Source organism: Nonomuraea sp. NPDC049309 (assembly GCF_043196965.1).
Taxonomy (GTDB): Bacteria; Actinomycetota; Actinomycetes; order Streptosporangiales; family Streptosporangiaceae; genus Nonomuraea; species Nonomuraea fastidiosa.
In genome coordinates, this window is the sequence record NZ_JBICSH010000001.1 from 1,065,357 (window position 1) to 1,120,414 (window position 55,058).

The 55,058-nt window shown below is 73.7% G+C and carries 53 protein-coding genes (2 of these 53 cut by a window edge); 27 read left to right on the plus strand and 26 right to left on the minus strand.

The window, feature by feature from the left end:
- A protein-coding gene (locus tag ACGFIM_RS05025) for an FAD-dependent oxidoreductase (protein ID WP_393194783.1) crosses the window boundary here: on the minus strand, positions 1 to 289 show its beginning. It extends 1,316 nt beyond the left edge of the window; the window shows 289 of its 1,605 coding nt (coding positions 1-289); it begins with the start codon at positions 287 to 289; its stop codon lies off the left edge, out of view.
- Between the two features lie 94 nt (positions 290 to 383).
- Between ACGFIM_RS05025 and ACGFIM_RS05030 the strand changes: the two genes are divergently transcribed.
- Both ACGFIM_RS05030 and ACGFIM_RS05035 read left to right on the plus strand, forming a co-directional pair.
- Positions 384 to 968, plus strand: a complete 585-nt coding sequence (locus ACGFIM_RS05030) for a helix-turn-helix domain-containing protein (RefSeq protein WP_393194786.1) — start codon at positions 384 to 386, stop codon at positions 966 to 968.
- Between the two features lie 104 nt (positions 969 to 1,072).
- A complete protein-coding gene (locus tag ACGFIM_RS05035; RefSeq protein WP_393194789.1) occupies positions 1,073 to 1,660 on the plus strand; it encodes a hypothetical protein in 588 nt (195 codons plus the stop codon).
- Positions 1,661 to 1,755: 95 nt separating this feature from the next.
- Here the strand turns inward: ACGFIM_RS05035 and ACGFIM_RS05040 are convergent, their stop codons facing one another.
- Together ACGFIM_RS05040 and ACGFIM_RS05045 are read right to left on the minus strand one after the other, a co-directional pair.
- Positions 1,756 to 3,144, minus strand: a complete 1,389-nt coding sequence (locus ACGFIM_RS05040; RefSeq protein ID WP_393194792.1) for an amino acid permease — start codon at positions 3,142 to 3,144, stop codon at positions 1,756 to 1,758.
- 56 nt (positions 3,145 to 3,200) lie between these two features.
- Positions 3,201 to 4,757: an AMP-binding protein gene (locus tag ACGFIM_RS05045; protein WP_393194795.1), complete on the minus strand. Its 1,557-nt coding sequence runs from the start codon at positions 4,755 to 4,757 to the stop codon at positions 3,201 to 3,203.
- A gap of 140 nt (positions 4,758 to 4,897) precedes the next feature.
- Between ACGFIM_RS05045 and ACGFIM_RS05050 the strand changes: the two genes are divergently transcribed.
- The 4 genes from ACGFIM_RS05050 to ACGFIM_RS05065 all read left to right on the plus strand — a co-directional run bounded on the left by ACGFIM_RS05050 (position 4,898) and on the right by ACGFIM_RS05065 (position 9,200).
- Entirely contained in the window at positions 4,898 to 5,656 is a 759-nt protein-coding gene (locus ACGFIM_RS05050) for an alpha/beta hydrolase (protein ID WP_393194798.1), read from the plus strand.
- A gap of 164 nt (positions 5,657 to 5,820) precedes the next feature.
- The gene (locus ACGFIM_RS05055; protein WP_393194801.1) at positions 5,821 to 7,215 is read left to right on the plus strand and encodes a family 2B encapsulin nanocompartment shell protein; all 1,395 of its coding nucleotides are present in this window, start codon (positions 5,821 to 5,823) and stop codon (positions 7,213 to 7,215) included.
- A 127-nt stretch (positions 7,216 to 7,342) separates the two neighbouring features.
- The gene (locus ACGFIM_RS05060) at positions 7,343 to 8,515 is read left to right on the plus strand and encodes a family 2 encapsulin nanocompartment cargo protein terpene cyclase (RefSeq protein ID WP_393194804.1); all 1,173 of its coding nucleotides are present in this window, start codon (positions 7,343 to 7,345) and stop codon (positions 8,513 to 8,515) included.
- Positions 8,516 to 8,786: 271 nt separating this feature from the next.
- Entirely contained in the window at positions 8,787 to 9,200 is a 414-nt protein-coding gene (locus ACGFIM_RS05065; protein WP_393194807.1) for a hypothetical protein, read from the plus strand.
- Between the two features lie 333 nt (positions 9,201 to 9,533).
- Here ACGFIM_RS05065 and ACGFIM_RS05070 read toward each other — a convergent pair whose 3' ends face one another.
- On the minus strand, positions 9,534 to 10,370 hold the full coding sequence (locus ACGFIM_RS05070; RefSeq protein WP_393194810.1) for an alpha/beta fold hydrolase: 837 nt from the start codon (positions 10,368 to 10,370) through the stop codon (positions 9,534 to 9,536).
- A 250-nt stretch (positions 10,371 to 10,620) separates the two neighbouring features.
- On the opposite strand from ACGFIM_RS05070, the gene ACGFIM_RS05075 reads away from it, so the two are divergent.
- Entirely contained in the window at positions 10,621 to 11,262 is a 642-nt protein-coding gene (locus tag ACGFIM_RS05075; protein WP_393194813.1) for a Dps family protein, read from the plus strand.
- Between the two features lie 62 nt (positions 11,263 to 11,324).
- Here the strand turns inward: ACGFIM_RS05075 and ACGFIM_RS05080 are convergent, their stop codons facing one another.
- The 3 genes from ACGFIM_RS05080 to ACGFIM_RS05090 all read right to left on the minus strand — a co-directional run bounded on the left by ACGFIM_RS05080 (position 11,325) and on the right by ACGFIM_RS05090 (position 14,037).
- Positions 11,325 to 12,221, minus strand: a complete 897-nt coding sequence (locus tag ACGFIM_RS05080; protein WP_393194816.1) for an ABC transporter permease — start codon at positions 12,219 to 12,221, stop codon at positions 11,325 to 11,327.
- Between the two features lie 224 nt (positions 12,222 to 12,445).
- On the minus strand, positions 12,446 to 13,033 hold the full coding sequence (locus tag ACGFIM_RS05085) for a TetR family transcriptional regulator (RefSeq protein ID WP_393194819.1): 588 nt from the start codon (positions 13,031 to 13,033) through the stop codon (positions 12,446 to 12,448).
- Between the two features lie 182 nt (positions 13,034 to 13,215).
- A complete protein-coding gene (locus ACGFIM_RS05090; RefSeq protein ID WP_393194822.1) occupies positions 13,216 to 14,037 on the minus strand; it encodes a hypothetical protein in 822 nt (273 codons plus the stop codon).
- 143 nt (positions 14,038 to 14,180) lie between these two features.
- Here ACGFIM_RS05090 and ACGFIM_RS05095 point away from each other — a divergent pair, with 143 nt between their 5' ends.
- The gene (locus ACGFIM_RS05095; protein WP_393194825.1) at positions 14,181 to 14,930 is read left to right on the plus strand and encodes an HAD family hydrolase; all 750 of its coding nucleotides are present in this window, start codon (positions 14,181 to 14,183) and stop codon (positions 14,928 to 14,930) included.
- The gene (locus tag ACGFIM_RS05100; RefSeq protein WP_393194828.1) at positions 14,927 to 17,833 is read left to right on the plus strand and encodes a pyridoxamine 5'-phosphate oxidase family protein; all 2,907 of its coding nucleotides are present in this window, start codon (positions 14,927 to 14,929) and stop codon (positions 17,831 to 17,833) included. Before ACGFIM_RS05095 ends, ACGFIM_RS05100 begins: the two co-directional genes overlap by 4 nt.
- 23 nt (positions 17,834 to 17,856) lie before the next feature.
- Here the strand turns inward: ACGFIM_RS05100 and ACGFIM_RS05105 are convergent, their stop codons facing one another.
- A complete protein-coding gene (locus ACGFIM_RS05105; RefSeq protein WP_393194831.1) occupies positions 17,857 to 18,699 on the minus strand; it encodes a putative protein N(5)-glutamine methyltransferase in 843 nt (280 codons plus the stop codon).
- A gap of 60 nt (positions 18,700 to 18,759) precedes the next feature.
- Complete coding sequence (locus ACGFIM_RS05110; protein WP_393194834.1) at positions 18,760 to 19,509, minus strand: class I SAM-dependent methyltransferase; 750 nt, start codon at positions 19,507 to 19,509, stop codon at positions 18,760 to 18,762.
- A gap of 97 nt (positions 19,510 to 19,606) precedes the next feature.
- On the opposite strand from ACGFIM_RS05110, the gene ACGFIM_RS05115 reads away from it, so the two are divergent.
- Together ACGFIM_RS05115 and ACGFIM_RS05120 are read left to right on the plus strand one after the other, a co-directional pair.
- Positions 19,607 to 20,314, plus strand: a complete 708-nt coding sequence (locus ACGFIM_RS05115; protein WP_393194837.1) for a histidine phosphatase family protein — start codon at positions 19,607 to 19,609, stop codon at positions 20,312 to 20,314.
- 10 nt (positions 20,315 to 20,324) lie between these two features.
- Positions 20,325 to 20,777 carry an NUDIX domain-containing protein gene (locus tag ACGFIM_RS05120; RefSeq protein WP_393194840.1) on the plus strand — a complete coding sequence of 151 codons (453 nt, stop codon included), beginning with the start codon at positions 20,325 to 20,327 and terminating at the stop codon, positions 20,775 to 20,777.
- A gap of 2 nt (positions 20,778 to 20,779) precedes the next feature.
- On the opposite strand, the gene hutC is transcribed toward ACGFIM_RS05120, so the two are convergent.
- On the minus strand, positions 20,780 to 21,568 hold the full coding sequence (hutC, locus tag ACGFIM_RS05125) for a histidine utilization repressor (RefSeq protein ID WP_393194843.1): 789 nt from the start codon (positions 21,566 to 21,568) through the stop codon (positions 20,780 to 20,782).
- 167 nt (positions 21,569 to 21,735) lie between these two features.
- Here hutC and ACGFIM_RS05130 point away from each other — a divergent pair, with 167 nt between their 5' ends.
- Genes ACGFIM_RS05130 through hutI form a run of 5 tightly spaced genes read left to right on the plus strand, consistent with a single transcriptional unit; the run spans position 21,736 to position 28,569 of the window.
- Complete coding sequence (locus ACGFIM_RS05130) at positions 21,736 to 23,163, plus strand: purine-cytosine permease family protein (RefSeq protein WP_393194846.1); 1,428 nt, start codon at positions 21,736 to 21,738, stop codon at positions 23,161 to 23,163.
- 28 nt (positions 23,164 to 23,191) lie between these two features.
- Complete coding sequence (hutU, locus tag ACGFIM_RS05135; protein ID WP_393194849.1) at positions 23,192 to 24,847, plus strand: urocanate hydratase; 1,656 nt, start codon at positions 23,192 to 23,194, stop codon at positions 24,845 to 24,847.
- Positions 24,847 to 26,070: an allantoate amidohydrolase gene (locus ACGFIM_RS05140; protein ID WP_393194852.1), complete on the plus strand. Its 1,224-nt coding sequence runs from the start codon at positions 24,847 to 24,849 to the stop codon at positions 26,068 to 26,070. The genes hutU and ACGFIM_RS05140 overlap by 1 nt, the downstream gene beginning before the upstream one ends.
- On the plus strand, positions 26,061 to 27,398 hold the full coding sequence (locus ACGFIM_RS05145; protein WP_393194855.1) for a formimidoylglutamate deiminase: 1,338 nt from the start codon (positions 26,061 to 26,063) through the stop codon (positions 27,396 to 27,398). Before ACGFIM_RS05140 ends, ACGFIM_RS05145 begins: the two co-directional genes overlap by 10 nt.
- 19 nt (positions 27,399 to 27,417) lie before the next feature.
- A complete protein-coding gene (gene hutI, locus ACGFIM_RS05150; RefSeq protein WP_393194858.1) occupies positions 27,418 to 28,569 on the plus strand; it encodes an imidazolonepropionase in 1,152 nt (383 codons plus the stop codon).
- A gap of 98 nt (positions 28,570 to 28,667) precedes the next feature.
- Here hutI and ACGFIM_RS05155 read toward each other — a convergent pair whose 3' ends face one another.
- Positions 28,668 to 29,846: a cytochrome P450 gene (locus ACGFIM_RS05155; RefSeq protein ID WP_393194861.1), complete on the minus strand. Its 1,179-nt coding sequence runs from the start codon at positions 29,844 to 29,846 to the stop codon at positions 28,668 to 28,670.
- A gap of 140 nt (positions 29,847 to 29,986) precedes the next feature.
- Between ACGFIM_RS05155 and ACGFIM_RS05160 the strand changes: the two genes are divergently transcribed.
- Positions 29,987 to 31,063 carry a TetR/AcrR family transcriptional regulator gene (locus ACGFIM_RS05160; protein WP_393194864.1) on the plus strand — a complete coding sequence of 359 codons (1,077 nt, stop codon included), beginning with the start codon at positions 29,987 to 29,989 and terminating at the stop codon, positions 31,061 to 31,063.
- Positions 31,064 to 32,300: 1,237 nt separating this feature from the next.
- Here the strand turns inward: ACGFIM_RS05160 and ACGFIM_RS05165 are convergent.
- The 6 genes from ACGFIM_RS05165 to ACGFIM_RS05190 form a co-directional block, all read right to left on the minus strand.
- Entirely contained in the window at positions 32,301 to 33,179 is an 879-nt protein-coding gene (locus tag ACGFIM_RS05165) for an SMP-30/gluconolactonase/LRE family protein (protein ID WP_393194866.1), read from the minus strand.
- A 27-nt stretch (positions 33,180 to 33,206) separates the two neighbouring features.
- Positions 33,207 to 34,370: an MFS transporter gene (locus ACGFIM_RS05170; protein WP_393194869.1), complete on the minus strand. Its 1,164-nt coding sequence runs from the start codon at positions 34,368 to 34,370 to the stop codon at positions 33,207 to 33,209.
- A 60-nt stretch (positions 34,371 to 34,430) separates the two neighbouring features.
- The gene (locus tag ACGFIM_RS05175) at positions 34,431 to 34,910 is read right to left on the minus strand and encodes an RrF2 family transcriptional regulator (RefSeq protein ID WP_393194872.1); all 480 of its coding nucleotides are present in this window, start codon (positions 34,908 to 34,910) and stop codon (positions 34,431 to 34,433) included.
- A gap of 63 nt (positions 34,911 to 34,973) precedes the next feature.
- A complete protein-coding gene (locus tag ACGFIM_RS05180) occupies positions 34,974 to 35,900 on the minus strand; it encodes a pentapeptide repeat-containing protein (protein ID WP_393194875.1) in 927 nt (308 codons plus the stop codon).
- Between the two features lie 72 nt (positions 35,901 to 35,972).
- Complete coding sequence (gene uppS / locus ACGFIM_RS05185) at positions 35,973 to 36,692, minus strand: polyprenyl diphosphate synthase (protein ID WP_393199630.1); 720 nt, start codon at positions 36,690 to 36,692, stop codon at positions 35,973 to 35,975.
- Between the two features lie 147 nt (positions 36,693 to 36,839).
- Positions 36,840 to 37,415 carry a TetR/AcrR family transcriptional regulator gene (locus tag ACGFIM_RS05190; protein ID WP_393194878.1) on the minus strand — a complete coding sequence of 192 codons (576 nt, stop codon included), beginning with the start codon at positions 37,413 to 37,415 and terminating at the stop codon, positions 36,840 to 36,842.
- Positions 37,416 to 37,489: 74 nt separating this feature from the next.
- Here ACGFIM_RS05190 and ACGFIM_RS05195 point away from each other — a divergent pair, with 74 nt between their 5' ends.
- Positions 37,490 to 38,632 (plus strand): DsbA family protein, encoded by a 1,143-nt coding sequence (locus tag ACGFIM_RS05195; RefSeq protein ID WP_393194881.1) that lies wholly within the window; start codon positions 37,490 to 37,492, stop codon positions 38,630 to 38,632.
- A 790-nt stretch (positions 38,633 to 39,422) separates the two neighbouring features.
- Here ACGFIM_RS05195 and ACGFIM_RS05200 read toward each other — a convergent pair.
- On the minus strand, positions 39,423 to 40,472 hold the full coding sequence (locus ACGFIM_RS05200; RefSeq protein ID WP_393194884.1) for a GNAT family N-acetyltransferase: 1,050 nt from the start codon (positions 40,470 to 40,472) through the stop codon (positions 39,423 to 39,425).
- A gap of 164 nt (positions 40,473 to 40,636) precedes the next feature.
- Here ACGFIM_RS05200 and ACGFIM_RS05205 point away from each other — a divergent pair, with 164 nt between their 5' ends.
- Together ACGFIM_RS05205 and ACGFIM_RS05210 are read left to right on the plus strand one after the other, a co-directional pair.
- Entirely contained in the window at positions 40,637 to 40,885 is a 249-nt protein-coding gene (locus tag ACGFIM_RS05205) for a hypothetical protein (RefSeq protein WP_393194887.1), read from the plus strand.
- Between the two features lie 259 nt (positions 40,886 to 41,144).
- Positions 41,145 to 41,984: an LLM class flavin-dependent oxidoreductase gene (locus ACGFIM_RS05210; protein ID WP_393194890.1), complete on the plus strand. Its 840-nt coding sequence runs from the start codon at positions 41,145 to 41,147 to the stop codon at positions 41,982 to 41,984.
- Between the two features lie 194 nt (positions 41,985 to 42,178).
- Here the strand turns inward: ACGFIM_RS05210 and ACGFIM_RS05215 are convergent, their stop codons facing one another.
- Positions 42,179 to 42,760, minus strand: a complete 582-nt coding sequence (locus ACGFIM_RS05215) for a MarR family winged helix-turn-helix transcriptional regulator (protein WP_393194893.1) — start codon at positions 42,758 to 42,760, stop codon at positions 42,179 to 42,181.
- A gap of 103 nt (positions 42,761 to 42,863) precedes the next feature.
- Between ACGFIM_RS05215 and ACGFIM_RS05220 the strand changes: the two genes are divergently transcribed.
- The 3 genes from ACGFIM_RS05220 (at position 42,864) to ACGFIM_RS05230 (ending at position 44,516) form a co-directional block, all read left to right on the plus strand.
- A complete protein-coding gene (locus ACGFIM_RS05220; RefSeq protein ID WP_393194896.1) occupies positions 42,864 to 43,223 on the plus strand; it encodes a DMT family transporter in 360 nt (119 codons plus the stop codon).
- A gap of 29 nt (positions 43,224 to 43,252) precedes the next feature.
- A complete protein-coding gene (locus tag ACGFIM_RS05225) occupies positions 43,253 to 43,573 on the plus strand; it encodes a DMT family transporter (protein ID WP_393194899.1) in 321 nt (106 codons plus the stop codon).
- A gap of 70 nt (positions 43,574 to 43,643) precedes the next feature.
- Positions 43,644 to 44,516, plus strand: a complete 873-nt coding sequence (locus ACGFIM_RS05230; protein ID WP_393194902.1) for a TetR/AcrR family transcriptional regulator — start codon at positions 43,644 to 43,646, stop codon at positions 44,514 to 44,516.
- Positions 44,517 to 44,529: 13 nt separating this feature from the next.
- Here ACGFIM_RS05230 and ACGFIM_RS05235 read toward each other — a convergent pair whose 3' ends face one another.
- The 4 genes from ACGFIM_RS05235 to ACGFIM_RS05250 all read right to left on the minus strand — a co-directional run bounded on the left by ACGFIM_RS05235 (position 44,530) and on the right by ACGFIM_RS05250 (position 47,231).
- Complete coding sequence (locus tag ACGFIM_RS05235; RefSeq protein WP_393194905.1) at positions 44,530 to 44,901, minus strand: DUF4180 domain-containing protein; 372 nt, start codon at positions 44,899 to 44,901, stop codon at positions 44,530 to 44,532.
- Positions 44,898 to 45,299, minus strand: a complete 402-nt coding sequence (locus ACGFIM_RS05240) for a helix-turn-helix domain-containing protein (RefSeq protein ID WP_393194908.1) — start codon at positions 45,297 to 45,299, stop codon at positions 44,898 to 44,900. The genes ACGFIM_RS05235 and ACGFIM_RS05240 overlap by 4 nt, the downstream gene beginning before the upstream one ends.
- Positions 45,300 to 45,342: 43 nt before the next feature.
- On the minus strand, positions 45,343 to 46,194 hold the full coding sequence (locus tag ACGFIM_RS05245) for an ABC transporter ATP-binding protein (RefSeq protein ID WP_393194911.1): 852 nt from the start codon (positions 46,192 to 46,194) through the stop codon (positions 45,343 to 45,345).
- A 110-nt stretch (positions 46,195 to 46,304) separates the two neighbouring features.
- Entirely contained in the window at positions 46,305 to 47,231 is a 927-nt protein-coding gene (locus ACGFIM_RS05250; RefSeq protein ID WP_393194914.1) for a nucleotidyltransferase domain-containing protein, read from the minus strand.
- 89 nt (positions 47,232 to 47,320) lie between these two features.
- Here ACGFIM_RS05250 and ACGFIM_RS05255 point away from each other — a divergent pair, with 89 nt between their 5' ends.
- A complete protein-coding gene (locus ACGFIM_RS05255; protein ID WP_393194917.1) occupies positions 47,321 to 48,577 on the plus strand; it encodes an RNA polymerase sigma factor in 1,257 nt (418 codons plus the stop codon).
- Between the two features lie 31 nt (positions 48,578 to 48,608).
- Complete coding sequence (locus tag ACGFIM_RS05260; protein ID WP_393194919.1) at positions 48,609 to 49,091, plus strand: metallophosphoesterase family protein; 483 nt, start codon at positions 48,609 to 48,611, stop codon at positions 49,089 to 49,091.
- A gap of 44 nt (positions 49,092 to 49,135) precedes the next feature.
- On the opposite strand, the gene ACGFIM_RS05265 is transcribed toward ACGFIM_RS05260, so the two are convergent.
- A complete protein-coding gene (locus ACGFIM_RS05265; protein WP_393194922.1) occupies positions 49,136 to 50,212 on the minus strand; it encodes an ABC transporter substrate-binding protein in 1,077 nt (358 codons plus the stop codon).
- Positions 50,213 to 50,460: 248 nt separating this feature from the next.
- Between ACGFIM_RS05265 and ACGFIM_RS05270 the strand changes: the two genes are divergently transcribed.
- Positions 50,461 to 51,801, plus strand: coding sequence for an FAD-binding oxidoreductase (locus ACGFIM_RS05270; RefSeq protein WP_393194925.1), 1,341 nt, complete (start codon positions 50,461 to 50,463; stop codon positions 51,799 to 51,801).
- A gap of 87 nt (positions 51,802 to 51,888) precedes the next feature.
- Here ACGFIM_RS05270 and ACGFIM_RS05275 read toward each other — a convergent pair whose 3' ends face one another.
- The gene (locus tag ACGFIM_RS05275; protein WP_393194928.1) at positions 51,889 to 52,155 is read right to left on the minus strand and encodes a WGxxGxxG family protein; all 267 of its coding nucleotides are present in this window, start codon (positions 52,153 to 52,155) and stop codon (positions 51,889 to 51,891) included.
- Between the two features lie 518 nt (positions 52,156 to 52,673).
- Between ACGFIM_RS05275 and fusA the strand changes: the two genes are divergently transcribed.
- Entirely contained in the window at positions 52,674 to 54,686 is a 2,013-nt protein-coding gene (gene fusA / locus ACGFIM_RS05280) for an elongation factor G (protein WP_393194930.1), read from the plus strand.
- A gap of 40 nt (positions 54,687 to 54,726) precedes the next feature.
- On the opposite strand, the gene ACGFIM_RS05285 is transcribed toward fusA, so the two are convergent.
- Positions 54,727 to 55,058: the 3' portion of a GNAT family N-acetyltransferase gene (locus ACGFIM_RS05285; RefSeq protein WP_393194933.1), read on the minus strand. Its footprint extends 163 nt past the window's final position; 332 of the gene's 495 nt are visible here — the last part of the coding sequence; its start codon lies beyond the right edge, outside the window; it ends in the stop codon at positions 54,727 to 54,729.

Here is a 55,058-nt window from a genome sequence, read left to right on the forward strand (position 1 = left end):
CGAGCGCGAGGCGGAAACGGCCGTCCGCGAGCCGCTCGGCATCCGTCACGGTGCCGGTCGCGAACCGCCCGCCGTACCGGGCCACCTCCTCGCGGCCCGCCGCCAGCAGCTCGCGCGGCGGCGTGCCCTCGCGCCCGAGATAGACGTGCACGCCCTCGGCAGGGGCGTTGCGCGGCCGCCCCGAGTCGATCACCAGCACGGCGCGGCGGGCCCGGCTCAGCGCGAGCGCCCCGCCCAGCCCGGCGGCCCCGCCGCCGATCACCACCACGTCGTATGTCGTCGCGTTCATCGCGCGTCCTTTCCCTTCGGTCCGATGCCCGCAACTGTGCGGCCCCGGGCGGCGGGTTGGCAAAGTTCTTTGCCGAAATGGCAAGCTGGGGCGCATGGAACTCGACAAGGTGCTCCAGTCGGTGGGCCCCCGGCTGCGGGCGCTGCGCCAGGAGCGCGGCTTCACCCTGGCCCAGCTCTCCAAGAGCACCGGCATCTCGGTCAGCACGCTGTCGCGGCTGGAGTCCGGCGGCCGCAAACCCACGCTCGAGCTGCTGCTGCTCCTCGCCAGGGCCTACCAGGTGCAGCTCGACGAGCTCATCGACGCGCCGGTGACCGGCGATCCGCGCGTGCACCTGCGGCCGTTCACGCGCCACGGCCAGACCTACATCCCGCTCAGCCGCCGGGCGGGCGGGCTGCAGGCGTACAAGCAGATCATCCCGCCCCACTACCCGGGCTACGAGCCCGAGCAGCAGGTGCACGAGGGCTACGAGTGGCTGTACGTGCTGGCCGGGCGGCTGCGGCTGCTGCTCGGGCCGCACGACACGACGCTGCTGCCCGGGGAGGCGGCGGAGTTCGACACGCGGACGCCGCACGCGTTCACCAACCCCGGCGACGAGCCGTGCGAGATGCTCGCGCTGTTCGGGCCGCAGGGCGAGCGCATGCACGTACGCGCGCGTCCCGCCCGCCGCCAGGACTGATACCCCCTTTCCACCCCGTTCCGGGCGCATGCGAGGCGAGGCGGCGCGGAGTCCCGGCGCAGGGACGGGGGAAGGATCTAAAGTCCGTGCTTGGGGGGTGCTCGATGAAGCGGGTGATCGACGGGGTGACGCGGCTCGTACGGCGCTACCGGCTGGACGGCAACCCGCTGCGCCGGCGCACCGACCGGTGGGAGAGCGCGGGCCTGGCGGTGGCGGTGCTGCTGCTCCTGCTCGCCCTGTGGCCGGCGACGGCGGCGGCCCGCCAGGCGTACGCGGGCGCGCAGGCCGAGGGCGCCGACCGCCGGCAGGTGCGGGCGACGCTGCTGGCCGACGCTCCGGTGACCGCCCTGTCGTTCGGCGACGTGGGCGGCGGCGGGATGGTGGCCGCCGGCTGGACCGCGCCGTCCGGCCGCCGGCACACCGGCAAGGTGTCCGTGCTCTCCCCCGCCAAGGCCGGCGCGCAGCTCGTCATCTGGATCGACGGCTCCGGCCGGCCCGCACCGCCGCCGCCCAGCGAGGCCGAGCTGCGCATCACGGCGGCGGCGACCGCCGTGATGATCCTCGGCGTGGCCGCCTGCCTCGTGCTGTGCGCGTTCGCGGCCTTCCGCCACGCCCTCGACCGCGTCCGGCTGCGCGACTGGGCCGTCGCCTGGTCGCTCGCCGACGACCACTGGCGCCACCGGCCCTTCTGACCCGTGACGATGGCTGAAGCGGAGCCACGTGCTGCGACGTTCCGCCCGGGGCGCCGGGCCGGCTGCGACGGCGGCGCGGCGGTGGCCCCGAGCGGTCAGTTCAGCGCCGAGTGGCGGCGGCTGTAGGTGAAGTAGATGATCAGGCCGATGACGAACCAGACGGCGAAGCGGAGCCAGGTGAGCGGGTCCAGGAACGTGATCAGCCAGATCGAGAAGAGCACCCCGACGGCGGGCACGACGGGCATGCCGGGCGTGCGGAAGGTGCGCGGCAGATCGGGCTGCCGGTAGCGCAGCACGATCACCGCCGCGCACACCACCACGAACGCCAGCAGGATCCCGATGTTGGTCAGCTCGGCCGCCTCCCTGATGGGCAGGAACCCGGCGATCACCGCGGAGGCGGCGCCGACGATCCAGGTGACGCGGGTGGGCACCCGCCGCACCGGGTGCAGCTTGGCGAACCACGAGGGCAGCAGCCCGTCGCGGCTCATCGAGAACCAGACGCGGGTGACGCCGAGCATGAACGTGAACATGACGGTGAGGATGCCGACGATCGCGCCCACCGCGATGAGCGAGGCGAGCCCGGACAGCCCGACCGAGGCGAACGCCGAGGAGAAGCCGCTCTCGGGGTCGATCTCCCGGTAGTTCTGCATGCCGGTGAGCACCAGGGTGGCCAGCACGTACAGCACCATCGCGATGATCAGGGAGTAAATGATCGCCTTGGGCATGTGGCGCTGGGCGTCGCGCGACTCCTCGGCGGCGGTGCTCATGGCGTCGTAGCCGAAGACCGCGAAGAACACCGTGGCCGCACCGGTGATCGCGCCGCCGATGCCGAACGGGAAGAACGGCGTGTAGTTGGCGGTGTTGATGTGGAAGAACCCGACGACGATGACGAGCAGCACGACCGCGACCTTGATCCCCACCACGAACGTCTCGAACCTGGCGGCGGCGCGGATGCCGAGGTTCAGCAGGAACGCGATGAGCAGGCACAGCAGCGCCGCGAACAGGTCGACGACATGCCCCTCTCCGGTGCCGGGCGCGCCGAGCATCCAGGGCGGCAGCGAGATGCCGAGGTTCTGGACGAGGAAGCCGAAGTAGCCGGAGATGCCGATGCCGACGACCGCGACGATGGCGGTGTACTCCAGCAGCAGGTCCCACCCGATGAACCAGCCGACGATCTCGCCGAGCACCGCGTAGCCGTAGGTGTAGGCGGAGCCGGCCTTCGGGATGAGCCCGGCGAACTCGGCGTACGAGAGCGCGGCGGCGGCGCTGGCCACGCCCGCGATGAGGAACGAGACCAGCACGGCGGGCCCCGCCGTCTCGTGGGCGACGGCGCCGGCCAGGGCGAAGATGCCGGCCCCGATGATGCCGCCGACGCCGATGGCGGTGAGCTGCCACAGACCGAGCGTCCTGGCCAGCTCCCCCTCGTGCTCGTGGGCGATCTGCTCGACCGGCTTACGCCGGAACACGCTTTTGGAATCGACCATGACACCCCCAAGGCCGTGTCGGCTCCGTGCAGGCGACTTTCCCCTCTGGCGGCGGCCTAACCTGCGGCGCGCCGCCTGAGCACGTTCTTCTGGATCTTTCCTGTCGAGGTCTTGGGCAGATCGCCGAAGTGGACGGCCTTCGGCGCCTTGTAGTGGGCGAGGCGGGCGCGTACGTGCTCGATCAGCTCGGCCTCCAGCAGCGCGGCCGCGCCGGCGCTCGCACCTGGCGCGAGCGCGACGAAGGCGACGGGCACCTCGCCCCAGTGCTCGTCGGGGCGGCCGACGACGGCCGCCTCCTGCACGGCGGGGTGCGTGGTCAGGACGTTCTCCACCTCGACGGAGGCGATGTTCTCGCCGCCGGAGATGATGACGTCCTTGGCGCGGTCGACGAGCTGCACGTACCCGTCGGAGTGGACCACGCCCAGGTCGCCGGTGCGGAACCAGCCGTCCGGCGCGGCCTTCTCCGTGGCGGCCGGGTCGCGGTGGTAGCCGAGCATGACGTCGTTGCCGCGAATCGCGATCTCGCCCACGGTGACCCCGTCGGCGGGCACGTCCGTGCCGTCTGCCGCCACCACGCGCAGGGACTGGGCGATGACGTTGCCGACACCCTGGCGGGCGGCGAACGCGGCGTACTCGTCGGCGTCCAGCCCCTGCCACTCGGGCTGCGGCTGGCAGATCACGGCGGGCCCGTACGTCTCGGTGAGCCCGTACAGGTGGATGACGTCGATCCCGGCCTTGAGCGCGCGCCGCAGCAGGACGGGGCTGGGCGGCGCGCCGCCCACGCACGCCAGCGGGCGCGGGTCGAGCTCCTCGTCGGGGGCGTCGGGGTGGGCGAGCAGCGAGGTGAGCACGGTCGGCGCGCCGCACAGGTGGGTGATGCGGTGGGCGCGCACCAGCCGCCACGCCTCGCCCGGATGGACCTTGGGCAGGCACACGTGCCGCGCCCCGGCCAGCGTGACCGCCCAGGGGAAGCACCAGCCGTGGCAGTGGAACATCGGCAGCGTCCACAGGTAGGCGCTCGCCGCCTCCAGCCTGGTGTGCAGGGCCATGGCCAGGGCCTGGAGGTAGGCGCCGCGATGGTGGTAGACGACGCTTTTGGGGCGTCCCGTGGTGCCGCTGGTGTAGTTGATCGACAGCGGGGACCGCTCGTCGGTGACGGGCACGTAGAGCGGCGGTGAGTCCGCGACCAGGCTCTCGTACGCGGTGCCGGAGACCAGGCGGGGCGCCGCCGTGCTCTGCTCCGCCGCCGCCGCGGCGAGGCCGGCCAGCTCGTCGTCGTGCAGCACCAGCGACACCTCGGCGTGGTCGAGGATGTAGGCGAGCTCGCCGGCGGACAGGCGGATGTTCAGCGGCACCATGACGGCGCCCGCGGCGGGGACGCCGAACGTGGACTCCAGCAGCAGGTGGCCGTTGAGCGCCAGCACCGCCACCCGGTCGCCCGGACGGATGCCGGCCTCGGCCAGCCCGCCCGCCAGCCGCTGCACGCGCTGCCACATCTCGGTGTAGGTCAGCTCCAGCTCGCCGTCCACGACGGCCGGGCGGTGGCCGAAGACGGCGGCGGAGCGCTGCAGGAAGCTCGTGGGGGTCAGGGGCTCGTACGACAGAACGGACATCCGGCCCTCCTGCGCCGTGGTTCCGGGGACGCACGTTGATCGTCGCACGGCCGCCCGCGAAAGGAGTAGGCCGGAGCGGGCGCGTCCGCGCGCGGGTCGCTAACATCCGTGCCCGGACGACGACGAGGAAAGGCGCACCCGTGAGCGAGCACCCCCTGTGGCCGGCGGGCGGCGAGGCCGCCATCACCGCGTTCCCCGTACGCGCCGAGCGGCCGGCGCCGGCCGTCGTGGTCTTCCCCGGCGGCGGCTACCACCATCTGGCCGATCACGAGGGCGCGCCGGTGGCGCGGTGGCTGAACGGGCTCGGCGTGGCCGCGTACGTGCTGCGCTACCGCCTCGCCCCGCACCGCCACCCGCTGCCGTTGCTCGACGCCGCCCGGGCGGTGCGGTGGGTGCGCCACCACGCGGACGCGCACGGCGTGGACCCGGCGCGGGTGGGCGTGCTCGGCTTCTCGGCGGGCGGCCACCTGGCGGGGCTGCTGGCCACCGAGCCCGGCCCGGCGCTGCCCGAGGGCCCGCACGACGAGATCGACCGGGCCGACCCGCGGCCGGGCCTGGCCGTGCTCTGCTACCCGGTGGCGGAGCTCGACGGCCACCGCGGCTCCGCCGACAACCTGCTCGGCCCGGACGCGCCCGCGTCGCTGCGCACCGAACTGTCGCTGACCTCCCGGGTGTCGGCCGGTACGCCGCCCACGTTCCTGTGGCACACCGCCGACGACGCGTCGGTGCCGGTGTCCGGCACCTACGCCCTGGCCGCCGAGCTGGCCCGGCACGGCGTCACCCACGAGGTGCACGTCTATCCGGACGGCGAGCACGGCATCGGCCTGGCCGGCGAGCACCCGGTGGCGGCCGACTGGACCGTTCGCTGCGCCGCGTTCCTGCGCGGCCAGGGGTGGTAGAACCGTCATCGGGGTGCCCGTGAACGGGCTCCTCCAAAGGTGGCGGGCCCGTCACATCGATCTTTCCCGGTCGCCAGCATTCCTGTCCACGCGGAGACTCCTACGCTGCGTATCAACATCACTACTTTGGGTGGCGTCCGCCTGCCGACCAGCCCGGAGGAAAGATGCCATCGGAGCCGACGGAGACGCGGCTGAGCCTCGACACGAGGGCCGCCCGCACCCTGGCCACCGCCACCAAGACCGTCCCGCAGATGCAGGCCATCAGCTCGCGCTGGCTGCTGCGCATGCTGCCCTGGGTGGACGTGCGCGGCGGTACGTACCGGGTGAACCGCCGGCTGTCCCACCGCATCGGGCGCGGCCGGGTGGCGGTGACCCGCAACGGCGCCGACGACGTGCGGATCGTGCCGGAGACGCTGACGGAGATCCCGGCGCTGCGCGGGTTCGGCGACACGGGCGTGCTGGCGGAGATCGCCTCGGCGTTCACCGTCCGCGAGGTGCAGCCGGGTGAGATCGTCGCCGAGGCGGGCCGCCCGGTGACGCAGACGTGCGTGATCGCCCACGGCCGGCTGGAACGCCTGGGCACCGGTCCGTACGGCGCCCGGCAGTTCCTCGGCGTCATCGCCGGCGGCGACCAGTTCGGCGACGAGGCGCTGACCGAGGACGAGCCGCGCTGGCCGTGCACCTACCGCGCGGCGACGGCCTGCACGGTGCTGGTGGCCCCGCGCTGGGAGCTGCGGCGCATCGCCGACCGCTCCCCCGCGCTCCGCGACCACCTGGCCCGCTACCTGGAGACCGTGCGCAGGCCGGCCAACCGCAGGGGCGAGGCGGCGGTGGAGATCGCCGCGGGTCACAGCGGCGAGCCGGCCATCGCGGGCACGTTCGTCGACTACGACCTGCAGCCCCGCGAGTACGAACTGAGCGTCGCCCAGACCATCCTGCGTGTGCACACCCGGGTGGCCGACCTGTACAACCACCCGATGAGCCAGCTCGAGCAGCAGCTCCGCCTCACCATCCACGAGCTGCGCGAGCGCGAGGAGTGGGAGCTGCTCAACAACCGCGAGTTCGGGCTGCTCCACAACACCGACTACGACCAGCGCATCTACACCTGGTCGGGCCCGCCGACGCCGGACGACCTCGACGAGCTGATCAGCATGCGCCGCAAGACGCGGCTGCTGCTCGCCCACCCGAAGGCGATCGCGGCGTTCTTCCGCGAGTGCAACAAGCGGGGGCTGGTGGTGGGCAGCACCGACGTGAACGGCCACGAGGTGCCGGCCTGGCGGGGCATCCCCATCTTCCCCTGCGCCAAGATCCCCATCTCGGCGTCGCGTACCACGTCGATCCTGGCCCTGCGGACGGGCGAGGAGGACCAGGGTGTGGTGGGCCTCTACCAGACGGGCATCCCCGAGGAGTACGAGCCCGGGCTGAACGTGCGGTTCATGGGGATCGACGAGCGGGCCATCATCTCGTACCTGGTCAGCGCGTACTTCTCGGTGGCGATCCTGGTGCCGGACGCGGTGGGGATCCTGGAGGACGTCGACATCGCCGCGCCCCGCTCGTGACCGGCCGCGCTGCCCGGAGAGCCCGGTGACCGCGACCCGGTGACCGGCCTGGCCCCAGGAGATCTCGTGCCCGGCCGGCCCCCAGCCCCAGCTCCAGCTCGACCTCGACCCCCGGAAGAGGCGTGACATGCCGGAAACATCCCCCCATGACGCTGCGGTGGCGCGGCTGCTGGCCGGGCCCGCCGGGCTGGGCGCGTCCTCGTCGAGCCCCCGGGCCGCGCTGCCGCCGCACCGGCGCGCGTACGAGGAGGGCGACGGCCACGAGCCCGCCGGCCCGCCGCTCCCCGGCTCGCGCGGGTACGACCTGACGCCGCTGCCCTACCGGGAGCGCGACTGGGGCGACGGGACGCACCCGCCGCTGTACTGCCCCGAGACCGTGCGCGTGGACGACGCGCTCGGCGCGGAGGTGGACCGGCGGCTGGTGGCGTGGGCCGGGCGCATCGGCCTGCACGAGGGGCGGATGGAGGCGTTCGCCGCCACCGGGTTCGGCCGGCTGGCCATGCTCGCGCACCCCGACACCGACGACCCCGACCACCTGCTGGTGGCCGCCCAGATGAACGCCGCCTGGTGGGCCGCCGACGACTACTACGGCGACGAGACCGACCTCGGCGCCACCCCGACCGAGCTGCCGCCCCGTCTTGCGCTGGTGACGTCCGCGATGGACCCGCCGCCCGACGCGGGCCGCTACACCGAGCGGCTGGAGGCGGCGATCGCCGCCGACCCGGTGCTGGTGGCGCTGCGCTCGGCGCTCGGCCACGTCGCCCGCCACGCCACCGACGCCCAGATCATGCGGGTACGCAACATCACGAGCCAGATGTACGTCAGCTGGGCCGCCTACGCCGCCTGGCGCTACCTGGAGACCCCGCCGCCCGTCTGGCGCTACCTCGCCGCCCGCCAGCACGACAGCTTCTACACCTCGATGCCCCTCATCGACCTGGTCGGCGGCTACCGGCTGCCCGCCGAGCTGTTCGGCGAGCCGCGCTTCCACACCGCCCTCATGCAGGCGGGCACCGCGAGCGTGCTCGTCAACGACCTGCACTCGGCGGCCAAGGAGGCGGCCGACGAGCTGCCCGACTCCAACGTGATCCTGCTCATGGCCGCCGAGGACGGCTGCTCGGCCCGCGAGGCCACCGAGCGCACCGTTCACCTGCACAACCACTTCGTCCGCGGCTTCGAGCAGAGCCGGCAGGCGCTGTCGGCGATCCCCTCCCCCGAGCTCAAGCGGTTCCTGCGGGGCGCGCAGGCGTGGATGGCCGGATGCCTCGAATGGCACGGCGGTTCCAGCCGCTACCGGTCCTGACCGCACGTTCACGACCGGCTCGGAAGAGCCGCCGTCCCGATCCCATCGCTGACAAGGAGCCCGCCCATGACCCTGACGCCGCCCGCCGCCCCCGTGCTGACCAGCCGCTACCAGCAGTCGGTCGCCGACTACTGGAACGCCGAGGAGAACCCGGCCAACCTGCGCCTCGGCGAGGTGGACGGCCTCTACCACCACCACTACGGGATCGGCGAGGTGGACTGGTCGGTGCTGGAAGGCCCGGCCTCGACCAGGGAGAGCCGGGTGGTGCAACATGCTCGACACGGGCTTTCCCACCGGCGCCTTCCACGCCGCCTGGAACAACGAGAGCACCATGTACGTCGAACTGTCGCTGCTGTTCGCCGAGCACGCCAGGCTGCTGGCGCGCGGCGGCCGGTACGTCTGCATCACCGGCTGCTACAACGACGCCTACGGCCTGCCCTCGCGGGCCATCAGCCGGATCAACGCCCACTACATCTGCGATATCCATCCCCGCAGCACCTACTTCAAGGAGATGGCGGCCAACCGGCTCGTCCCGGTCAGCGTCATCGACCTCACCGCGGCCACCATCCCGTACTGGGAGCTGCGGGCCAGGACCCACCTGGCCACGGGGATCGAGGACGCGTTCCTGGAGGCGTACAAGAGCGGGAGCTTCCAGTACCTGCTGATCGCCGCGGACCGCGTGTGATCGCGGCGTCCGCTCACTTCGCCGATCACTGCGGGGGGTGATCACCGAGGCCGATCACGGCGCCTGATCACGGCGCCTCACCATCGGTGCTGATCACGGGGGCGTCGCACGTGCTGCGCGCCGCGCGCCACCGGCGCGCAGCACGTGCGACCAGCACGGCGACAGGGCCGCGAACGTGCGGGCGGCGGTGCTCCCCTGGCTCCGCTGAACGGCGGCGGGTCCAGGACGGACACGGCCACCGCGAAACCGGCCGCGCACGGGCGAGCCGGTCGCGCACGCCAGCGTGGCCCGGCCGCCTGGACGCGCTCCACCTCCACGCGCGGCCTCGCCGCCCTACAGCGCGGCCTTGAGGAACGTCTCGATCGTCTCGACGAAACGGGACGGGTCGTCGCGCCAGGGGAAGTGGCCGGCGGCGGGAAGGACGGCCTGCTCGGCGCCCGGCAGGAGCGCGGCGAGCCGGGCGGCGGCGACGGGCGGCGTGTTGATGTCGGCCTCGCCGGCCACGACGAGCGCGGGCGTGCCGAGCGCGGCCATCGCCTTCCTGATGGCGGGAGGGTCGTACGCGGAGCCGAAGACGGCGGCGGCCTCGTCGTTGCGTGCGGCGGCCTGGGATGCCTGGTAGCGCCGGGTCTCGTCGTCCCAGCGGCCGTGGAAGAAGGGGTCGATGGCGTCCCAGCCGGCGCCGGTGCCGGCGACGATGGCCTCGAACGCCGCGCACGCCTGCGGAAACCACGGCTCGGCGGCGCGCAGGCGGGCCACGTCGAGGCGTTCCTGGCCGGTCACCTCGATGCCGGCGGCCAGCGGGCTGGGGGTGACGAGGACGAGGGCGGAGACGCGGGTGGGGTGGCGGGTGGCGTACATGAGGGCGAGGTTGGCGCCCGCCGAGTGGCCGAGCAGGGTCAGGCGGTCGAGCCCGAGGTGGGCGCGCAGGGCTTCGACGTCGTCCACGAGCCGGTCGCACCGGTACGTCTCGGGGTCACCGGGCGCGGCCGAATCGCCCGTGCCGCGCGGGTCGAGCTTGACGAGCCGCCGGTGCGCGGTCAGGCCGCCGAGGTCTTCGAGGTAGCCGGAGTGCTGCATCGGCCCGCCCGGCAGGCAGATGAGCGGGCTGCCGGAGCCGGACTCGTGGCAGGCGAGGGTGGTGCCGTCGAAGGCGGAGAAAGCGGGCATGGCGGAGAGCCTGTCAGCGCCGCGCCGCCCAGGGCAATCCGTTATCGCCCCCGGGCGGTGGAAACCGGCACCGCGGCCGCGTCGCCGGGCGACCTGCCCGTACGGACGGCCGGCGCGCGGTCCGATCATGAGCTGATGCGGGCGTGAACAAGCTTTTACCGGGCGCTGGCACAGGCTGGGGCTCTATCGGCGGACATACGGGAAGGTTCGAGGTCGGACCGGCTCAAAACCACCGCACCGGGAGATGATCGTGCCACCCAAAGGCAGTAAAGCGTCCAAGAAAACGAGCAGCCAGCCGTGGCTGCACGTGGACGGCACCGAGATCCAGGAATTCGGCACAGTGCGGATGTGGCCGCTGGCCCTGTCCGAGGAGGCCCGCGCCTACTCCTGCGGGCGGCTGAACCAGATCCTGGCCGACACGCAGATCCTGTACGCCCTGTACAAGAAGCATCACTGGCTGATGCGCGGCCCCACCTTCTACCAGCTGCACCTGCTGCTCGACAAGCACGCCAAGGAGCAGCTGGAGCTGATCGACGAGATCGCGGAGCGGGTGCAGACGCTGGGCGGCATCGCGGTCGGCGACCCGCGGCACGTCGCCGAGATCACCGTGGTCCCGCGTCCGCCCAACGGCGCCGAGGAGGTGCCGGCGATGCTCTCGCGCCTGGTCGAGGCGCACGAGACGATCCTGCTGGCGGCGCGGGACGCGGCCGCGCGCGCCGCCGAGCTGGGTGACGACGGCACCAACGACCTGCTGGTCTCCGAGGTGATCAGGACCGGTGAGATGCAGGTGTGGTTCCTGGTCGAGCACCTGGTGGACACGCCGCTGGTCGAGACGCCGAGCGACGGGGAGACCCGGGTTCCGCGCAAGGCGACGAGCCGTTCGGGCAAGTAGGCGTGCGGACGAGTGAGGCCGGCCCGGCTCAGCGTGTGAGCCGGGCCGGCCTCGCTTCATGTTCAGCCGCGCCCGTAGCGGTCCTCGGCGCGCCAGAAGTACCAGGAGCCGATGACGAGCGCGAGGACCGCCCACGCGAGGCAGGCGGCCCACACCATCGGCGGCGGCGTGTGACCGGCGATGAGGATGTCGCGCATCCATTCGATGTACGAGGCCGCCGGGTTGAGGTACATCACGGTCGCCACCCATTCGGGCAGCCCGGCGCTGTTGACCACCTTGTCGTGGATGGCGAAGAACACGCCTGAGGCGTACAGCCAGGTGCGCATGATGAACGGCAGCAGCTGGTTGAGGTCGCGCACCTGGGAGCCGAGCCGGGCGAGGACGAGCCCGGCACCGATGTTGAACAGCGTCTGCAGCACCAGCACGACGGGGATCATCAGCCAGAACCAGGTGGGCGGCTCGCCGGTGATCACCACGATGACCAGCAGCACGGCCATGGAGACGACGAGCTGCTGCAGCTCCTGGATCGTGTACGCGAGCGGCAGCGAGGCGCGCGGGAAGTGCAGGGCGCGGATGAGCGACAGGTTCCCGGAGATCGACTTGGCGCCGGCGGTGGCCGTGCGCTGCGTGTAGGTGAAGACGAACATCCCGGTGAGCAGGAACGCCGGGTAGTTCTCGATCCCGGCCCTGCCGCCGAGGATGAGGCCGAACATCACGTAGTAGATGGCGGCGTTCAGCAGCGGGGTGATGACCTGCCAGAGCCGGCCGAGCGCCGAGCCCGAGTACTTCGAGACGTTGCGTGATATGGCGTAGGTGAGGATGAAGTGCCGCCGCTGCCAGAGCTGGCGCAGGTAGACGGGGAACGGCGGCCGCGCGATGGCGGGGCGCAGGCCGTAGCGGCGGGCCAGCTCGGCCAGCGAGCCCGGCGCGGGTTCTGCCGTCTCTTCCACGTGACTCATGAACACCTCGGAGCGTCGCGCTGGTCGTTCGCCTGTCGATCATCTCTCGGGCCGGGGCCGCCGGTCCCGTCCGGGTCCGGTGCGTCGCGGATTCGAGGGATATCGATCCGCCAGGGTAGACGTGATCGGCGGCCGTCCTTCTTCCCGGCTTCGGGCCGCCGGAGCTCCGGCGGCCAGGGCTCAGGGTGCCGGGCCCGGTCCGTCCAGGCCCCGCCGGCCTCGGCTCAGGCGGGCAGGTAGGGGCGGAGTGTCCGGTCGACGGCCTCGGACATCGCGGCGGGCAGCGGGCCGTCTCCGGTGAGCCCCCACAGGATGAGCGCGCCGTTGTAGGCCACCTGGACGGCCTCGGCGAGCGCGGCGACGTCGGTGCCCGAGGCGAGCTCGCCCCCGGTGACGGCGGCGCCGAGCAGGGCGGCGATCTCGTCGCGTACGCGGCGGGCGTGCTCGGCGGCGTGCGCGCGGAACTCGGGGTCGGTGAGGTCGAGCTGCAGGAAGCCGAGGCTGCCCGCGAGGTCCTCCGGCGTGGCCACGCCCTCCGACAGGTGGATCAGCGCGGCGCGGAGCGCCTCCAGCGGCGTGCCGTGCTCCTGCCGGGCCCGCTCGAACGGACGCCCGGCCGTCTCGGCGGCGTGCGCGGCGAGCGCCAGCAGCAGTCCCCGCTTGGAGCCGAACCGCTGGACGAGGGTCGCGGGCGCGAGCCCGGCCTCGCTCGCGGCGGCGGCGAGCGTGAGGCCCTGGGGGCCGTGCCGGCCGAGCGCGCGGGCGGTCGCCTGGAGGATCGCCTCGTCGCTGGTCGTGCGGGGCCTGCCCATGGTGGTGCCTCCGGGGAACGCGTTACCGAATGTGCGTTCACTTACTATGGCACGTCCGGCACGGCCGGGCGGCGGCCCATCGCGGCACGCTCACACCGGCCACCCCGGCGGGCTCGCCCGGCCTGCCGCGCCCGGCGCACCCGGCTCACCCGGCTCACCCGGCTCACCCGGCTCACTCCGGCTCACTCCGGCAGGGTCACCCCGGTCACCGCGAACCGTTCGACCTCGGCGATGTGACCGCCGGTCGAGGCGACCACGGTCAGCGTGCGCCCGGGGTCCGCCGTGAAGGACAGCCTGGCCGACCAGGGCGCCTTCTCGCCGCCCGCGGGCACGCAGCAGCGCTCGCCGAGCGGGGCGTCCGCGCCGGGGTGCAGCACGCGCAGCCGGATGCTCTCGTCGACGCCGGTGATGCGGCCGCCGACGGTCAGCGGCGAGGTGACGGAGGCCCCGTACGCGGGCGTGGTGAGCGAGAGCGTGGTGTCGTCGGTGCCGACGACCTCCCACGGGGCCTGGTCGCCGGAGCCGTACCGCATGAGGTGGACCACGGCCGCGACCATCGGCTCCGCCCCCTCTCCCGTCAGCCCGACGTGGACGCGGGCGTGCTCGCCGTCCACGACCGTCTTGACGGCCTGGTCGATCTCGGTGAAGCCGAGGAAGTCGCGGGAGAAGGCGACGGCGGTCTCGGCGGGGTCGAGATGCCACGGCTGGTGGCCGTCCGCCTGGTGGGCGCGCTGCCAGGCGGCCACCTCGCCGGGGCCGGAGAACGGCCAGAGCGGCTGGTAGCGGCCGGCGATGAGCAGGCGGGCGGAGGCCGAGGCGCCGGACTTCTCCGGGGCGGGCGAGGGCGTGCCCGAGGTGGGCACGAGAACGGTGCGGGCCGGTGCGGGCTCGCCGTCCTGGCCGATCCCGGCGGTGGCCTCACCGCCGGGGGAGCCCGCGCAGCCCGCCGCGGCGAGGGTGAGCGCGGCCAGCAGGGGCAGCACGCGTAGGGTGATCGCTTCCATGCGGTACCTCCTGCTCAGGGGCCGTCTGATGAGGTAGACGTACCCGGGGCCGAGGTGGTTCGCGTCCGCCGCCTGCGAAGGTCCCGGCCAGGTGAGGTCCAAGGTCCATGGCTGAGGCGGGCCTTCGCGGGTAGCGTCCCGGCATGACCACCTTCGACCTGACCGGCCTGCGGGCCGTCGTCTTCGACACCGACGGCGTGGTCACCGACACCGCCCGCGTGCACGCGGCGGCGTGGAAGCATGTGTTCGACGGCTTCCTGCGCGGCCGCTCCGCGCCGTTCGACGTGCCCGGCGACTACCTGGCGTACGTGGACGGGCGGCCGCGGCTGGACGGCGTGCGCACGTTCCTGGCCTCGCGCGGCATCTCGCTGCCCGAGGGCGGGCCGGACGACGAGCCGGGCGCGCCGACCGTGCACGGGCTCGGCAAGGCCAAGGACGAGCTGTTCGTCAGAGAGATCGAGGAGCACGGGGTGGCCGCGTTCCCCTCGACGGTCGAGCTGCTGCACGAGCTGCGGCGGCGCGGCTGCCGCACGGCGGTGGTGTCGGCGAGCAGGCACTGCCGTGCGATGGTGGCGTCGGCGGGCGTGCTGCATTTGTTCGACGTGCTGGTGGACGGCGCGGACGCGGCCCGGCTCGGCCGGCCGGGCAAGCCGGATCCGGCGCTGTTCCTGGAGGCCGCGCGCCGGCTCGGCCTGCCGCCCGGGTCGGTGGGCGTGGTCGAGGACGCGGTGCCCGGCGTCGAGGCGGCCCGCAGGGGCGGCTTCGGGCGGATCGTCGCGGTGGACAGGACGGGCACGCGGGCCGCCGCGCTGCTCGCCGCAGGAGCCCACGCGGTGGTGTCCGACCTGGCGGAGGCCGACGTCGCGGGGCGGGTGCCGGTGGGCCGGCGATGAGCGCCTGGACGCTGGCGTACGAGGGGTTCGACCCCGAGGGCGAGGGGCTGCGCGAGGCGCTGTGCACGCTGGGCAACGGCCGCTTCGCCACGCGGGGCGCGACGCCGGACGGCGAGCCGCGCACGCCCGGCACGTACCTGGCGGGGTGTTACGACAGGATCGACTCGCTCGTGGCCGGGCACAGCGTCACCAACGAGGACATGGTCAACCTGCCCGACTGGCTGCCGCTGTGGTTCGCCACTCCAGGGTGCGACTGGTTCCGGCCCCAGGCGGCCGACCTCCTGCTCTACCGGCACGAGCTGGACATGTGGCACGGCGTGCTGCTGCGGGAGGTGCGCTGGCGCGACGACGAGGGCCGCGTCACCCTGGTACGCCAGCGCCGCCTGGTGTCGATGGACGACCCGTACCTCGCGGCGCAGGAGAACACGTTCACCGCCGAGAACTGGTCGGGCCCGCTGCGGGTGCGGGCCGCCCTGGAGGGGAGGGTCGCCAACGAGGGCGTGGCCCGCTACCGCGACCTGCGCGGCGACCACCTGACCTGCCACGAGACCGGCTCCGAGGACTGTCTCGCCTGGCTGACGGCCGTCACCCGCTCGTCGCGGATCATCGTGGCGCTGGCCGCGCGGATCGACGCCGAGACGGCACCACCGGTGCGGCCGGTGCTCGCGCGCGACCACATCACCTCCGACCACGTGCTCGACCTGCCGGAGGGGGAGCCGGTCCGGCTGGTCAAGACCGTGGCGCTGACGTCGTCGCGCGACCACGCCTGCCACGACCCCCGCTCGTCGGCGCTGCGGCATGTGCGCAGGGCGCCGTTCTTCCCCGAGCTGCTGGCCCGCCACACGGCCGCGTGGCGGCGGCTGTGGAGCCGGGCCAAGGTGGACGTGGACGGCCCCGAGCTGTCGCGGCTCGTCCACGTCAACATCTTCCACCTGCTGCAGACGCTCTCCCCGCACACCGCCGACCTCGACGCCGGGGTGCCCGCGCGCGGGCTGCACGGCGAGGCGTACCGGGGGCACGTGTTCTGGGACGAGCTGTTCGTGCAGCCCTGGCTCGGCCTGCGCTTTCCCGAAGTGTCGGAAGGGCTGCTGCGCTACCGGTGGCGGCGGCTGCCCGAGGCCAGGGACGCCGCCCGGCAGGCCGGGCACGACGGCGCCATGTTCCCCTGGCAGAGCGGCAGCGACGGCCGCGAGGAGACCCAGACCCTGCACCTCAACCCCAACTCTGGCCGCTGGCTGCCCGACCACTCGCGGCTGCAGCGGCACGTCGGCCTGGCCGTCGCCTACAACGTCTGGCAGCACTACCTGAACACCGGCGCGATGCCGCCCTGGTGCGCCGAGATGCTGCTGGAGGTCACCAGGTTCTTCGCCTCGCTCGCCACCGAGGTGAACGGCCGCTACGAGATCCGCGGCGTCATGGGGCCCGACGAGTACCACGAGTTCTACCCGGGCGCGGAACGCCCCGGGCTGGACAACAACGCCTACACCAACGTGATGACCGCCTGGCTGATGCGCCGCGCCCAGGAGACCACCGTCATCTGCCCCGACATCGTGCTCCGCCCCGGCGAGCTCGCCCGCTGGGAGGACGTCGGCGGCCGGCTGCGGGTCGACTTCCACGACGGCGTCATCAGCCAGTTCACCGGCTACGCCGACCTCGAAGAGCTGGACTGGGAGCGCTACCGGGGCGTGCGCAGGCTGGACCGGGCGCTGGAGGCCGAGGGCGACGACGTCAACCGGTACAAGGCGTCCAAGCAGGCCGACACGCTGATGCTCTGCTACCTGCTGACCCCCGGCGAGCTGACCGGCCTGCTCCGGCACCTCGGCTACGAGGTGGACGACGGCCTCATCCCCCGCACGATCGCGTACTACCTGAAGCGCACCAGCCACGGCTCCACGCTCAGCGCCGTCGTGCACGCCTGGGCGCTGGCCAGGCTCGACAGGGAACGCTCGTGGGAGTTCTTCATCGAGGCGCTGCAGAGCGACCTCAAGGACGTCCAGGGCGGCACCACCGCGGAAGGCATCCACCTGGGCGCCATGGGCGGCACCCTCGACCTGCTGCAGCGCTGCTACCTCGGGCTGGAGCCGCGCCGCGACGGGCTGTACCTCGACCCGCTGCTGCCCGACCGGCTCGGCGAGGTGTCCATGCCCGTCTGCTACCGGGGGCGGCGGCTGTTCATCGACGCCGACCACCACGAGGCACGCGTGAACGGGACCGCGTGCCGCACCTTCAAGCTAGGAGACGCCATCATGTCCGGCACCGGCGACCTCGGACGACGCATCATCCACCACCGCGAACGCCTCGGGCTGACCCGCGAGCAGGTCGCCGAGCAGGCGGGCATGTCGCCCGGGTACCTCGAGTACCTCGAAGAGCACGCCGACACGCCCGACGGCGGCGTGCTCTACCGGCTCGCCGACGCGCTGAAGACCACCGTGGACGAGCTCCTCGGCGGCGGGCGGGACCGGCCGCCAGGACGCGGCCCCGCCACCGCGCACCCCACCCTGGAGACGCTGGACGAGGCCGAGTCGCTGCGGCTCATCGCGCCCGGCGGCATCGGGCGGGTCGCGTTCAACGGCTCCCATGGGCCGACCGTGCTGCCCGTCAACTACAAGCTGCACGACGGTGCCATCGTCTTCCGCACCGCCGCGGGCGGGCCCATGGACCAGGACCTGCGCACGGGGCTCGAGGGCGTGGACATCGTCATCGCGTTCCAGGTCGACCACATCGACGAGGCCGCCAGGGAGGGGTGGAGCGTGCTCGTCCAGGGGCCGGCGCACCACATGCCCCCTGAGGACACGCCCGAGCTGGCCCGTACGGGCGTCACGCCGTGGGCGGGCGGCGACCGGCCGCTCTACATCCGTATCACGCCCCAGCACATCACCGGCCGCCGCATCCACGCCTACTGACCCCCTGCGGGCCTGCGGCCGGGTCAGGGGGCGGGGCGGCGCAGGGTGCCGATGACGGCCGTCGCGTCGAGCTCTTCTGACGTGGCGACCCTGGCGAGCAGGCCCGCCGCCGACACCGCCGCGGCCGTGGCCGCCGCCTGGCCACGGCTCGTCTCCACCAGCAGCCGTCCGCCGGGGGCCAGCCAGTGGGCGGCGCCGCCGATCACCCGGCGCACGACGTCCAGCCCGTCCGCGCCGCCGTCCAGGGCGGAGCGGGGCTCGTGCAGCCGGGCCTCCGGGGGCAGCAGGGCGAGCGCGTCCGAGGGGACGTACGGCGGGCTCGCGATGAGGACGTCCACCCGGCCGCGCAGCGACGCGGGGAGGGCGTCGTAGAGGTCGCCCTGGTGGACGTGCGCGCCCGGCAGGTTGCGGCGGGCGCAGCGGACGGCGGCGGGGTCGAGGTCGGCCGCGTGCAGCTCTATCGCGTCCCCGACGGCGGCGGTGATGGCGGCGCCCATCGCGCCGGTGCCGCAGCACATGTCGAGGATCACCGGCCGGCCCGGCACCTCGCGGGCCAGGGCGACGGCGTGCTCGATGAGGAATGCGGTACGCGGGCGGGGCACGAACACGCCCGGCTCGACGTGGATCCGCAGCCCGCAGAACGACGCCCATCCGAGCACGTGCTCCAGGGGCTCGCCGGCGACCCGGCGTTCGAGCAGGGCGGCGAGCTCGGCTTCCGTGGTGGCGGTGGAGACGAGCAGCGCGGCTTCGTCCTCGGCGAAGACGCATCCCGCGGCGCGCAGGCGGGCGATGACGCGTTCGTCCGGCGACGGCGATGCGTGCGGCGCGTGCGCCGGGGACCCTGAAGTGGGCGAGGAGGCTGACATGGGAGCCTTTCGGAGATACCGCCGGGCGTTCCCGGCCGGGCGCGGGCCGGCGAACCCCGGTCAGATGCGGCGGGCGAGGACGAGGTCGGTGGTGAAGGTCATGCCGAGGCCGTCGCCCACCAGCTCGCCCATCTCCCGCAGCAGGCGTTCCCGCACGTCGGGCGGGAGGACGCGGTACGCGGACAGGGTGCCGGCGAGGGTGACGAAGCGGGCGGCGTCGTAGCGCTCGGTCCAGGTGTAGCGGCGCTGGGAGAGGCCGGTGAAGCGGGGGTCGGCCGACAGCAGCCGGTGGGCCTCGGCGGCGCGGTCGCCCTCGTCCTGGTGGAGGCTCTGGCTGGTGACGCCGTACCGGTGGGCGAGCCGGACGAGGGCGGCGTGCAGGCCGGGGTCGGCGGGCACGTAGTGGCTCCAGAACAGCGCGAGCGCCCCGGAGGGGGCGAGCGCGGCGCAGGCGAGGTCCCAGCGCCGGTCGTGGTCCACCCAGTGCCAGGCCTGCGCGGAGTAGAGCAGGGCGAAGGGCCGGTCGGGCACGTACTCCTCGAAGGTCCGGCCGGCCACCCGCACGCCGGGGCACGTGGCGGTGAGCGCCGCCGCCATCCTGGGGTCGGGTTCGACGCAGGTCAGGTCGCCGACGCGGGCGGCGAAGCCGGCGGTGGCCTTGCCCGTTCCCGCGCCGACCTCCAGCACGGGTCCCGCGGGCGCGTAGCCGAGGACGTCGGTGACGAGCCGCTCGGGGTAGCCGGGCCGTGCGGCCTCGTACTGCTCGACGGCCTCGCCGAAGATCACGCTCCGCTTCCTGTCCACCGCCATGCGCATCCCCCTCCGTGGCCGGGCGATTGCCGATTCAACCACGCACGTACGGGACGATCATGACGGGGGCGCCGGAAAGGGATAGGGTCCGGTGACTGTGAGGAGTGAGCCTGACGAGCCGGTCGAGTACCGGCAACACCGGTTCCGCACGCCGCCGGGCGCGACCGAGGTGCTGCTGGTGCGGCACGGCGAGTCGGAGCCGGCCCGCCCCGGCCGGCTGTTCCCCCTGGTGGACGGGCAGGGCGATCCCGCTCTGGCGCCGGAGGGCCGCGAGCAGGCCGAGCGGGTGGCGCTGCGGCTGGCCGCCGAGCCGATCGACGCGATCTACGTGAGCACGCTGCGCCGCACCTCCGAGACGGCCGCGCCGCTGGCCGCCCGGCTGGGCCTGACGCCGGTGGTGGAGCCGGAGCTGCGCGAGGTGCATCTGGGCGAGTGGGAGGGCGGGCTGCTGCGTCGCATGGTGGCCGAGGGCCATCCGCTGGCCCGCAGGATGAGGGCGGAGGAGCGCTGGGACGTGATCCCGGGCGCGGAGCCCGCGGCGGCCTTCTCGGCGCGGGTGCGCAGGGTGCTGGAGAAGCTGGCCGGTGCCCACCCCGACCAGCGCATCGTGGTGGTGACCCACGGCGGCGTGATCGCGGAGGCGCTGGCGGCGGCGAGCGGGTCGCGGCCGTTCGCGTTCCTGGGGGTGGACAACGCCTCGGTGTCGCACCTGGTGCTGACCGAGAAGCGGTGGATCCTGCGCAGGTTCAACGACACCGCGCACCTCGCCCCCACCTTCACCACCACCGCATCGCTGCCCACCTGAGAGGACCCGGGTGAAGAGACTGATCGCGCGGCTGTGGCGGAGCCTGCGCGGGTCGGTGCAGTGGCGGCTGCTCTACCTGACGCAGGACAAGTTCATGGTCGGGGTGACCGGGGTGGTGCGCGACCGCGAGGGCAGGGTGCTGCTGCTGCGGCACCGGTTCTGGGGGGAGAATCGCCCGTGGGGACTGCCCACGGGCGGCGCGAAGCGCGGGGAGACGTTCGAGGAGACGGTCGCGCGCGAGGTGCACGAGGAGACCGGGCTCGAGGTGCGGGTGGGCGAGCTGGTGCAGCTCAGGAGCGGGTTCCGGCTCAGGATGGAGGTCGCGTACGCGGCCGTGTACGAAGGCGGCGGCACCCTGCGGCTGAACTCGATGGAGATCCTCGAGGCCCGCTGGTGCGACCCCGGCGACCTGCCGGAGGGCCTGATCCCGTCGCACCGCGCCCTCATCGAGGCGGCCCGCTGAACTCAGCGCTCGACGGCGTGGCCGAGTGACCAGTCGGCGCCGAAGGAGCCCTCCAGGCGGTGCCGCGAGCCGGGGTGGAGCAGCCGGGCCACGCTCACCAGCACATCGCCTGACCAGGTGCGGCGGCGTACGAGCAGGCACGGCTCGTAGCGGCCGATGCGCAGCAGCCGGCGCTCGGCGGCGTCGGCGAGCACGGCCTCGACGATGTGCTCGCCCCTGGTGAGCGGGGCGGCCTCGTTGAGGTAGGCGTGCGGGGTCTGCCGGGTGAAGTCGCGCTCCAGGTAGCCGGGCACGGCGGCCGGGTTGACCAGGCGGTCTTCGAGCTGGATCGGGGTGTCCTCCTCGAAGTGCACGACGAGCGAGCGGTAGACGACCGGCCCCGCGGCCTCGCGCAGCTCGGGGTCGGCGCCCTCGGACGGCTCCTCGCGCACGAAGATCACCTCGGTGCGGTGGCGGTGGCCGTGCCGGCGGATGTCGTCGGCGATGTTCCTGACCTGGAGCAGGGCGGAGGCGGCCTTGGGCACGGCGACGAACGTGCCGACGCCCGCCCTGCGCTCGATGAGCCCTTCGTGCGTGAGCTCGCGCAGCGCGCGGTTGATGGTCATGCGGGACAGGCCGAGCGCGCTGACGAGCTGGTGCTCGGAGGGAAGCTGCTGGCCGTGGGCCCAGCGGCCGGAGCGCACGCCGGCGGCGATGACCTTCTTGACCCGCTCGTACGCGGGCCCCGATGCGGGCCCGAGCTGCTGGAACAGGGCGGCGAGCTCGGACTCGACCACCGAGATGGGCACCATGTCGCGGCGGATCCTCGGGTCGGGGGACGGCGGGCGGAGAGATCTCCGTGACCGATGACCGAAGTTTATCTTCCCTCCCAGGGTAGCGAGCTGTATATACAGGACTGTACATTTCCCCTCGAACCCCCATTCCCCCAGGGCGCGTGACGCGCGAGAGGCGGACCGCCATGACAGACCACCACACCCTGGGCGCGGCTCCAGCCGTGGAGCGCCGGACGATCGACGTGATCCCGGACGCCGAGCGGCACGGCACACCGCGCAGCCAATTCACTCTCTGGTTCGGCGCGAACATGCAGATCACCGCGATCGTGGACGGCGCGCTCGCCGTCGTGTTCGGCGCCGACGCCCTCTGGGCGATCATCGCCCTGCTGATCGGCAACGTGCTCGGCGGCGCGGTGATGGCGCTGCACTCCGCGCAGGGGCCGCGGCTCGGCCTGCCCCAGATGATCTCCAGCAGGGCGCAGTTCGGCGTGCTCGGCGCGGTCCTGCCGCTCGTCCTCGTCGTGCTGATGTACCTGGGCTTCGCCGCCACCGGCAGCGTGCTGGCCGGGCAGGCGCTCGCCAGGGTCCTGCACCTGCCGGCGACCGCGGGCATCCTGCTGTTCGGCGTGCTGACGGTGATCGTCGCGGTGACCGGCTACCGGCTCATCCACAGCGTCGGCAGGATCGCGACCGTGGTCGGCATCGTCGGCCTCGGCTACCTGCTGATCAGAGTGTTCACCACCTACGACGTGGGCGCCGTCATCGGCGCCAAGCCGTTCGAGGCACCCACGTTCCTGCTGGCCGTGGGGCTGGGCGCGGCCTGGCAGCTGACGTTCGGCCCGTACGTCGCCGACTACTCCCGCTACCTGCCGCGCGACACCAGCGAGCGGGCCACGTTCTGGGGCACGTTCCTGGGCAGCGTGATCGGCTCGCAGTGGGCGATGTCGCTGGGCGCGCTGATCGCCGCCGTCTCGGGCGCGGTGTTCGTCGGCGACCAGGTCGGGTTCGTCGGCGAGCTGGCCGGGCCCGCCGCCATCGCGCTGCTCATCTACCTCGTGATCGTGGTCGGCAAGCTGACCGTCAACACGCTGAACGCCTACGGCGGCTTCATGTGCCTGCTGACGACGGTGACCGCGTTCAACGGCCGCTCGCAGGTCTCCCCCGTGGTCCGCGCCCTGTACATCGTGGGCTTCACCGCGGTCTCGATCGCGGTGGCGCTGCTGGCCAGCGCGGACTTCCTGGACAACTTCAAGAACTTCGTGCTCGCGCTGCTCATGGTGTTCACGCCGTGGAGCGCGATCAACCTCACCGACTACTACCTGATCTCCAAGGAACGGGTGGACATCCCCGCCCTGTACGACCCGGCCGGACGCTACGGCCGCTGGAACGTGACCGCGCTGGTCAGCTACGCCTTCGGCGTGGTGATCCAGATCCCGTTCCTCGCGCAGAAGCTGTACACCGGCCCGATCACGGAGATGCTCGGCGGCGCCGACATCTCGTGGATCGTCGGCCTGGCGGCCACCGCCGCCCTGTACTACCCGTGGGCCAGGCGTACCTCGAAGCCGCCCGTGGAAATGATCTATCCGTCCTCCGAGCCCGTACAGGCTCGCTGACACAGCCGACAGACAGAGAGGAAGCATCATGGAAGGCGCACGCCCGGTCAGGGCCGCCCGCGGCACCGAGCTGACGGCCCTGGGCTGGCAGCAGGAGGCCGCGCTGCGGATGCTGCAGAACAACCTCGACCCCGAGGTGGCCGAGCACCCCGACGACCTGGTCGTGTACGGCGGGACCGGCCGCGCCGCCCGTGACTGGCGTTCCTTCGACGCGATCGTGCGGACGCTGCGCACGCTGAAGTCCGACGAGACGATGCTGGTGCAGTCGGGCCGCCCGGTCGGCGTGATGACGACGCACGAGTGGGCGCCGCGCGTGCTGATCGCGAACTCGAACCTGGTCGGCGACTGGGCGACGTGGGAGGAGTTCCGCCGTCTCGAGGCGGCGGGCCTGACCATGTACGGCCAGATGACCGCGGGTTCGTGGATCTACATCGGCACGCAGGGCATCCTGCAGGGCACGTACGAGACGTTCGCCGCGGTGGCGGCCAAGCGGTTCGGCGGCTCGCTGGCCGGCACGATCACGCTGACCGCCGGGCTCGGCGGCATGGGCGGCGCGCAGCCGCTGGCCGTCACCATGAACGGCGGCGTCGCGATCTGCGTGGAGTGCGACCCGTCGCGCATCCAGCGCCGCCTCGACCACGGCTACCTCGACGTGCAGGCCGACGACCTGGCGCACGCGCTGCGCCTGGCCACCGAGGCGAAGGACGCGCGCAGGCCGCTGTCGATCGGGCTGCTCGGCAACGCCGCCGACATCGTGCCGCGCATGCTCGCCGAGGGCGCGCCGATCGACGTGGTGACCGACCAGACGAGCGCGCACGACCCGCTGGCGTACCTGCCGCTCGGGGTGGCGTTCGAGGACTGGGCGGCCGAGCGGGACAAGGACCCGGCCGGCTTCACCGAGCGGGCGCGCGCGTCGATGGCGCGGCACGTCGAGGCGATGGTCGGTTTCCAGGACGCCGGCGCCGAGGTGTTCGACTACGGCAACTCGATCCGGGGCGAGGCGAAGCTGGCCGGTTACGAGCGGGCCTTCGACTTCCCCGGGTTCGTGCCCGCGTACATCAGGCCGCTGTTCTGCGAGGGCAAGGGCCCGTTCCGGTGGGCGGCGCTGTCGGGCGACCCGGCCGACATCGCGGCGACCGACCGGGCGATCCTCGAGCTGTTCCCGGAGAACGAGCCGCTGGCCCGCTGGATCCGCATGGCCGGGGAGAAGGTGCACTTCCAGGGCCTGCCGGCGCGCATCTGCTGGCTCGGCTACGGCGAGCGGGACCGGGCGGGCGAGCGCTTCAACGACATGGTGGCGTCGGGTGAGCTGCGCGCGCCGATCGTGATCGGCCGCGACCACCTCGACTGCGGGTCGGTGGCCTCGCCGTACCGGGAGACCGAGGGCATGCGCGACGGGTCGGACGCGATCGCGGACTGGCCGCTGCTCAACGCCATGGTGAACGTGGCCTCCGGCGCGTCGTGGGTGTCGATCCACCACGGCGGAGGCGTCGGTATCGGCCGGTCCATCCACGCCGGGCAGGTGACGGTGGCCGACGGCACCGCGCTGGCCGGGGAGAAGATCCGGCGGGTGCTCACCAACGACCCGGGGATGGGCGTCATCCGGCACGTGGACGCCGGGTACGAGGAGGCCGAGGAGGTCGCCCGCCGTACCGGTGTGCGGGTGCCGATGAAGGAGTCCTGATGCCGTCGTCGTTCCAGGAGATGTGGGCGGAGCTGCTGCCGGTGGGCCGGCACGCCGGCTCCGGCGGTTACCGGCGCTTCGCCTGGACCGGCGCGGACGCCGAGTGCCGCGCCTGGTTCCGCGAGCAGGCCGAGGCGCGCGGCCTCGCCGTGGAGACCGACCGCAACGGCAACCAGTGGGCCTGGCTGGGCGATCCGGGCGCGGGCGACGCCGTGGTGACCGGGTCGCATCTGGACTCGGTGCCGGACGGCGGCGCGTTCGACGGGCCGCTCGGCGTGGTGTCGGCGTTCGCCGCACTGGACGAGCTGGCGGCGCGCGGGGCACGCCCGTCGCGTCCGGTCGCCGTGGTGAACTTCGGCGACGAGGAGGGCGCCAGGTTCGGGGTGGCCTGCGCGGGGTCGCGGCTGACGGCCGGTCAGCTCACGCCGGAGCGGGCCGCCGCGCTGCGCGACGCCGACGGGGTGACGCTGGCGCAGGCGATGGAACGCGCCGGCTACGACCCGGAGGCGATCGGCCCCGACGACGAGCGGCTGTCCCGCGTCGGCGTCTTCGTCGAGCTCCACGTCGAGCAGGGCCGCTACCTCGCCGGCACCGACGCGCCGGTGGGCGTGGCGTCGGCGATCTGGCCGCACGGGCGGTGGCGCTTCGACTTCCGCGGCGAGGCCAATCACGCGGGCACCACCCGCATGCAGGACCGCCGCGACCCGATGCTCGCCTACGCCGCGACCGCGCTGGCCGCGCGCGAGCGGGCCGCCGCGGCTGGCGCGCGGGCCACGTTCGGCAAGCTGCTGGTCGAGCCGAACGGCGTGAACGCGGTGCCGAGCCTGGTGCGGGCCTGGCTGGATGCGCGGGCCGCCGACGAGGACGCGCTCGCCGGGCTGCTCGCCGGCATCGAGGAGGCGGCGCGCGAGCACGCCGCCCACGAGGGGGTGGAGGTCGGGCTCGCGCGCGAGTCGTTCACTCCGGTCGTGGACTTCGCGCCCGCCCTCCGCGACGAGCTGGTACGGCTGCTGGCCGCGCGCCGCCCCTACGAGGTGCCGGTGCTGCCCACCGGCGCCGGGCACGACGCGGGCATCCTCGCGGCGAAGGTGCCGACGGCGATGCTGTTCGTCCGCAACCCGACCGGGGTGTCGCACTCCCCCGCCGAGCACGCCCGCGAGGACGACTGCGTCGCCGGGGTGGAGGCGCTGGCCGACGTGCTGGAGGGGCTGGCATGCCGGTGACGTACTTCGCCGAGCACGCCTGGGTCGGCGGCGCGATCGCCTCCGGCGTGGCGATCGAGGTGTCCGGCGGGCGCATCACCGGCGTCCGCACGGGCCTCGCCGCTCCCCCGCCGGGGGCCGAGGTGCTGCGCGGGCTGACGCTGCCCGGCCTGGCGAACGCGCACTCGCACGCCTTCCACCGGGCCCTGCGCGGCATCGCGCAGCGCGGCTCCGGCACGTTCTGGACCTGGCGGGAGACCATGTACGAGGTGGCCGGGCGGCTCGACCCGGACTCCTACCTGGAGCTGGCCAGGGCCGTCTACGCGGAGATGGCGCTGGCCGGCATCACCTGCGTGGGCGAGTTCCACTATCTGCACCACGCGCCCGGCGGCGTCCCGTACGACGACCCGAACGCCATGGGCGAGGCGCTGATCGAGGCGGCGGCGCAGGCCGGGATCAGGATCACGCTGCTGGACACCTGCTACCTGTCGTCCGGGTTCGGCGCGCCGCCCGAGCGGCACCAGCTCCGCTTCAGCGACGGCGACGCGGACGCCTGGGCGGCCCGCGCCTCCGAGCTGAAGGAGCGGCCGCACGCCCGCGTCGGCGCGGCGGTCCACTCGGTCCGCGCGGTGCCCGCCGGGCAGATCGCGACCGTGGCGCGGTGGGCGGCCGAGCGGGACGCGCCGCTGCACGTCCACCTGTCGGAGCAGCCGGCCGAGAACGAGGCGTGCCTGGCCGCGCACGGCCGCACCCCCGCAGGGCTGCTGGCCGAGCACGGCGCGCTCGGCCCGCGCACGTCCGCCGTGCACGCCACCCACCTGACCGGCGGCGACATCGCGCTGCTCGGCGGCTCGGGCACCACGGTCTGCATGTGCCCCACCACCGAGCGGGACCTGGCCGACGGCATCGGCCCGGCCACCGGCCTGGCCGCCGCCGGGTCGCCGATCAGCCTGGGCAGCGACAGCCACGCCGTGATCGACATGTTCGAGGAGGCGCGGGCGGTGGAGCTGGACGAGCGGCTGCGCACGCTGCGCCGCGGCACGTGGAGCGCCGCCGCGCTGCTGCGCGCCGCCACCCTCGACGGGCACGCGAGCCTGGGCTGGCCGGAGGCGGGCCGCATCGAGGCGGGCGCGGCCGCCGACCTCGTCACGGTCGCGCTCGACTCCGTCCGCACGGCGGGGCCGCCGCCGGAGCTGGGCGCGGAGACGGCGGTGTTCGCCGCGTCCGCCGCCGACGTCCGGCACGTCGTCGCAGGCGGCCGTGCCGTCGTCCGTGACGGCGCGCACCTGCTGGTGCCGGACGTGCCCGGCTCGCTGTCCCGCGCGATCGCCCACGTCACCCGCCCGTAGCGTCGAAAGGATTCAGGCCGTGTCCGTGGCCATCACAGGAATCGGCAGTCTGCTCACCAACGATCCCGAGCTGGGCACGATCACCGGGGCCGCCGTCGTCTTCGACGAGGGCCGGGTCGCCTGGGTGGGGCCCGAGTCCCGCGTGCCCGACGCCGACGAGCGGGTGGACGCGGGCGGGCGGGCCGCGATCCCCGGGTTCGTGGACTCGCACGCGCACCTGGTGTTCGCCGGTGACCGCACCGCCGAGTTCAACGCGCGCATGTCGGGCCGGCCGTACTCGGCGGGCGGCATCCGTACGACGGTGGCGGCGACCCGCGCGGCGAGCGACGCCGAGCTGGACGCGAACGTCGCGAGGTACGTCGCCGAGGCGCTGCGCCAGGGCACCACGACGATCGAGTGCAAGTCCGGCTACGGGCTGACGGTGGAGGACGAGGCCCGCGCGCTGCGGATCGCCGCCGGTCACACGGACGAGGTGACGTACCTGGGCGCCCACGTGGTGCCCGCCGAGTACGCCGGCGACCCGGACGCGTACGTGGAGCTGGTGACCGGGCCGATGCTCAAGGCGTGCGCCCCGCACGCGCGCTGGGTGGACGTGTTCTGCGAGCGGGGCGCGTTCGACGGCGACCAGTCGCGCGCGGTGCTGGAGGCGGGGCTGAAGGCCGGTCTGACGCCGCGCGTGCACGCCAACCAGCTCGGTCCAGGGCCCGGCGTGCGGCTGGCGGTCGAGCTGGGGGCGGCGTCGGCCGACCACTGCACGCATCTCGACGACGCCGACGTGGACGCCCTCGCGGGCGGGTCGACGGTGGCGACGCTGCTGCCGGGCGCGGAGTTCTCCACCCGCTCGCCGTACCCGGACGCGCGCCGCCTGCTCGACGCGGGCGTGACCGTGGCGCTGTCCACGGACTGCAATCCGGGGACGAGCTTCACCAGCTCGATGCCGTTCTGCGTGGCACTTGCCGTGCGCGAGATGCGCATGACGCCGGACGAGGCCGTGGTCGCCGCGACGCTGGGCGGCGCCAGGGCGCTGCGCCGCGACGACGTCGGGCGGCTGTCGCCCGGCGCCCGCGCCGACCTGGTGCTGCTGGACGCGCCCAGCCACGTCCACCTCGCCTACCGGCCGGGCGTGCCGCTGGTCTGGGCGGTCTGGCGCGACGGCGTCCGCCGCGTCTGACGCCCGGCGGGCGGGCCGCCCTGGTCGGCGTGCAGGTCGCGAGCGTGGTGGTGGCGCCGCCGGTGAGCCGCCGCCCAGGCCGCGCCGAGCCCGCCTGCTCAGGCCGGCGGGCCCAGCGTCACCGGTAGCGCCGCGAGCCGCTGTGCGCCCGGGTCCGGCAGGTACGCCGCCTCGCCCGCGAGCTCCATCTCCGGGAAGCGGCGCAGCAGCGCGCCGAGCGCGACGGCGACCTCCACGCGGGCCAGCCCGGCGCCGGCGCAGAAGTGCGGCCCGTGACCGAAGCCGAGGTGCGGCACCGGCTCCCTGGTGATGTCGAACCTGTCCGGGTCGCCGAACACGCGCGGGTCCCGGTTCGCCGCGACGACCGAGACGGTGACCGGCTCGCCCTTGGGGATGCGGACGCCGCCGATCTCGACGTCCTGCGCCGCGAATCGCGGCACGGTCATGATCTGCGGGGTGCACCAGCGGGCCAGCTCCTCCACCGCGCGCGGCATCAGCGCCGGGTCGTCGCGCAGCGCGGCGAGCCGGCCGGGGTGGTGGAACAGCGTGACCAGGGCGTTGGCGATGAGGTTCGCCGGCGTCTGGCCGGCGAGGACCAGCAGCCACACCATCGTCACCAGCTCGTCGTCGGAGAGCCGGTCGCCGTCCTCGCCGGCGATGCGGGCCAGGTCGGAGAGCACGTTCGCGGACGGCGCCCTGCGGGCCTCGGCGATCGCGGCCTTCGCGCCCTCGATGATCGCCGGGATGGCCTGCGCGAACGCCTCACCGTGCCCGGCCGCCACCGCCTTCCCGTACGCGCGCCAGGCGGGACGGTCGGCGGCGGGGATGCCGACCAGCTCGCAGATCACCTCCATGGGCAGCGGCTGGGCGAAGCCGGTGAGCAGGTCGGTCTTCGCTGCCGGAAGCTCGTCGAGCAGGCGTCCGACGATGGTCTCCATGCGCGGCGCGAACTCCAGGGCCTTGCGCGGCGTGAACGCGGGCGCGACCAGCCGCCGCAGCCGGGTGTGCTCGGGACCGTTCATCTCGGACATCGTGCGCATGTACCGGACGCAGTGCTCGGGCACGTCGGGACGCAGGAAGCTGCCCGAGTTGATCTCCAGGCGGGGATCGGCCAGCGCCGCCCTCGCCTCCTCGTAGCGGGTGACGGCCCACAGGCGGCCGAGCCCCGGCACCAGCAGCCGCGCCACGGGGGACTTCTCCCTGACCGGGGCGTACGCGGCGGCCAGGTCCCGCAGCACGGCCGGGTCGGACAGGTCGATCTCCGGCACATCGGCCATGCGCCGCCTCCATTTCGAATGATGTCATCATCTGGATGGCGAAGGTATCTCGATGCGGAACGTACGGCAACTCGCTCGCGGCGCCCGGTAACGTGCTTCGAGCGCACGACGTGGAAAGCGCGGAGAACGGAGGAGGGCGGTTGGTCCGGCTCACCAGGGCGCAGGCGCAGGAGCGCAACCGGGCGAAGGTGCTGGCGGCGGCCAAGGAGGAGTTCGCCGAACGCGGCTACCGCGACGCCAAGATCGACGCCATCGCCGACAGGGCCGAGCTGACCCGGGGCGCGGTCTACTCCAACTTCCCCGGCAAGCGGGCGCTCTACTTCGCGGTACTCGCCGACCTGGCCGAGCGCGCGCCCGTACGGCCGCCGGAGGAGCCCCCGCTGACCGTGCGGGAGGCGCTCGGCGAGGTGGCGCGGGCCTGGGTGACCCGGCTGCCGCTGGTCAGCGACGGCGAACGCGAGCCCAGCCGGCTCGGCATGCACCTGATCCCGGAGATCCTCGCCGACGAGGCGTCGCGCAAGCCGTACGCGCAGCTCATGCGGCTCAACGCGATCCTGCTCGGACTGGCCATGGAGCGGCTGCGCCCGCCCCGCGAACCGGACGGGCGGCTGGTCCGGCTCGCCGAGGCGGCGCTCACCGTCCTGCAAGGGGCCTCGCAGCTCTCGGCCGCCGCCCCCGGGTTCGTCGAGCCGTTCAACGTGATCCGCGTGTGCGAGCAGCTCGCCGACCTCGACCTGGGCGACCGGTGGTTCGCGGCGCCCATGGTGCCGGAGGTGGTCGCGCCGGGCACGCCGTGGACGCCGCCGTCCGGAACGCTCGACGCGGTCACCGGCGAGCCCGCCCGCCCCGAGCGCGACGGCGTGGTGGCGGTGCTCGGGCTGCACCGGCTCTCGGCCGCCGAGGAGGCCGTACGCGCCGCAGCGCCCGGCGCCGAGGTGACCGCCGTGATCGTCACCGGCGCGCCTCAGGAGCTGATGCCCCTGGCGCGGCTGGTCGTCGCCGAGGTGAGCACGTGCCTGCGGCAGGCGTTCCCCCGCGCCGCCTGGCCCCGCCTGCGCGTGATCCACGACGACGCGGGGGCGATGGCGGCCGCCGCCGGGGTGGCGTCGCCCGACGACCGTACGGAGGTGGCCCTGCGGGTGCGGGCGGGACGCGTGGAGCTCCGCGCGGAGGGCTTCGGCGCCTGCCACACCGCCGCCGCCCACCCCCTCACCTGAGCCCCTTTGTCACCGGCGTGGTGCCCGCGGCCGCGTCCCGGTCCAGCCGCGCCACAGGCGACCGCTCCGCGGGGAGTGGCGTCAGGCGGAGCGTTCCGTCCTGCCCGCCAGGTGTCACGCGGCGGTGAGCGTCCGCTTCCGGACGGAACCGGGGCGCGTCGCCGCGCGGTCCAAGCTAAGGGCGGCGCTCACACCGGCGTCCAGCGCGGGCTCGACACCGCCGGAAGGCCGGCCGGCGCGCCAGGTGGCCCTTCCCGCCCGGCGCGCGCCGAGCGCCGCCCACCGCCACCTCCGGCACCGCCCTGCCGGCCCCCGGACAGCACCCGCCGGCCCCGCAGGCGATGCGCCACCGGAGGCCTGCGATTCACGGTGACGCCTCCGGAGCCCGGCCGCGCGTCCGCCGGGAGGCGGAGGCCGCCTCACCCGGCGGCCCTGGGCGGCAGGGCGGCGGCCGGGAGCCAGCCTCCGTCGCCGTCCGGGCCGGCCGTCAGGGTGCCGCCGAGGGTGCGGACGCGTTCGCGCATGACGGCGAGGCCGTGCCCGGAGGAGGGCAGGCGTTCCCGTGGCGGCGGGCGGAGGGCCGTTGCGCAGCAGCGGCGAGACCGTGGCCATGCCGGTGACGGCGCGGCGCATGCCGAGGCAGCGGCCCACCGCGACCGGCATCGCCACCAGCGCGAGCAGCACGACCACGCGCAGCACGGTGATCCTGCCGAACGGCTCGAACACGGCCACCGCGACGCAGGCGCAGCCCGCGGCGTACACCAGCGCCGTCCACCCCCGCGACGGCACCCGCTTGGCGAACACGCCGATCGCCACCAGCAGGAACAGCAGGCCGGTGTCGGTGGCCCTGTGCAGGTGGGCGTCGGCGGCGACTCGCTCCCGCGCGGGTGAACGCCGACGGTCCCGTCGCCGCCCTCGCGCGGATGGACGTCCGCGGTGCGGCGCAGCCGGGCGCCGATGGCGGCGGGCATGAGGAGCGCGGCGAGGTGGACGGTGACGGGGCCGGGATGCCGGCGCACGACGCCCATGGGCAGGCCGGCCAGCAGCGCGACGGCGAACTCGGACGGCGCCGGCATGCCCTCACCGGCGTGGCCGTTGATGAGCAGTTCCAGGGCGACGGCCGCAGCGGCGGACAGCCCATCCGACGGCACACCGCGCGAACGCATGCGCCAACGCTACCGATGGATCACCCCGCGTGGGCCGCCCGCGACGAGCCGGGTCATCGCCACGCCGGCGTTCAGAGCGTGGTGGGCAGCACCGGCAGGCCGCTCACGCCTGGGTCGGCGGCGAAGAGGGCGCCCGCCTCGGGCTGTTCCGCCCGGTCGGTGCCGAGGGCCGAGGTCGTGATGTAGAGCCGGTCGAGCCGCTCGCCGCCGAACGCGACGGCCGTGACCTTGCGTACGGGAAGCGTGATGACGGCGTCGAGCCGCCCGTCCGGGGCGTAGCGGTGGACCGCCCCGCCGTCCCACAGCGCCACCCAGACGCCGCCCTCGGCGTCCACCGTGAGCCCGTCGGGCCGCCCCTGCTCGGAGTCGATGACGGCGAACGGCCGCCGCCCGCTCAGCCCGGCGGCGGGGTCGTAGTCGAGGACGTCGACGCGCCCGGTGGGGGTGTCGGCGTAGTAGGCGAGCCGGCAGTCGGGGCTGAAGCCGAACCCGTTGGAGATCGTCACCTCGGGGATCACCACGCGCAGCCGGCCGTCGGGCTCGGCCACGTAGAAGGAGCCGGCTCCCGGGGTCTCGTCGTAGGCCATGCTGCCGATGTAGAAGCGGCCGTCGGGGTCGCAGCCGCCCTCGTTCATGCGGACGCCGGGGTCGGTCCACGCCTCGCCGAGCGAGCGCAGCGGCGCGTCGAGGTCGTCGGAGTCGGCCAGCAGCAGCTCCCGCTCTGCCGCGATGACGTACCCGCCGGAGACGCGGGGGCGGACGACGGCGGCGACCTTGGCGGCGTGGCGGCGGCGCACCTCGCCGGCCTCGGTGAGCGCGAGCACGTCGCCGTTGAGCATGTCCACCCAGCGCAGCCCGCCCCACCGGGCGGACCACACGGGCCCCTCGCCGTGCTGCGCGACGGGGTCGGTGACGGTGTACGCGGTGATGCCCATGCCGCTCTCCTCCATGATCGCTGCGATAGGCCAGCCTAGTGGTCAGATGCGCCGGGTGGCCACGATCAGCAGCAGGGCGAGCACCGCCAGCACCGCGCCCGCCGCGTACGTCACGGCCACCCCATGCGCCAGCGTCAGGCCGCCGATGAGCGTGCCCGCGCCGATGCCGACGTAGATGGCCGAGGCGTTGAGCGAGACGACCAGCGACGCCTCCTGGGGTGCGGCGCCGATGAGCCGGTGCTGCTGGGGAGGCGTCTGGCACCAGGTGCCCGCGCCCCATCCGACGGCGAGCAGCCCGACCAGTGCGACGGGCACGTCCTGGTCACCGGCCAGCCATCCCAGCGCGGCGAGGCTGACGGCCATCACGACATATCCACCCATGAGCACCCGGCTCGCTCCCCACCGGTCCGTGGTGTACCCGGCGGCCACGTTGCCGAGGATGGCGCCCACTCCGTACAGGAACAGCATCGACGCGACGGACTCCACGCCGACGGCGCGCATCGCGGGGGCGCTGTAGGCGTACACGGTGTAGGTGGCGGCCATGCCGAGCACGGTCAGCGCCAGCACGGCGGGGACGGCGGGACGCCGCAGCACGGCGAGCCGTTCGCGCAGCGGCACGGGCGGCTGTCCCGGCAGCGCGGGCAGGATCGCGAAGACGGCGGCCGCCACCGCCGCGCACGCCCCGGCCACCAGGCCGAGCGCGGCCCGCCAGCCGAGCACCTGACCGGCCAGCCCGCCGAGCGGCACGCCCGCGGCCGTCGCCACGGTCAGCCCGCCGATGACGGTGGCGAGCGCCCGCCCTCGCACCTCGGGGCGGGACAGCGCCGCCGCCACGGCTCCGGCGTTCGGGGTGAACGCCGCCGCTCCCGCCGCCGCCAGCACCCGCGTCACCAGCAGCACCGCGAACGTCGGCGCGAGCGCCGAGCCGAGGTTCGCGAGCGCGAGCACGAGCAGCGCGCCGGCCAGCAGCGCCCGCCGCGACAGCCGGGCGGTCACGGTGGCGAGGATCGGCGACAGCATCGCGTACGCCACCGCGAACGCGGTGACCGACTGCCCCGCCGCCGTCTCGCTCACCTTCAGCGACGCGGCGAGCTGCGGCAGGAATCCGGCCACGATGAACGCGTCCGTCCCGACGGCGAACGTGCCGACGGCCAGCACGGCCACGGGCACGAACGCCCGCCGCCGTTGAACCGGGACATTCAACATCCCCTTTTTCCTCCTGAGAGAGCGACACGTGGACTGCGGTCGTGAAACGTGCCCTCGGCCTCAGCCGGTGAGGCGGGCGTAATAGCGGCGGGTGCGGCCGGGCGCGGACGGCGCGGCCTCCCGCATGAGATCGGCGAGGGTCTGCGCGGCCAGCTCCCTGCGCCAGGCCAGCTCGGCGCGGCGCATCGCGATCACCACGCCGCAGGGCTTGGCGAACGTGCCTTCGGGCTCCTCCGCGCCCGCGCCGCGCTGCCGGATCTCGTTGCACCTGAACGCCTCGTCGCGGCCCTCGATCGCGGTGACGACATCGAGGAGCGTGATGCGTTCCGGCGCTCTGGCCAGGCGGAAGCCGCCCTTCACTCCGGGCACGGACGCGAGGATGCCGGCGCGCACGAGGTCCTGCAGCCGCTTCTTCAGGTAGACGGGCGGCAGATTGAAGAGCGCGGCCAGCCTCCCGGTCGGGATCGGCGCCTCATCCTCCAGCCAGGCCAGCGCCAGGCAGCAGTGCAGGCCCCACTCGACCCCTTCTCCCATCCGCATGAAACGGGATGTTACACGTCCCGATTCGGGGGACGGTAGCGGAGGGCCCCCGCCGCTGAGGGCTCAGCGGCCTCGCCGGGAGCGGCGGTTCTTCGGGCGGGGACGCGCGGATCGCGGAGCGCCCGATGCCCGGCCGCCGGCACCTCGGCCGCCCGCCGGGACGCCCGCCCCCGTCTCGTCCGTCCAGTGGGCGGGGCGGGTCAGGGCGGCGGGCAGGCGGGTGGCGGGGCCGCCCATGGCGGCGTTCACCTGGGCCTGAGTGAGGAACACGGCGCCGGTGAGGTCGGCGCCGGCCAGGTTCGCCCCGCGCAGGTCGGCCCCGATGAGGTCGGCCTGCCGCAGGTCGGCGTCGCGCAGGTCGGCGCCGATCAGGTACGCCCCGCGCAGGTCGGCTCCCCGCAGCCGGGCGCCGCGCAGCCGGGCCCCGATGAGGTCGGCGCCGCGGTGCCGCTTGCCGCCGAGCCCGTGGCGCACCAGCTCGCTCGCGCGCAGCAGCACCTCGTTGACCCGGGCGCGGTGGGCGTCGAGGTCGAGGTGCTCGAGCACGGCGGCGCTTTCGCGGGTGAGGCGTTCGGTCTCCAGCAGCAGGGCGCGGGCGCCGGGATGCACGGGCGCGGCGGCGGGCAGGCCGAGGATCTCCGCGAGGTACCACAGCAGCTCGTGCAGCCCGCGCATCACCGGGAACACGGCGTACATCTGCCGGGCCGTCTCAGGGGCCTCGCGCCAGCTCCGCCCCTCGTACGTGACCTGCGAGACCTTCTGCCCCGCCCCGAAGCACTCGAACACCGTGCACCCGGTGAACCCGCTCTCGCGCAGCCGCGAATGGATCGAGCAGCGGAAGTCGTCGCGGAGATTGGCGCAGGGACGGCCGGCGTCCTTGTCCACGGCGAAGTCGGCCGACGCCGAGAACGGCAGCGCCACGCAGCACAGCCCGAAGCAGCTCGCGCAGTCGGACAGCAGGCCGAGCTCGCGCGGGTGGGTTCCTGGCACCGGGCGGTTCTCCTCTTCGCGTACGGGGGCGGCAGGCTCAGGGTACTCGCGGGCGCGCGCGGCCTTCCCGGCTCAGCCGCCGTAACGCCGCTGCCTGGCGGCGAAGCTGCGCAGCGCGCGCAGGAAGTCGATCTCGCGGAAGGCCGGCCAGTAGGCCTCGCAGAAGTACAGCTCGGAGTAGGCCGACTGCCACAGCAGGAAGTTCGACATGCGCTGCTCGCCGCTGGTGCGGATCACCAGGTCGGGGTCGGGCTGCCCGGCCGTGTAGAGGTGGGGGGTGATGTCGTCGACGGTCAGCGTCGAGGCCAGCTCGATCATCGACTGGCCGGCCTCGGCCCGCTCGTACAGCAGCTCGCGCAGGGCCTCGACGACCTCCTGACGGCCGCCGTAGCCGATGGCGAGCGTGAGGTGGAAGCCGGTCCGGCAGGTGCGGGTGCTCTCGACGGCGTCCTTGAGCACGCGGGCGGTGGTGTCGGGGAGCATGTCGAGCAGGCCCGCGACGTGCACCTGCCAGCGCGAGTCTGCGCGGTTGAAGCGGTCCTCGACCATCTGCTCGATCACCTTCAGCAGGAAGGCGACCTCCTCGTCGTCGCGCCGCTGCAGGTTCTCGGTGGAGCAGAGGAAGATCGTCAGGTGCCTGATGCCGATCGTCTCGCACCAGGAGAGCACGTCCTGGATGTGATCGGCGCCGTATTTATGGCCCATGCTCGGGTTGGCCATGCCCTGCTGCCTGGCCCATCGCCGGTTGCCGTCGATGATGAGGCCGACGTGGCGGGGCAGAGGGCCGGACATCACCTGGCGGCGCAGCCGCCGGGCGTAGAGGGAGTGAAGGAGGTCAGTCGTGTGCACCCTCCAAGAATGGCGCGGGTGAGGCACCGGAATCTGATCTTTCCTGATTTCCACCTCCGGCAGGTGCCGAACGGGACGCTTCCGTGACGTTCAGGCACCGGCTTGGCAGCCCGTACGGAACAGCTTCCAGAACGCCAGCGCCGCCTCCTCCGCGCCGCCGGGGCAGCCGCCCGCGACCCAGTGGGCGATGACGCCCGCCAGCGCGCCCGCCAGGTAGGCGGCGTGCACGTCGGCCGGCACGTCCTCCCACCCGGGCGGGCGGTGCCCGGCGGCGAAGCGGCCCGCCAGCTCGGCGGTGAGGCGCTCGCGCATGCGGGCCGAGAAGCGGGCGCTGCCCTGGGGGCCGAGCATGCGGGCGTAGAGGGTGGAGTTGGCGGCGACGTACGTGAACAGCTCGGACAGCGGCTCGGGGGCGCGGTCGCGTGGCGCGTCGAGCGGGCACAGCGCGGCGGCCCTGGCGACGGCGGCGACGGTGTCCTCCATGGCGTCGGTGACGAGCGCGTCGAGGTCGGGATAGTGCAGGTAGATGGTGGCGCGGTTCACCTCGGCGCGCTTGGCCAGCGCCGACATGGTGATGGTGGCGGGCTCCTGCTGGGCGGCCAGGTGGCGTACGGCCTCTTTGAGCCTGGCCCGGGTGCGCTGGGCTCGCGGATCGTCCGGGTTCACACCCTCACTATACGACAGGCATCGCTTAAGCGACATGTGTTGATTAATCGACATTTGTCGCATAGTTTGCTTGCATGCGTATCGAGATCTGGGCAGACGTGGCCTGTGGGTGGGCCCACATCGGCAAACGGCGGCTGGAGAAGGCGCTCGCGTCCTGGGACGGCGAGCCGGTCGAGGTGGTGTGGCGGCCGTACCAGATCGACCCGTCCGCGCCCGCCCGCGCGGTGCCGATGGAGCAGGTGCTGCGCGACCCCGTCGCCGACGAGGCGCTGCGGGCCTGCGCGCCCGGCCTCTCCCCCGCCGAGAACCGCGCCAGGGTCGCCGGGATCGCCGCGTCCGAAGGCCTGGGCGAGCAGTGGGGCTCCGGCTACCGGGTCTCCACGCTGGAGGCGCACCGGCTGATCGCGCTGGCGTACGAGAAGGGCGGGGCCGCGCTCCAGGACCGCGTGGTCGAGCGGCTGCTGCGCGCCCATTTCGTCGAGGTACGCGACATCAGCGACGCCGCCGTGCTGACCGAGATCGCCACGGACGCGGGCCTGGCCGAAGCGGCCGGCTACACCGGCACCACCGCCCTATCCGCACCGTCCGGCACCACCGCCCTATCCGCACCGTCCGGCGACTCCGCCCGCACGCAGGCACCGGCCGGTGATGCCGGCGACCGCCGGGCACCGGCCGAAGGCGGCGCCGGCCCGCAGGCGCTCATCCCCGGCACCGCCGCCTGGCGGGCGCTGCCCGGGGCCGAGCTGACCCGGGAGCTGCTGCTCATCGGCAAGGCGAAGGGGGTGCGCACATCGCCGACCATCGTCGCGAACGGGCTGGCGCTGGAGGGCGCGCAGCCGCCGGAGACGATCGCCGCGTTCCTCCGGGACGCCGCCGGGCACGCGCCGCGCCGCCTGCCCGCCGAGGTCGAGCGGCTGCGGCACGCCGAGTCGCTGCTCGACCAGCGCGACCCGCTCGGGGCGCTGACGCTGCTTCGCCCGCTCATGGACGAGCACGGCGACGACCGAAGCGTCCGGATGCTGGCGGCGCGGGCGTACTTCGCGTCGGCGCAGCTCAACCGGGCGCGTACGACGCTGGAGTCGCTGGTAACCGAGTCGCCCGACGACTCCTACGCCCGTCACCTCCTCGGCCGCACCCTGCAGCGCCAGGGCCGGCACGAGGAGGCCGCCCCCCACCTCACCCTGGCCGCCGCCATGACCCCGGACTACGCGGCCTGACCACCGCTCATCCGAGCGTGGATTCAGATCGCGCGCTCCGATCCCGCACCACAGCCCGGATGATGTCGGGGCTGCGCGCTCCGACGGCACCCTCTCCGGGTGCTACACCGCCGTGACGGACGCACCGGGCCACACGGTCCGGCGTGCCCGCCGCGGCGGCCCGCGCCGCGCGCGCCTCCCATGAGCGACCAGCCTGCCTGCACGACCAACACCCCCTACACCACCGGCACCCCGACACACAACCAGCACCCCCGCACAACCGGCACCCCCGCGCAACCAAGTACCCCACGCACGACCGGCGCCCCGCCACACGGCCAGCACCCCCGCACGATCGGCGGCCATCACCCCCGCACGACCAGCACCCCGCACGACCAGCACGCCCGCACGATCGGCACCGCCCGCACGATCGGCACCGCCCGCACGGCCGGTCCTGCGCGCACAGTGCATTGGTGTCCGGGCCCGGCTCCGCGCGATCGGTGAGCAGCGGGGTGCCCACCAAGCCCGGGCTCCCGCTGAGGCCGTGGCCGCACGGCCCAGAGTGCCCGCCCACAGAGCCGGCGCCGTGGCCAGGCACGCTCACCCGTCCTGCTGGCCACCGCCCGCCGCGGTGCGCGCCACCTCAGGCCGGGCGACCTTCAGGGCGATGTCCAGACCGGTCCGTCCGGGCGACACCGGCGACAGCAGTTCCCTGCGCCTCGCCTTGCCCGGCGGCGGCCCGCACCGCGAGACCCGCACCGCGAGACCCGCACCGCGAGACCCCGCGTGAAGGATCCCGCTCCGTCACGGGTCGTCACGGTTCCGGTGACAGCAGGACCTCGGCGCCGACCGGCGCGTACCCGGCGGCGATGAAGGCGCGGACGCTCGCCGCGTTGCCCGGCGCGACCTGCGCCCACAACGGGCCGGGGGCCAGGTGCCTGGCGGCGGTGGCGAGCAGGCGGCCGAGCCCGCGGCCCCGGTGATCGGGCTCCACTTCGATAGCGACCTCCCACCGTCCGCCCACGCCCCGCCCGACAGCCAGCAACCCGGCCACGCCGCCATCCCCGCCACTCCCGCGGCCGCCATCACAGCCACTATCCCCGGCGCCATCCCGGCCGCCGTCCTGGGCACCGTCCCGAGCGCTATCACCGGCGCCATCCCGGCCACCGTCCTGGGCGCTATCCCCGCCCCTCTCCCGGCCACCGTCCCAGGCACCGTCCCGGCCACTCCCCCGGCCGCCGTCCCCGGCGCCATCCCGGCCACTCCCCCGGCCGCCGTCCCGGGCGGATGCAGCGGGACTCTCTTCACGGGAGGAGGGTCTGGATGCCCGCAGCTCCCGTCCGCCGTCCAGGGCGGGTGTGCCCCGCACAAGGACGTCCTGGCCAGGCGCGCCCCACTCGGACAGGCCCTGGGCGGGGGCGCCCCACTCGAACACGCCCTGGGCGGGCGCGCCACACTCGGACACGCCCTGGGCGGGTGCGACCCACACGCGGACGTCGTCGCGGTAGCGGCGGGCCCGCGCCACCCTCGGGTGCGCGCTGTCGCGCAGCTCCTCCAGGGCGAGCGGCGCAGGACCGGGCAGCGGGCGGGCCACGGCGAGCAGGTCGAGGTTGCCGACGGCCCGGCCGGTCAGCGCCGCCAGCTCCAGCAGGAACGACGGCCCGAGCGGGGCGTCCAGGTCGCCGGGAGGCAGGCGCTTCCTGATCCAGGCGGGATCGACGTCGGCGAAGACCACGGCGTGCGCGGTGAAAGAGAGCACGCCGAGGTCGCGCGGCGACGGCTGGGGAACGAGGGTGACACCGCCGTCCGGGGGCGGAAAGCGGCCTTCCTGGGCGTCGCGGAGCACCTCCGCCAAAGTGGTCATGGGCCGTCATGATGGCACGCCTCGCGCATTGCACAGCCGGGTGGATGCTTTGCCGGGCGGCGGCCTCCTGTTGATCAAATAGCGGGGCGTGGCGAGCGCCCTACCACAAGATCGCTACGTATAGTGATGGCCGATGTCACACTTCGTGATTACAGGGGGAGATCATGAGAAGTAGCCTCGTTGCCGCCGGCGGCGCGCTGCTCATCACGGCGGCCGTGTTCGGAACGGCCGGCACTGCGGCCGCCGCGACCTGGTCCAACCAGAAGTGGAACGATCACCCGAGGGCGTGCGGGCTCGTTCTCAGCGACGACACCACCTATCACTGGGTCACCAAGCACGGCGTCTTCGCCGGCACGCGCGACGCCGACGCCTGCAGGAGGTACGAGCGCGACTACGGCTGGGACGGGGACTGACGACTGAGCCCACCGCTGACCACCGCCGCCTGGGGCCATCCCCGGGCGGCGGCGGCCGTTCACGCCTCCCCGGCCGCTCGCGCTCCCCGCAGCTCGCACTCCCGAACCTGTGTGCTTCCCGCCGCACACGCTCCCCGCAGCTCGCACTCCCCGCCGCACGCCTCCCCGCATGTCCGCGCCCCCGCCGTTCGTGCCTCCTGCACGTTGGCGTCCACCAGCCATTCGCGCCCGAGAAGACGATCACCGGTAGCCTGCGCTCATGCGACTTGGTGTGAACGTCCCCAACTTCGGCCCTGGCACCGACCCCGAGACGCTGCGGAAGTGGGCGCTCACCGTCGAAGGGCTCGGCTACGACCTGCTCATGGTCTCCGACCACGTGGTGATCACGCCTGACGTCGCCGAGCAGTACCCGGCCCCCTTCTACGACCCGTTCACCACCCTGGCCTGGCTGGCGGGCACCACGACCCGACTCACGCTCGGCACCACCGTGCTGATCGTCCCCTACCGCCACCCGCTGCTGACCGCCCGCATGGCGGCCAACCTCAACGACCTCAGCGGCGGCCGGTTCGTGCTGGGCGTGGGCGCCGGTTGGGCGAAGCAGGAGTTCGAGGCTCTGGGGGTGGCGCACGAGCGGCGCGGGCGGCTGACCGACGAGCACCTGGCGGCGATCAAGGCCGCCTGGGCGAATGAGAGCGACTACCGTTCCGGCGGGGTGCCGATCTGGGTGGGCGGCGGCAGCGACGCGGCCCTGCGCCGTACGCTGCGCTTCGGCCAGGCGTGGCATCCGCTCAGGATGACGCTGCCGTGGCTGCGCGAGACGTGGGCGAAGCTGCGGGGCATGGCCGCCGCGCAGGAGCGTCCCGCGCCCGGGCTGGCCCCGCGCATCCTGCTGCGCGTGACGGACAAGCCGGTGACGGGCGACGAGCGGCGCCTGGGTGAGGGCACGATCGAGCAGGTCATGGACGACCTGGAGCGGCTGCGGGAGATGGGCGCGGAGACGGTGGTCTTCGACCCGTTCCATAAGGATCCGGCCGAGACCCTGCGCCCCGAGGCGGCCTGGGAGATGCTGGCCGCCGTCGCCGCGAGAACGCGGAAGTAGCCGCGGTCAGCGCCGCCGAAGTCCGTCCGAGGCAAGTGCCCGAGCAGCCGCCGAAGTCCGTCCGAGCAAGGTGCCCAGGCTCCCGGAGGTCCGTCCGGGCCAGGTGCCCAGGCTCCCGAAGATCCGTTCGAGACGGATGCGCAGGCTGCCGGGGCGGCCCTCGACTTCGTGCGTGCCTGCCTCAGCGCCAGGCGTCACTTCGCGCCGGTCTGCGCGGTCTCGGCCAGGGTCGTGAGTGCGGCGGCCAGCCGCGGGTCGGCCTTTCCCGCCTCCTCCAGCGCCGCCTGCAGGGCCTCCTCGTACGTGCGGCGGGCCTCGGCGTAGCGGGCCCGGCCGGCGTCGGTGATGACGGCGTAGACGCCGCGCTTGTCGTCAGTGCACACGTCGCGGTAGGCGAAGTCGGCCGTGTTCAGCCGGGCGACCAGGCGGGTCACCGAGCTCTGGTTGAGCCCGAGCTTGTCGGCGAGCTCCTGCATGCGCAGCTCGCCGGCCGGGGAGGCGGTGAGGTGGCCGAGCGCGCGGTACTCGGACAGCCCCACGCCGTGCTTGCGCTGGAGCGCGGCGGCGAGCCTGCCTTCGACGTGGGAGTGTAGCAGGAGAACGCGCTGCCAGACGGCGCTGATGTCGCCTGCGGCGGCGGGCGCCCCTGAATCGGGCCCAGGAGCCGGCTCTGCAACCGGTCCGGAAACCGGCTCCGCGGCGGGGCCGGAAGCCGTGGCCCCGGCCGGGCCGGATGCCGGGTCCGCAGCGGGGGCGGGGGGCGTCGTACGGGTCATCGATGAGCCTCGTTCCTACGGGAGATCGGCTTGACAAGAGGATACATGTACATACAACATTGCTTCCTACTTATTTGCACGTACATGCATATAGGAGGCACCAGTGGCGTGGATCCATCTGCTCATCGCATCCGTCTTCGAGGTCGTCTTCGCGCTGGCCACCAACGCCACCGAGGGCTTCACCCGGCTCTGGCCGTCCGTGCTCACGGCCCTCGCCGCGGCCGGCGGGATCTTCTTCCTGAGCCTGGCGCTGAAGACCCTTGACGTCGGCGTCGGCTACACCGTCTGGACCGGCATCGGCTCGGTCGGCACCGTCGTCCTCGGCACCCTGATCTTCGACGAGGAGATGAACGCCTGGAAGGCCCTCGCCTTCGTCCTGATCATCGGCGGCGTGCTCGGGCTCAAGATGGCCGACCGCCTGACCGGCGCCAAGCCGCGGCCCGCGGAGCCGACCGCCGCCTGACCCCCCTCGACAAGACAAGGAGCTCGATCATGGCCTGGATCTACCTGTCCATCGCGATCGTCTTCGAGATCGCCTTCGCCCTCGGCACCAACGCCACCAAGGGCTTCACCCGGCTCTGGCCGTCGGTCTTCACGCTGCTGGCCGCCGCAGGCGGCATTTTCACGCTCAGCCTCGCACTCAGGACGCTGGACGTCGGCGTCGGCTACACGGTCTGGACCGGCCTCGGCTCCATCGGCACGGTCGTGCTCGGCGCGCTCATCTACAAGGAGAAGATCACCCCGGCCAAGCTCGGTTCGTTCGCCGCCATCATCGGAGGCGTCGCCCTCCTCAAGATCACCTCTGGCATCTGAGCGTGACGGCCGGTGACCGGGCCGCTGATATCTTCTGCCGTAAGGAGTTGTCGGTCCCGGGGAGATCCGCTTGGTCGTCTACGCCGGTCAGGGTGACGCGCGACGGTCGATGGCGCTGCTGTGGCGCAGGGGCGAGCCGAATGGGGCGCGGCCCGGGCCCAAGCCGGGGCTGAGCGTCGACGCCATCGTGGACGCCGCGATCGAGCTGGCCGACTCCGAGGGCATGGCGGCCCTCTCCATGCGCAGGGTGGGCGAGCGGCTGGGCCGCACCGGCATGGCGCTCTACACGTACGTGCCGGGCAAGGGCGAGCTGATCGACCTCATGTACGACCGCGCCCTCGCCGAGCTGCCCGCCGAGTACGACCTGAGCGCCGGCTGGCGTCCGGCGCTGACGGCGTGGGCCGAGCAGACGCTCGCCTTCTACCTGCGGCACCCCTGGACGCTGCAGGTGTCGCAGGCGCGTCCCGTGCTCGGGCCCAACGAGTTCGCCATGCTGGAGAGCCTGGTCGCGATCCTGCGCGGCACCGGGCTAGGCCCGCGCCGGGTGCGCGGGATGGTGGCGCTGCTGTTCGACTTCGTCAGGGGCGCCGCCACGACGATCGCCGAGTCGCGCCAGGCCCCTTCGGCGACCGGGGTGTCCGACGAGGAGTGGTGGCAGGCGCGGGCGTCGCTGCTGGATGAGATCGCACCGGGGTTCGCCGACCGGTTCCCGCTCGTGCGGTGGGTGGAGTCGGACGACTCCGAGCCCGGCGGGGACGAGCCGTACCTGGAGCATCGGGTGAACGAGACGTTCTCGGTCGGGCTTGCGGTGCTGCTCGACGGCATCGAGGCGACGGCGGCCCGAGCCGCCCGGAACCACGACGTCCGGCACGGCGAGGCTCAGAAGGGTCGCGCCGACCGGCCACGGCACGGCGGCGGCCCGGAGGCGGCGCCCTCCAGGTGACGCCTCCGGAGGGTCAGGCGGGGGCGGTCGCCAGGCGGGCGGCCAGCTCGGCCGCGTCGCGGACGAACCAGATGTGGCGGCCCCTGTTGCACTCCAGCACCCAGGCGCGCAGCGCCGCGCTGCCCGCCGTGTGGCCGGAGACGTCGCCGACGATCGACAGCCCTACCCCGTAGGTGACGAACTTCTGCGCGATCTCGCCGGCCACGCCGGTGCCGAGCGTGAAGAAGCCCTCGGGCAGGCGGTCGGCGGGCACGGCCACCCACGTGGCGCCGCTCGACCACGCCTCGCCGATGAGGTCGATCACGTCGCGGGCCTCGTTCAGCGGCGCGGCGTGCGGGTCGTACCAGTGGACGGCGGGCATCGGGTTCCCTCCCGGGGTGTTCATGGCCGTACGAGAGCGTCGACGATCCGCAGCACCTCGGCGGTCTGCTCCAGCCCGCCGAGCACGATGACCTTGAGCCGGGCGCGCTCCTCGTCGTGGGCGAACTCGACGCGCAGCCCGCTCCGCTCGGCCGACAGCGCGCCGAGGACCATCGTGCTGATCCGGTCCATGCCGGCCCGATCGACGCCGTCCACCTGGACGACGCTGGTCACCTCGGCGCGGCGCGGGCCGAGCGGCCGTTCGGCGGGCAGCCCGGCGAAGGCGGCCAGGTCGTCCTTGGCGATGCGGTACTGCTTGCCGACCCGCACCGCGGGCAGGCGGCCGTCCCGGATGTACGCCCGGACGGTCTTGACGTGCAGGCCGAGGATGCTCGCCGCCTGGTCCACGGTGTATCGCTCCATATCACTCCCTATTATGCCCTTAATTGGGGAGCGATAGGGAAGATCAGGCCGGGACAGGCTCACCACCGGGCACGGCGACCGGGACGCGGGCGGCGCGGGCGGCCCAGCGGCCGTCGTCGCTGCGCTCGAGACGTACCGGATGGTCGAAACAGGCGCTCACCAGCTCGCTGGTGAGCACGTCGCCCACCGGGCCGCTCGCCAGGCAGCGGCCCTCACGCAGCAGCATGGCGTGCGTGGTGGTGGCGGGCAGCTCCTCCAGGTGGTGCGTCACGAGAACGGTGGCCAGCGCGGGATGCCGGGCGCGCAGGGCGTCGATGCCGGCCAGAAGCTGCTCGCGGGCGGCCAGGTCGAGGCCGGTGGCGGGCTCGTCGAGGAGCAGCAGGCGCGGCTGCGGCATGAGGGCGCGGGCGATCAGCGTACGGCCGCGCTCGCCCTGTGACAGGGTCGGCCACCTGTCGCCGGCCTTGGCGCTCATGCCGAGCATGGCGAGCAGCCGGTCGGCGCGTTCGGCCTCCTGCTCGGTGGGCTGCCAGCGGGGCACGAGCGCGGCGGTGTTCGTCAGCCCGGTCAGCACGACCTCGCGCACCCGCATCGGCCCGTCGGGGGTGTGGCGGGGGTTGACGTGGCCGAGGTAGGAGCGCAGCTCACGGACGTCCACGCGGCCCAGCCTGCGGCCGAGCACCTCGACCACGCCCCGGCTCGGATGGTTGACCGCGCCCAGCAGGGCGAGCAGCGTGCTCTTGCCCGCGCCGTTCGCGCCGAGGAGCGCCCAGTGCTCGCCGGGATGCACGGTGAGCGAGATGTCGCTCAGCAGGTGACGGCCGTCGCGGATGAACGAGACCTCTCCGGCCCGCAGGACGGGTCCGGCGTCGGCGGGGCGGGAGACGACGGTCATCGCGCCGCCACCTCACCGCCCGCGGCCGCCCACGCGGTCTCCGGCTCTGACGCTCGCGTCACCACAACTCTCCCTTCGTCGGATCATGTCCCGATCAAGTTAGCAGCATGTCAGACATCTGATGTCTCGCCTTTCAGCGGGCGCCGCTCCGCCGGCGGGCCAGGGGGTGACACCCGGGCTTGGGCGGGCGCCGTGCCGCAGGCGGTGCGGACGTCGGCGATGAGGGTGCGGGCGTCGTCGAGGGTGCGGGCGATCTCCTCCGGGGTACCGCCCACGTGGGCCAGCAGCGCCTGGGCGCGCTCGGCGAAGCGCGCGGGAGCCGACGGCAGCCGGTCGGCGGAGGCGATCATGCCCTTCTCGTTGATCAGCCAGGCACCCTCCGCCGCGTGCAGCGCCTGGCAGGCCACGCCGACGGCGCGGAACAGGGTGGCCGCCGCGTACGAGGGGTCGTCGCCCAGCACGCCGTACTTGGCGATGGTCAGGGCGAAGTCGCACTCCCACAGCCCCTGGATGAGCGCCTCGCGCAGGGCGGGCGGGTAGTGGGCGGCCTCGGCGCGCAGCGCGGTCAGCTCTCCCCCGGGATCGGCGAGCACCCGGCACAGGGCCACCTCTCCCGCGTACGCGTGCGAGTAGAAGCCGAGCGGATGCCCCACCTGGAAGCCGACCTCGTAGCGGCCGGCCCGGCAATCGCGCCAGACCCGCTGGACGCGGTCGAGGTCGCGGTAGATCCAGTCCACGTGCCATCCGTCCACGACGAGCCAGCCGCCGCCGTTCACCCACGGCCCCCAGCCGCCCGGCTCGGTCACGTCGGTGTCGCTGCCGGTGATCTCGCGCGCGAGTGCGCGCAGCCGGTCGACGGCGAGCCGGCCCCGGTAGTAGAGGCCGAGGTCGATGTCGGAGTCGGGACGGTGGGTGCCGCGGGCGCGGCTGCCGCCCAGCGCCACCGCCACCACCCCGGGCACCTCGAGCAGCCGCAGCGCGATCCCGTCCAGGTCAGGGCCGTCCAGGCCGGGCCTGTCATGGTCTGTGTGCCGCACTCCGCCGAGCATAGTGAGCAGGTCCCGGTGGTCATGCGCGCGCGGCGGGAAACCGGCTCCGGAGGCCGTACCGGCCCTAGGATGGCCGGGTGGACGGCGGGACGGGTGAGGGCGTGAGCGAGGTCGAGGCGCTGCTGCGCGAGCTGGCCCCGCAGGTCCTGGGCACGCTCGTGCGCCGCTACGAGCAGTTCGACACCTGCGAGGACGCCGTGCAGGAGGCGCTGCTCGACGCCTCGGAGCAGTGGCCGGAGCAGGGGGTGCCGGACAGTCCGCGGGCCTGGCTGACGACCGTGGCCGCGCGGCGGGTCATCGACCACATCCGCAGCGAGAACGCGCGCCGCCGCAGGGAGGAGAGCGTGGCGGTGAGCGTCCCGGCCGACGCGCACGTGGCCGCGCCACCGGGCGAGGAGCGGCCGGGCGACTCCGACGACACGCTGACCCTGCTGTTCCTGTGCTGCCATCCGTCGCTGTCGGCGCCGTCGCAGCTCGCGCTGACGCTGCGGGCGGTGGGCGGCCTGACGACGGCACAGATCGCGAGCGCGTTCCTGGTGCCCGAGCCGACGATGGCGCAGCGCATCAGCCGGGCCAAGCAGCGCATCAAGGCGAGCGGCCTGACGTTCACCATGCCGCCGGAGAGCGAGCGGGCCGAACGCCTGCGGGTCGTGCTGCACGTGCTCTACCTGATCTTCAACGAGGGCTACACCGCGACCTCGGGCCCCGACCTGCTCAGGACCGATCTGACGGCCGAGGCGATCCGGCTGGCCAGGGCGGTGCACCGGCTGCTGCCCGGCGACGGCGAGGTGGCCGGGCTGCTCGCGCTGATGCTGCTGACCGAGGCCCGCAGGCCGGCCCGCACCGACGCCGGCGGGCGGCTGATCCCGCTGGCCGAGCAGGACCGCGGCCTGTGGGACCGCGCACTCATCGAGGAGGGCGTGGAGCTGGTCAGCAAGGCGCTGGCGACGTCGCCGGTGGGGCCGTACCAGCTGCAGGCGGCCATCGCGGCGGTGCACGACGAGGCGGCGACGGCGGACGAGACCGACTGGCCGCAGATCCTGGCCCTGTACGAGATGCTGCTCGCCATCGAGGACAACCCGGTGGTCCGGCTCAACCACGCGGTGGCCGTGGCCGTGGTGCGCGGGCCGCGTGCCGGGCTCGCGCTGCTCGACGAGCTGGCCGCCGATGAGCGCATGGCGCGGCACCACCGGCGGGTGGCCGTCCGGGCGCACCTGCTGGAGCTCGCAGGCGAGACGGCGGAGGCGGTGGCGGCCTACCGCGAGGCGGCCCGGCTGACCACGAGCCTGCCCGAGCGGCGTTACCTGGAGGAACGGGCGGCGGCCCTGGAGTGATGCGACGGATGCGGCGGGCAGGGGTGACGGCGTGAAGGTGGTCGCGCTGTCCGACACGCACGCGCCCAGGCGCTGGCGCTCGTGCCCGCCGCGGGTGGCCGGGCATCTGCGCGGCGCGGACGTCATCCTGCACGCGGGCGACGTGTGCGTGCCGCCGGTGCTGGAGGAGCTGGCGGCGTACGCGCCGGTGCACGTCGTGAAGGGCAACAACGACGGCCCTGGCATCGACGCGCCCGAGACGCTGGAGCTGACCCTGGACGGGCTGCGGATCGGCATGATCCACGACAGCGGCCCGGCCAAGGGGCGCCTTGCCAGGATGCGGCGCCGCTTCCCCGAGGCCGGCCTGGTCGTCTTCGGTCACTCGCACATCCCGCTGGACGAGTCGGGCGACGGTCTGCGGATCTTCAACCCCGGCTCCCCCACCGACCGCCGCCGCCAGCCGCACGGTACGCTGGGGCTGCTCACGATCGAGGACGGCGCGCTGGTGCGCGCGGAGATCGTCCCCGTCACCTGAGATCGGTCATCTGAGAACATCCCGGTGGCCGGGAAGGACCTGGGTCAGGAGACGACGTCGTCGCGGGCCTTCTCCAGCTCGCTCACCAGCTCCTCCATGACCTTGGCGTAGCCGAGGTGGCTGTAGCGCTCGGCCGCGTGCCACGGGTAGACCTGGCCGGCCTTGACGGCGGGCAGCTCGGCCCAGGTCGGCTTCTCGGCCATCTCCTCGACCTTCATCGACTGGGCGCGGGCGTCGACGAGGATCACGTCCGCCTGGTACTTGTCGGCGTTCTCCCAGCTCAGCACCTCCCAGAAGCCGCCCTCGCTCTCGGTCGGCCGCTCGGGGGAGACGATGTCCAGGCCGAGCTCGCTCCAGTAGGCGACGTCGGGGTGGTCCGGCTTGTACGTGACGTACAACGCGTCGGGCGTGGCGGTGACCACCATGACCGTGAGGCCGGGCCGCTTGGCCGCGAGGTCCTTCAGCGCGGCGCTCGCCGCGTCGAACCGCTTCTTGGCCTCGGTCACGGCCGGAGCGCCGGGGTCCGCGCCGAGCGCGGCGGCGAGCTTGCCGTACTGCTCGATGATGCCGGGCAGCGGCTTGCCGCTGAGCTGCACGCCGACGGTGGGCGCGATCTGGTCGATGGCGTCGAGGGACTCGTCGGGCACGTACCAGAGCTTGTTCTTCTCGTACATCCCGGCCACCAGGAGGTCGGGCTGGAGCGAGGCGTACTTCTCGACGTTGAACTCGCCCCACACGTTGCCGATCGACTCGACGGTGTCGATGTCGACCTCGCCCACCTCGGGGTCGCGGCCGCCGTTCTTCAGCTTGTGCGGGCCGAAGACGCCGACCGGCCGTACGCCGAAGTCCCACAGCGCCGCCGCGGCGCCCGACTGGGCCACGATGCGCTCGGGCCGCTTGGGCAGCGTGATGGTCTTGCCGCGGTCGTCGGTCCAGGTCCATTCGCCCTGCGTCTGACCGCCGGACGCGGCGGGGGTGCTCGCGGAGCCGGTGGAGGTCCCTGTGGAGGTCCCTGTGGAGGTCCCCGTGGAGGTCCCCGTGGAGGTCCCTGCGCAGGCGCTGACGCCGAGGAGTGCGGCGATGCCGAGGGCGGCGAGGGTGCGTCGCGGGACAGCGGACATGGATGCTCCTCATTGCGCGGGCTTTGCCCGGAAGGTCACTTTGTTAGCTTAGCCTTACCTAATCACATGATCCGCATGACGTACGCCTCCACCCCGCGCCTACGCCCACCGGCGTAGCAACGGCGGCGACGGGCGACCGATTCGCAAGCGGCCGGAGCGGCGGATTCTGAAGCTCACCAGGGACCTCAAGGCGGCCGGTTAGCCTCCGCAGGCGGTCCCGAAGCGCGAGCCGAGAAGGGGCCGACGACATGAGCCAGCCGTACCGCGTCCACGACGTCCACGGCATCCCCGACATCCCTGATATCCGCGATATTCCGGATATCCCCGACATTCCGGGCTTCACCGGCCCCGTGCACCGGCCGGGCGAGCCGGGCTACGACGAGCAGCGCCGCGCGGTGAACCCGGCGCTCGACGCCCGCCCCGCCGTGGTGGCCGAGGCGTACGGGGTCGGCGACCTGCGCGCGGCGCTGCTGGCGGCGCGCTCCCACGATCTGCCGTTCGCGGTGCAGGCCACCGGCCACGGCACGCACGTCGCCTGCGACGGCGGCCTGCTGGTCAAGACCGCGGCCATGGCGTCGGTGCTGGTGGACCCGGTACGCGGGGTCGCGCGGGTGGGACCCGGGGCGCGGTGGGGTGCGGTGCTGGCGGCGGCCGCGCCGTCCGGGCTGGCGCCGCTGTCGGGCTCCGCGCCGTCGGTCGGGGTCACCGGTTACACGCTGGGCGGCGGGCTCGGCTGGCTGGGCCGCGCCTACGGGTTCGCCGCCGACAGCGTGCTGCGGGCCGAGGTGCTGCTGGCCGACGGGCGGCACGTGACGGCGAGCGCGGACAGCCACCCCGAGCTGTTCTGGGCGCTGCGGGGCGGCGGTGGCGGGTTCGGCGTGGTGACCGCGCTGGAGTTCCGGCTGTATCCGGTGGCGGAGGTGTGCTCGGGGTTCGCGTACTTCCCGATCGAGGCGGCGGCGGACACGCTGGCGGCCTACCGGCGCTGGATCGAGGACGTGCCCGACGAGATGAGCACGGCGGTGGTGCTGCGGCGCATGCCGGACGACGAAGGCACGCCCGCGCAGCTGCGCGGCCGGCGCGTCATGATGATCAAGGTCCTGTACGCGGGCGCGCCCGCCGAGGCCAGGCGGCTGCTCGCGCCGCTGTGGCGGACCGCGGGCGAGCCGCTGCTCGACGAGATCCGGCCGGCGACGTTCGCGCAGAGCGCGATGGGCGGCACGCCGGTGCGGTATCTCGACCTGTTCGACACCGCCGGCGACGAGGTGATCGGCGCGCTGCTGCGGGCGTCGGAGCGCGCGGGAACGGTGGAGGTGCGCCATTGGGGCGGCGCGCTGGGCAGGCCGGGCCCGGACGCCGGGCCGGTCGGGCGGCGCTCGACGCGGCTTTCGGTGATCGCCGACACGGTGGTGCCGGAGCTGGCCGATGAGCTGCGGCCGTACGCGAACGGCGGCGGGTTCCTGAACTTCATGGCCGACCCGTCGCGGACGGCGGCCGCGTACGAGAAGGATGACTACGCGCGGCTGCGCGAGATCAAGCGGGCCTATGACCCGGACGGCGTCTTCCGCGTCGGGCACGTGACCCTGTGATGAGCCGGTGTGACACGGCCGGCCGGCTACGGCAGCCGTGTCACGCCGGGACGTCACCCCGGCCGGGCGAGCCGGGGAGCGCCCTGGTCAGGGCCTGGGGCCGCGGTGCGTGACGTGCTCCGCGGAGCCGACGTGCTCGCGATGCTTGCGCATGCCGGCGAGGCCGATCAGACCCAGGAGGCCCAGCAGGCCCCACAGGCCGGCGTTGCCGCCTCCTTCGTCCCTGTTCTCCTGCGGTGCCGGTGTCACCTGGCTCTGTGCGACCGGCCCGGCCGGTGTCTCGGCCAGTGCTGCGGATGCCGGTGCCAGCGTGAGAAAGAACGCCAGGCCCAGCCCGGTGAGGGTCTTGCGCATTGGGTTCCCCCGATCCGGCGGTCTCGCGGACCGCGGAGACCGCCTATCACGCCTTCCTGATGAAGGCTTCCGATAGCGGGGCGATCTCCTCATCCCCTGCTACCTACGCCCCTACCATCGGGTCGGCGGCATCAAACGCCTTCTCATCGGGCCGGAGGGACGCCGACATGCGGAGATCCCCCGCCGTACACGGGTTTCCGCGTCCTCGGCACGCCGCCCAAATCAGCCGCACAAGCCCCGCATGCATCGACAGCAGCCGGAAAAATCGGTTGCCGGACGTTCGTAGATCATTACACTCTTCCACCGTCATCATCACGCGACGAGAGAAGGGAGACCGGCCGTGCGTCACAGCGTCGCCGTCGTCATCCCCTCGTCGCGTCATGAGGTGATCCAGGTGTCTTCGTCGCCCCGGCGCCCGCTGCGCGGCCGGCGCCGGTTGCTGCCCTGACGAAGACCCCCTTCGCGGGGCCCAATCGCGCAGTCCTGTTCGGAAACGTCACCGAAAGGCTGTGGGACCTTTGCGTGCTCACCTTTCCTCCGCCCTTGCCACCGTCCGCAACCTCGGCATCCTCGCGCACGTCGACGCCGGCAAGACCACCGTCACCGAGCGCATGCTCTACATCACCGGCGCCACGTACAAGCGCGGCGAGGTGCACGACGGCACCACCGTCACCGACTTCGACCCGCAGGAGCGCGACCGCGGCATCACGATCTTCGCGGCGGCGGTGAGCTGCACCTGGGACGGCCACCGCATCAACCTCATCGACACGCCCGGCCACGTCGACTTCTCCGACGAGGTGGAACGTTCCCTGCGGGTGCTCGACGGCGCGATCGCCGTGTTCGACGGCGTGGCCGGGGTCGAGCCGCAGAGCGAGTCGGTGTGGCGGCGGGCCGACCGGTACGGCGTGCCGCGCATCGCGTTCGTCAACAAGCTGGACAGGGCGGGCGCCGACCTGGACGCCGCCGTGGAGTCCATCCGCGCGCGGCTGCACCCGGCGCCGCTGGTCGTGCAGCTCCCGATCGGCCGCGAGGACGGCTTCACCGGCGTGGTGGACCTCATCGCCATGCGGGCGCTGGTGTGGTCGGGCGACGCCTGCCAGACGGGGCCGGTGCCCGAGGAGCTGGCGGAGGAGGCGGCGCAGCGGCGCAGGCTGCTGGAGGAGGCGGTGGCCGAGCTGCACGCGGGTGCGCTGGAGGAGTTCTGCACCCGGCCGTCGCTCTCCGAGGAGACGCTGACGGCGGCGCTGCGCGACCTGACCCGCACGGGCGCGGGCGTGGTGGTGCTGTGCGGCTCGGCGTACCGGAACCGGGGCATCGAGCCGCTGCTCGACGCGGTGGTCCGCTACCTGCCGTCGCCGCTGGACGTGCCCGCCGTGCGCGGTCAGGAGGGCGAGGAGCGGCCGGCCGATCCGGCGGCGCCGCTGGCGGCGCTGGTGTTCAAGGTGACCTCGGCGGCGTCGGGGCGGCTGACGTACCTGCGCGTCTACTCCGGCACGCTGCGCAAGGGCGACACGGTGCTGGACGCCGGGACCGGCAGGACGGAGCGCATCGGCCGGATCCTGCGTGTGCAGGCCGACCGGCACGCCGACACGGACGCGGCGGTGGCCGGTGACATCGTCGCGGTCGTCGGGCCGAAGGCGGCCCGCGCGGGCACGACGCTGTGCGCGCAGGACGCCCCGCTGCTGCTGGAGCCGCCGGTCGCGACCGAGCCGGTGGTGTCGGTGGCGGTCGAGCCGCGCAGGAGCGCCGACGCCGACCGCCTGGCGGCGGCCTTGGCCAGGCTGGCCGAGGAGGACCCGTCGCTGTCGGTGCGCACCGACCCCGAGACCGGCCAGACCGTGCTGTCCGGGATGGGCGAGCTGCACCTGGAGGTCGCGGCCGAGAAGCTGCGCCGCGACCACCGGCTGGAGCTCGCGGTCGGCCGGCCGAAGGTCTCCTACCGCGAGGCCGTCGTGCGCGGCGTGTCGGGGGTGCTCTACCGGCACGTCAAGCAGGACGGCGGCGCCGGTCAGTTCGCGCACGTCGTGCTGGACGTGGAGCCGCTGGACGAGGGCTTCGTGTTCGAGTCGACGGTGACCGGCGGACGGGTGCCGCGCGAGTACGTGCGGGCGGTCGAGCTCGGCTGCCGGGACGCGCTGGAGAGCGGCCCGCTCGGCGGGCACCCGGTGACCGGTCTGCGGGTGACGCTGACCGACGGCGCCACGCACGTGAAGGACTCGTCGGAGATGGCCTTCCGCGCGGCGGGCCGGCTCGGCCTGCGCGAGGCGCTGCGGGCCTGCGAGATGGTGCTGCTCGAACCGGTGGCAGAGGTGACCGTGACGGTGCCCGACGCGATGGCGGGCGCGGTGCTCGGCGATCTCGCCGCCCGGCGCGGGCGCGTGTCGGGCTCGCAGGCGCGGGCCGGCAGCGTGGTGATCACGGCGGTGGTGCCGCTGGCCGAGGTGTTCGGGTACGCCTCCCGGCTGCGCAGCCGTACGCAGGGGCGTGGCACGTTCACCACCCGGCCCGCCGGTTACGCCCCGGCCGGCTGACCGCTCCCCCGCCCCCGGAGCTCCGGGGGCGGGGACCCGCTCATACGGTCGTGAACGAGATCCACACGTCCGGCGGCACATCGGGCCTGCCCGGTACGGGGCGGTGCTCCTCGGTCCAGGCCTCGCCCGCCAGCTCGGTGGCGACGCGCCGCCAGAACGCGGCCGCGCCGGTGTTGGCGTCCTGGAACGCGATCTCCCACCGGCCCGGATGCCGGGCGAGGACCTCCTTGACGGCGCGCAGGCCGAGGCCGGAGCGGCGGGCGCCGCGCACCACGAAGAAGCTGTTGAGGATGCGGACGGGCCCGTCGAGCCCGCGGACGAACGCGAACCCGGCGGGCCGGTCGCCGCTGCTCAGCAGGTACGCCGCCCAGC

Excerpts from the sequence above, each read along its gene's own strand:
- ACGFIM_RS05030 (WP_393194786.1), top strand. The coding sequence starts at position 384 with ATGGAACTCGACAAGGTGCTCCAGTCGGTGGGCCCCCGGCTGCGGGCG.
- ACGFIM_RS05035 (WP_393194789.1), top strand. The coding sequence starts at position 1,073 with ATGAAGCGGGTGATCGACGGGGTGACGCGGCTCGTACGGCGCTACCGG.
- ACGFIM_RS05040 (WP_393194792.1), bottom strand. The coding sequence starts at position 3,144 with ATGGTCGATTCCAAAAGCGTGTTCCGGCGTAAGCCGGTCGAGCAGATC.
- ACGFIM_RS05045 (WP_393194795.1), bottom strand. The coding sequence starts at position 4,757 with ATGTCCGTTCTGTCGTACGAGCCCCTGACCCCCACGAGCTTCCTGCAG.
- ACGFIM_RS05055 (WP_393194801.1), top strand. The coding sequence starts at position 5,821 with ATGCCATCGGAGCCGACGGAGACGCGGCTGAGCCTCGACACGAGGGCC.
- ACGFIM_RS05060 (WP_393194804.1), top strand. The coding sequence starts at position 7,343 with ATGCCGGAAACATCCCCCCATGACGCTGCGGTGGCGCGGCTGCTGGCC.
- ACGFIM_RS05065 (WP_393194807.1), top strand. The coding sequence starts at position 8,787 with ATGCTCGACACGGGCTTTCCCACCGGCGCCTTCCACGCCGCCTGGAAC.
- ACGFIM_RS05070 (WP_393194810.1), bottom strand. The coding sequence starts at position 10,370 with ATGCCCGCTTTCTCCGCCTTCGACGGCACCACCCTCGCCTGCCACGAG.
- ACGFIM_RS05080 (WP_393194816.1), bottom strand. The coding sequence starts at position 12,221 with ATGAGTCACGTGGAAGAGACGGCAGAACCCGCGCCGGGCTCGCTGGCC.
- ACGFIM_RS05085 (WP_393194819.1), bottom strand. The coding sequence starts at position 13,033 with ATGGGCAGGCCCCGCACGACCAGCGACGAGGCGATCCTCCAGGCGACC.
- ACGFIM_RS05090 (WP_393194822.1), bottom strand. The coding sequence starts at position 14,037 with ATGGAAGCGATCACCCTACGCGTGCTGCCCCTGCTGGCCGCGCTCACC.
- ACGFIM_RS05095 (WP_393194825.1), top strand. The coding sequence starts at position 14,181 with ATGACCACCTTCGACCTGACCGGCCTGCGGGCCGTCGTCTTCGACACC.
- ACGFIM_RS05100 (WP_393194828.1), top strand. The coding sequence starts at position 14,927 with ATGAGCGCCTGGACGCTGGCGTACGAGGGGTTCGACCCCGAGGGCGAG.
- ACGFIM_RS05105 (WP_393194831.1), bottom strand. The coding sequence starts at position 18,699 with ATGTCAGCCTCCTCGCCCACTTCAGGGTCCCCGGCGCACGCGCCGCAC.
- ACGFIM_RS05110 (WP_393194834.1), bottom strand. The coding sequence starts at position 19,509 with ATGGCGGTGGACAGGAAGCGGAGCGTGATCTTCGGCGAGGCCGTCGAG.
- hutC (WP_393194843.1), bottom strand. The coding sequence starts at position 21,568 with ATGGTGCCCATCTCGGTGGTCGAGTCCGAGCTCGCCGCCCTGTTCCAG.
- ACGFIM_RS05130 (WP_393194846.1), top strand. The coding sequence starts at position 21,736 with ATGACAGACCACCACACCCTGGGCGCGGCTCCAGCCGTGGAGCGCCGG.
- hutU (WP_393194849.1), top strand. The coding sequence starts at position 23,192 with ATGGAAGGCGCACGCCCGGTCAGGGCCGCCCGCGGCACCGAGCTGACG.
- ACGFIM_RS05140 (WP_393194852.1), top strand. The coding sequence starts at position 24,847 with ATGCCGTCGTCGTTCCAGGAGATGTGGGCGGAGCTGCTGCCGGTGGGC.
- ACGFIM_RS05145 (WP_393194855.1), top strand. The coding sequence starts at position 26,061 with ATGCCGGTGACGTACTTCGCCGAGCACGCCTGGGTCGGCGGCGCGATC.
- ACGFIM_RS05155 (WP_393194861.1), bottom strand. The coding sequence starts at position 29,846 with ATGGCCGATGTGCCGGAGATCGACCTGTCCGACCCGGCCGTGCTGCGG.
- ACGFIM_RS05165 (WP_393194866.1), bottom strand. The coding sequence starts at position 33,179 with ATGGAGGAGAGCGGCATGGGCATCACCGCGTACACCGTCACCGACCCC.
- ACGFIM_RS05170 (WP_393194869.1), bottom strand. The coding sequence starts at position 34,370 with ATGTTGAATGTCCCGGTTCAACGGCGGCGGGCGTTCGTGCCCGTGGCC.
- ACGFIM_RS05175 (WP_393194872.1), bottom strand. The coding sequence starts at position 34,910 with ATGCGGATGGGAGAAGGGGTCGAGTGGGGCCTGCACTGCTGCCTGGCG.
- uppS (WP_393199630.1), bottom strand. The coding sequence starts at position 36,692 with ATGTCCGGCCCTCTGCCCCGCCACGTCGGCCTCATCATCGACGGCAAC.
- ACGFIM_RS05195 (WP_393194881.1), top strand. The coding sequence starts at position 37,490 with ATGCGTATCGAGATCTGGGCAGACGTGGCCTGTGGGTGGGCCCACATC.
- ACGFIM_RS05200 (WP_393194884.1), bottom strand. The coding sequence starts at position 40,472 with ATGACCACTTTGGCGGAGGTGCTCCGCGACGCCCAGGAAGGCCGCTTT.
- ACGFIM_RS05205 (WP_393194887.1), top strand. The coding sequence starts at position 40,637 with ATGAGAAGTAGCCTCGTTGCCGCCGGCGGCGCGCTGCTCATCACGGCG.
- ACGFIM_RS05210 (WP_393194890.1), top strand. The coding sequence starts at position 41,145 with ATGCGACTTGGTGTGAACGTCCCCAACTTCGGCCCTGGCACCGACCCC.
- ACGFIM_RS05215 (WP_393194893.1), bottom strand. The coding sequence starts at position 42,760 with ATGACCCGTACGACGCCCCCCGCCCCCGCTGCGGACCCGGCATCCGGC.
- ACGFIM_RS05225 (WP_393194899.1), top strand. The coding sequence starts at position 43,253 with ATGGCCTGGATCTACCTGTCCATCGCGATCGTCTTCGAGATCGCCTTC.
- ACGFIM_RS05235 (WP_393194905.1), bottom strand. The coding sequence starts at position 44,901 with ATGAACACCCCGGGAGGGAACCCGATGCCCGCCGTCCACTGGTACGAC.
- ACGFIM_RS05240 (WP_393194908.1), bottom strand. The coding sequence starts at position 45,299 with ATGGAGCGATACACCGTGGACCAGGCGGCGAGCATCCTCGGCCTGCAC.
- ACGFIM_RS05245 (WP_393194911.1), bottom strand. The coding sequence starts at position 46,194 with ATGACCGTCGTCTCCCGCCCCGCCGACGCCGGACCCGTCCTGCGGGCC.
- ACGFIM_RS05265 (WP_393194922.1), bottom strand. The coding sequence starts at position 50,212 with ATGTCCGCTGTCCCGCGACGCACCCTCGCCGCCCTCGGCATCGCCGCA.
- ACGFIM_RS05270 (WP_393194925.1), top strand. The coding sequence starts at position 50,461 with ATGAGCCAGCCGTACCGCGTCCACGACGTCCACGGCATCCCCGACATC.
- ACGFIM_RS05275 (WP_393194928.1), bottom strand. The coding sequence starts at position 52,155 with ATGCGCAAGACCCTCACCGGGCTGGGCCTGGCGTTCTTTCTCACGCTG.